General features: G+C 39.7%; 35 protein-coding genes (2 of these 35 cut by a window edge). 26 read left to right on the forward strand and 9 right to left on the reverse strand.

The features are described 5' to 3' along the window. The 3 genes in view from leuS to Q0486_RS05125 are tightly spaced (at most 9 nt apart) and all read left to right on the forward strand, a layout consistent with a single transcriptional unit that may run on beyond the window. Positions 1-2204 carry the 3' portion of a leucine--tRNA ligase gene (leuS, locus tag Q0486_RS05115; protein ID WP_299230866.1) on the forward strand. The gene continues 631 nt to the left of window position 1, outside the view, so only the last 2204 of its 2835 coding nucleotides appear in the window; its start codon lies off the left edge, out of view; it ends in the stop codon at positions 2202-2204. A 9-nt stretch (positions 2205-2213) separates the two neighbouring features. After that, positions 2214-3110, forward strand: coding sequence for a YitT family protein (locus Q0486_RS05120; RefSeq protein ID WP_299230869.1), 897 nt, complete (start codon positions 2214-2216; stop codon positions 3108-3110). Beyond that, complete coding sequence (locus Q0486_RS05125) at positions 3111-3695, forward strand: non-canonical purine NTP diphosphatase (protein WP_299230938.1); 585 nt, start codon at positions 3111-3113, stop codon at positions 3693-3695. Positions 3696-3821: 126 nt separating this feature from the next. Here the strand turns inward: Q0486_RS05125 and Q0486_RS05130 are convergent, their stop codons facing one another. Next, on the reverse strand, positions 3822-4709 hold the full coding sequence (locus Q0486_RS05130; protein WP_299230871.1) for a hypothetical protein: 888 nt from the start codon (positions 4707-4709) through the stop codon (positions 3822-3824). A gap of 232 nt (positions 4710-4941) precedes the next feature. On the opposite strand from Q0486_RS05130, the gene Q0486_RS05135 reads away from it, so the two are divergent. From Q0486_RS05135 to Q0486_RS05150, 4 genes are all read left to right on the forward strand, one after another. Then, a complete protein-coding gene (locus Q0486_RS05135) occupies positions 4942-6336 on the forward strand; it encodes a DUF5690 family protein (protein ID WP_299230873.1) in 1395 nt (464 codons plus the stop codon). Further along, on the forward strand, positions 6333-7130 hold the full coding sequence (phnX, locus tag Q0486_RS05140; protein WP_299230875.1) for a phosphonoacetaldehyde hydrolase: 798 nt from the start codon (positions 6333-6335) through the stop codon (positions 7128-7130). Before Q0486_RS05135 ends, phnX begins: the two co-directional genes overlap by 4 nt. Before the next feature lie 32 nt (positions 7131-7162). Then, the gene (locus Q0486_RS05145) at positions 7163-8257 is read left to right on the forward strand and encodes a 2-aminoethylphosphonate--pyruvate transaminase (protein WP_299230877.1); all 1095 of its coding nucleotides are present in this window, start codon (positions 7163-7165) and stop codon (positions 8255-8257) included. 71 nt (positions 8258-8328) lie between these two features. Continuing rightward, on the forward strand, positions 8329-9489 hold the full coding sequence (locus Q0486_RS05150; protein ID WP_299230879.1) for a porin: 1161 nt from the start codon (positions 8329-8331) through the stop codon (positions 9487-9489). A 131-nt stretch (positions 9490-9620) separates the two neighbouring features. Here the strand turns inward: Q0486_RS05150 and rnr are convergent, their stop codons facing one another. The 3 genes from rnr to Q0486_RS05165 form a co-directional block, all read right to left on the reverse strand. After that, on the reverse strand, positions 9621-11768 hold the full coding sequence (rnr, locus tag Q0486_RS05155) for a ribonuclease R (RefSeq protein WP_299230881.1): 2148 nt from the start codon (positions 11766-11768) through the stop codon (positions 9621-9623). A gap of 251 nt (positions 11769-12019) precedes the next feature. Then, positions 12020-14251 carry a GH92 family glycosyl hydrolase gene (locus Q0486_RS05160; protein ID WP_299230883.1) on the reverse strand — a complete coding sequence of 744 codons (2232 nt, stop codon included), beginning with the start codon at positions 14249-14251 and terminating at the stop codon, positions 12020-12022. A gap of 124 nt (positions 14252-14375) precedes the next feature. Then, the gene (locus tag Q0486_RS05165; protein WP_299230885.1) at positions 14376-15890 is read right to left on the reverse strand and encodes a DNA mismatch repair protein MutS; all 1515 of its coding nucleotides are present in this window, start codon (positions 15888-15890) and stop codon (positions 14376-14378) included. 215 nt (positions 15891-16105) lie between these two features. Between Q0486_RS05165 and Q0486_RS05170 the strand changes: the two genes are divergently transcribed. From Q0486_RS05170 to Q0486_RS05205, 8 genes are all read left to right on the forward strand, one after another. Continuing rightward, positions 16106-17116 (forward strand): NAD(P)-dependent oxidoreductase, encoded by a 1011-nt coding sequence (locus Q0486_RS05170; protein WP_299230887.1) that lies wholly within the window; start codon positions 16106-16108, stop codon positions 17114-17116. Next, positions 17113-18078 (forward strand): phosphatase PAP2 family protein, encoded by a 966-nt coding sequence (locus Q0486_RS05175; RefSeq protein ID WP_299230940.1) that lies wholly within the window; start codon positions 17113-17115, stop codon positions 18076-18078. The genes Q0486_RS05170 and Q0486_RS05175 overlap by 4 nt, the downstream gene beginning before the upstream one ends. A 16-nt stretch (positions 18079-18094) precedes the next feature. Next, positions 18095-19078: a tRNA dihydrouridine synthase DusB gene (dusB, locus tag Q0486_RS05180; protein ID WP_204392500.1), complete on the forward strand. Its 984-nt coding sequence runs from the start codon at positions 18095-18097 to the stop codon at positions 19076-19078. 251 nt (positions 19079-19329) lie between these two features. After that, positions 19330-20592, forward strand: coding sequence for a peptidase U32 family protein (locus Q0486_RS05185; protein WP_287678945.1), 1263 nt, complete (start codon positions 19330-19332; stop codon positions 20590-20592). 284 nt (positions 20593-20876) lie between these two features. After that, positions 20877-22937: a TonB-dependent receptor gene (locus Q0486_RS05190; RefSeq protein ID WP_299230894.1), complete on the forward strand. Its 2061-nt coding sequence runs from the start codon at positions 20877-20879 to the stop codon at positions 22935-22937. 225 nt (positions 22938-23162) lie between these two features. After that, positions 23163-25022, forward strand: coding sequence for a hypothetical protein (locus tag Q0486_RS05195; protein ID WP_299230895.1), 1860 nt, complete (start codon positions 23163-23165; stop codon positions 25020-25022). A 30-nt stretch (positions 25023-25052) separates the two neighbouring features. Next, positions 25053-27245, forward strand: a complete 2193-nt coding sequence (locus Q0486_RS05200; RefSeq protein ID WP_299230896.1) for a hypothetical protein — start codon at positions 25053-25055, stop codon at positions 27243-27245. Between the two features lie 24 nt (positions 27246-27269). Then, complete coding sequence (locus tag Q0486_RS05205; RefSeq protein ID WP_299230897.1) at positions 27270-29501, forward strand: hypothetical protein; 2232 nt, start codon at positions 27270-27272, stop codon at positions 29499-29501. A 170-nt stretch (positions 29502-29671) separates the two neighbouring features. On the opposite strand, the gene mnmA is transcribed toward Q0486_RS05205, so the two are convergent. Together mnmA and Q0486_RS05215 are read right to left on the reverse strand one after the other, a co-directional pair. Next, entirely contained in the window at positions 29672-30724 is a 1053-nt protein-coding gene (mnmA, locus tag Q0486_RS05210) for a tRNA 2-thiouridine(34) synthase MnmA (RefSeq protein WP_299230899.1), read from the reverse strand. Between the two features lie 206 nt (positions 30725-30930). Continuing rightward, a complete protein-coding gene (locus tag Q0486_RS05215) occupies positions 30931-31764 on the reverse strand; it encodes a helix-turn-helix domain-containing protein (RefSeq protein WP_299230901.1) in 834 nt (277 codons plus the stop codon). Between the two features lie 258 nt (positions 31765-32022). On the opposite strand from Q0486_RS05215, the gene Q0486_RS05220 reads away from it, so the two are divergent. From Q0486_RS05220 to Q0486_RS05230, 3 genes are read left to right on the forward strand one after another with little or no spacing between them, the layout of a single operon-like run. Further along, a complete protein-coding gene (locus Q0486_RS05220) occupies positions 32023-33129 on the forward strand; it encodes an efflux RND transporter periplasmic adaptor subunit (protein WP_299230903.1) in 1107 nt (368 codons plus the stop codon). Between the two features lie 41 nt (positions 33130-33170). Continuing rightward, positions 33171-36368 carry an efflux RND transporter permease subunit gene (locus Q0486_RS05225; RefSeq protein WP_299230905.1) on the forward strand — a complete coding sequence of 1066 codons (3198 nt, stop codon included), beginning with the start codon at positions 33171-33173 and terminating at the stop codon, positions 36366-36368. A gap of 18 nt (positions 36369-36386) precedes the next feature. Beyond that, entirely contained in the window at positions 36387-37751 is a 1365-nt protein-coding gene (locus Q0486_RS05230) for a TolC family protein (RefSeq protein ID WP_299230907.1), read from the forward strand. Positions 37752-38047: 296 nt separating this feature from the next. On the opposite strand, the gene Q0486_RS05235 is transcribed toward Q0486_RS05230, so the two are convergent. From Q0486_RS05235 to Q0486_RS05245, 3 genes are read right to left on the reverse strand one after another with little or no spacing between them, the layout of a single operon-like run. Continuing rightward, positions 38048-39625: a fibronectin type III domain-containing protein gene (locus Q0486_RS05235; protein ID WP_299230909.1), complete on the reverse strand. Its 1578-nt coding sequence runs from the start codon at positions 39623-39625 to the stop codon at positions 38048-38050. A 31-nt stretch (positions 39626-39656) separates the two neighbouring features. Then, a complete protein-coding gene (locus tag Q0486_RS05240; RefSeq protein WP_299230911.1) occupies positions 39657-41438 on the reverse strand; it encodes a RagB/SusD family nutrient uptake outer membrane protein in 1782 nt (593 codons plus the stop codon). Positions 41439-41456: 18 nt separating this feature from the next. Next, positions 41457-44675: a TonB-dependent receptor gene (locus Q0486_RS05245; protein WP_299230913.1), complete on the reverse strand. Its 3219-nt coding sequence runs from the start codon at positions 44673-44675 to the stop codon at positions 41457-41459. Between the two features lie 376 nt (positions 44676-45051). On the opposite strand from Q0486_RS05245, the gene Q0486_RS05250 reads away from it, so the two are divergent. The 8 genes from Q0486_RS05250 to uxaC form a co-directional block, all read left to right on the forward strand. After that, the gene (locus Q0486_RS05250; RefSeq protein ID WP_299230915.1) at positions 45052-46620 is read left to right on the forward strand and encodes a pectate lyase; all 1569 of its coding nucleotides are present in this window, start codon (positions 45052-45054) and stop codon (positions 46618-46620) included. A gap of 57 nt (positions 46621-46677) precedes the next feature. Continuing rightward, complete coding sequence (locus tag Q0486_RS05255; protein ID WP_299230941.1) at positions 46678-48099, forward strand: pectate lyase; 1422 nt, start codon at positions 46678-46680, stop codon at positions 48097-48099. A 130-nt stretch (positions 48100-48229) separates the two neighbouring features. Further along, entirely contained in the window at positions 48230-49762 is a 1533-nt protein-coding gene (locus tag Q0486_RS05260; protein ID WP_299230942.1) for a glycoside hydrolase family 28 protein, read from the forward strand. A 140-nt stretch (positions 49763-49902) separates the two neighbouring features. After that, positions 49903-51579, forward strand: coding sequence for a glycoside hydrolase 43 family protein (locus Q0486_RS05265; RefSeq protein ID WP_299230917.1), 1677 nt, complete (start codon positions 49903-49905; stop codon positions 51577-51579). Between the two features lie 270 nt (positions 51580-51849). Further along, positions 51850-53292, forward strand: a complete 1443-nt coding sequence (locus Q0486_RS05270) for a tagaturonate reductase (protein WP_299230919.1) — start codon at positions 51850-51852, stop codon at positions 53290-53292. A 7-nt stretch (positions 53293-53299) separates the two neighbouring features. Further along, a complete protein-coding gene (locus tag Q0486_RS05275; RefSeq protein ID WP_299230921.1) occupies positions 53300-54796 on the forward strand; it encodes an altronate dehydratase family protein in 1497 nt (498 codons plus the stop codon). A gap of 33 nt (positions 54797-54829) precedes the next feature. Further along, positions 54830-56275: an MFS transporter gene (locus tag Q0486_RS05280; protein WP_299230923.1), complete on the forward strand. Its 1446-nt coding sequence runs from the start codon at positions 54830-54832 to the stop codon at positions 56273-56275. A gap of 17 nt (positions 56276-56292) precedes the next feature. Further along, a protein-coding gene (gene uxaC / locus Q0486_RS05285) for a glucuronate isomerase (protein ID WP_299230925.1) crosses the window boundary here: on the forward strand, positions 56293-57671 show its 5' portion. 28 nt of this gene lie beyond the right edge of the window; 1379 of the gene's 1407 nt are visible here — the first part of the coding sequence; it begins with the start codon at positions 56293-56295; its stop codon lies beyond the right edge, outside the window.

Consider the following 57671-nt stretch of genomic DNA (forward strand, 5'->3'; position numbering starts at 1 on the left):
TGGTGAACTGGTGTCCTGCACTGGGTACTGTATTGGCCAACGATGAGGTTGTGGATGGTGTTTCTGAACGTGGAGGTCATCCTGTAGTACAGAAAAAAATGCGTCAGTGGTGCTTGAGAGTTTCTGCTTATGCACAGAGATTGCTCGACGGACTTGAAACTGTTGACTGGACAGACTCTCTGAAAGAAACACAGCGTAACTGGATTGGCCGTTCAGAAGGTGCTGAAGTTCGTTTCAAGGTTAAGGACAGTGACATGGAGTTCACTATCTTTACAACACGTGCGGATACAATGTTCGGTGTTACTTTCATGGTTCTTGCTCCTGAAAGCGAACTGGTGGCACAACTTACTACTGAGGCTCAGAAAGTAGAAGTTGAGGCTTACCTTGACCGTACAAAGAAACGTACTGAACGCGAACGTATATCAGACCGCCGTGTGACAGGTGTGTTTAGTGGTTCGTATGCGGTAAATCCGTTCACAGGTGAGGCTGTACCTATCTGGATCAGTGACTATGTACTTGCCGGTTATGGTACAGGTGCAATCATGGCCGTTCCTGCTCACGACAGTCGTGACTATGCTTTTGCAAAACATTTCAACTTGCCTATTGTTCCGCTGGTTGAAGGGTGTGATGTCAGTGAAGAAAGCTTCGATGCCAAAGAAGGTATTGTTTGCAACTCTCCAAAAGCCGGAGCAACTCCATATTGCGATTTGAACCTTAACGGTCTTACAATAAAGGAAGCTATCGCTACTACAAAGAAATATGTAAAGGAACATAACCTCGGACGTGTAAAGGTTAACTTCCGTTTGCGTGACGCAATCTTCTCACGTCAGCGTTACTGGGGTGAACCATTCCCTGTTTACTACAAGGACGGTATGCCATATATGATAGACGAGAGCAAATTGCCTTTGCAGTTGCCTGAAGTTGCCAAGTTCCTTCCTACTGAGTCTGGCGAACCTCCATTGGGACATGCCACAAAATGGGCTTGGGACGTAAATGCCGGCGAGGTGGTTGAAAACTCTAAGATAGACAATGTAAATGTATTTCCTCTTGAACTTAATACAATGCCTGGTTTTGCAGGTTCAAGCGCATATTATCTGCGTTATATGGATCCACACAACGATAAGGCACTCGTATCTGAAAAGGCAGACAGATATTGGCAGAATGTTGACCTCTATGTAGGTGGTACTGAACATGCAACAGGTCATTTGATATATTCACGTTTTTGGAACAAATTCTTGTTTGATCTCGGTGTAAGCGTTAAGGAAGAACCATTCCAAAAGCTTGTAAACCAGGGTATGATTCAGGGCCGAAGCAACTTTGTATATCGTATCAAGGATACAAACACATTCGTTTCTCTCGGACTGAAAGACCAGTATGACGTTACTCCTCTTCATGTTGACGTAAATATCGTATCAAACGATATCCTCGATGTTGAGGCATTCAAGAACTGGCGTCCTGAATATAATAATGCAGAATTCATTCTTGAAGACGGCAAGTATGTATGCGGATGGGCGGTAGAGAAGATGAGTAAGTCTATGTACAACGTAGTAAACCCTGATATGATTGTTGAACGTTACGGAGCAGATACATTACGTATGTATGAAATGTTCCTTGGCCCTATCGAACAGTCTAAGCCATGGGATACTAACGGTATAGATGGTGTTCATCGTTTCTTGAAGAAATTGTGGAGTCTGTTCTATAGCCGTAATGACGAATTCCTTCCTCAGGACGGTGAAGCTACAAAAGAAGAACTAAAGGCAGTACACAAACTGATAAAGAAAGTGACTGGAGATATTGAGACATTCTCTTACAACACTTCAATCAGCGCGTTTATGATTTGTGTAAACGAACTCACTTCATTGAAATGTCGTAATAAGTCTGTATTGAGTGATCTTGTTGTTATCATAGCTCCGTTTGCTCCTCACTTGGCAGAAGAACTTTGGGCAGCGTTAGGAAATACAACATCTGTTTGTGATGCTCAGTGGCCTGCATTCAACGAAGACTATCTGAAAGAAGATACAGTGAAATATACAATATCTTTCAACGGTAAGGCACGTTTCACAATGGAATTTGCTGCAGATGCAGACAATGATACAATCCAGTCTGCAGTTCTAGCTGACGAACAGGCGCAGAAATGGATTGATGGCAAGACACCTAAGAAGGTGATTATCGTTCCTAAGAAGATAGTAAATGTTGTTCTGTAAACCATATTTATGGAAGCATTGTTAAAAAGAAAATTTGGCCGGGAGACGAAAGACTACCTGGCCATAACTTTAGGTTTGATATGTTACTCTATTGGTTGGGCAGCGTTTCTTTTGCCTTATCAGATTACTACGGGTGGAGTGACAGGTATAGCTGCTATAATCTATTATACGACAGGTGTTGAAATCCAAGTCTCATATTTCATCATTAATGCTGTATTTCTTGGGTTTGCATTGAAAATACTCGGACCAAAGTTCAGTATCAAAACCATATATGCCATAATCATGTTGACATTCTTATTGTGGCTTTTCCAAAGAATATTGGAGGATGATAATGGTAAATTACCTATGTTACTTGGACCAGGACAGGATTTTATGGCATGTGTCATCGGTGCCGGACTTTTAGGATTTGGCATTGGATTAGTGTTTTGTCATAATGGTAGTACAGGTGGTACTGATATAATTGCATGGATTATAAACAAGTATAAAGATGTAACTCTGGGACGTATGATGATGTATTGTGATATAATAATTATATCATCTTGTTATTTTATATTTCATGATTGGCGTCGTGTACTGTTTGGATTTTGCGTATTGTTTGTTATGAGTATAGTGATAGATTATGTAATTAATAGCACTCGTCAATCTGTACAGTTCCTTATATTTTCACGTAAGCATGATGAAATAGCTCAGGGTATTTCTACTCAGATTAACCGTGGAGTAACTCTCCTTGACGGAAAAGGATGGTATAGCAAGCAGGACATAAAGGTAGTTGTGGTTCTTGCAAAGAAAAGCCAGTCGCTTGACATCTTCCGTCTGGTGAAAGATATTGATCCTAATGCATTTATTTCCCAAAGTAATGTAGTGGGAGTTTACGGTGAAGGTTTTGACCCATTGAAAGTTAAGTAAATTATGAAGAAACTTGTTTTTGCGACAAATAACGCACATAAGCTGGAGGAAATCCGTGCGATATTAGGCAATAAGGTAGAGATCCTGAGCCTTAATGATATAAATTGTTATGCTGATATTCCTGAAACGGCTGATTCTCTGCAAGGTAATGCGGCATTGAAAGCACAGTATATATATAAGAACTATGGTTTAGACTGTTTTGCCGATGATACTGGTCTTGAAGTTGAGGCTTTGAACGGTGCGCCTGGAATATATTCTGCCAGATATGCCGGTGGAGAAGGGCATGACTCTGAAGCCAACATGAAGAAACTGCTTTCTGAAATGCAGGATAAGGACAACCGTAAGGCACGTTTCCGTACTGTTATTTGCCTGATAGAGGAAGGTAAGGAACACTTCTTCGAAGGAATAGTAAACGGCAGCATAATACGTGAAAGAAAAGGTGGAGCAGGTTTCGGCTATGATCCTGTATTTATGCCGGACGGTTATTCAGAAACTTTTGCTGAGATGGGTAATGATGAAAAGAATAAGATAAGTCATCGCGCTAGAGCTGTACAGAAACTTTGCGAATACCTAAATTATAGATGAAATTTTGTTAAAATGGAAATACGGGATTCAAATCACTTTAGATTGAGTTTCGTATTTCTTTTTTATTGATAACAATATTAATAAAGTTCGATAATATATTGATAATTGTTTTGATGAAATAATTACTTAGAATGATAATATTTTCTTCTCTAAAATCAAATCCTGTTCATTCATCTGAGGTGCCGGAATGGCGCACATACGAATGACGTCTTCTTTTTGACAAGTATAATGATAATATACTTTCTCTATATCGCTTAATTTATTTTCTATTTTTACTTCACCTTTTGTTTTCAGGAATTCAGAACGTGAGACCTTGTCGGACACCTTGACAAACAGTATTCTTCTTGCAATAGGATTGTAATTATAATCAAGGCAAGTATATACTCCTTTCAGATATTTCGGATTATCAAACATAGGCAGTTTAAGACAAATATTGAATAGAGCCATCTGCGGCTTTTCTTTCTCGTTAAACATCAGATACAGATGATCTGTTCCATTCAAAAATGCTGCCCCCCAGTGTGTACTACCATACGCATTATTATGCCCTACCTCTATATAATTCCCAACCTCTGACGGTGCTATGAGATAAGGCTCAATCTTCAATGCATTACTACTGGATGATATGCTATAGCTCATGTATATTCCACTGAAGGTATTGATCCTGTTCACAGTTTCATGTAAATTATATACCAGTGTTTCTATAAATGGAATAACTGTATTCGTATCTTTGCTCTTTACAGTCATATCCACATTGAATATTCCCTCTTTTAGCTTTGGAAGCATATTCAACAGTTTTTTCTTTGATATATTATTTACCCAAACCAACGAAGCATCCAAGGCATCATCCATATCCAACCCCTTATCCCTGTTTTTCACATATGCCGGAAGAACTGTAGAATATAATGCTGAAAGCACACTCGGCACCATTTGTGTACTTTCAGCTATATCCTTCATCTTTATACCTTTTGCCCTTAAATAAGAAATACGCTCATATATTTGTCTCAATTCATCCATCTAAATCTTCTATTTATTATTCTTCAAATATACATATTTTTTTGATTTATGTTTGTATTAATAATCAATATTACAAAGTAATTACATTTCTATGTGATATTTGTCACAAAGCGGTTATATATTAGTTGCATTAATATTTCTGAATTGTTTCAAGGTTATTATTCATTTTTTATTCATTTTTTCCTTGCCAAAGCAGTCCTACTTTTGCATCGTATTCAAAAAAAACAGAAAAATGAAAATTAATTCAGCAACCGATAAGGACATACAAACCAAAACTGCCAAATCAATCCCAGACTGGCTTTTCGTCATTTGGGCTGGCAGTACAGCATTATTGTCATACTCACTTGTCTATGCATTACGCAAACCTTTTACAGCAGCCGAATTCGAAGGATTACAATTTTTCGGAATGGATTATAAAATAGCAGTGAGTATAATCCAACTTTTAGGATACGTGCTGGCAAAATTGTTAGGTATTAAGTATATATCAGAACTGAAACCTGAAGGACGATTGAAATTTATAATAGGCTCAGCCGTACTTTCTGAAGTTTCCCTTTTGGCGTTCGGCCTCTTCCCTTTACCTTACAATATATTGGCGTTGTTTTTCAACGGTCTGTCATTAGGATGTATGTGGGGAGTAATATTCAGTTTCCTTGAGGGTAGACGTACCACGGACATACTTGCAAGTATTATGGGAGTGAGCATGGCACTAAGTTCCGGAGTTGCCAAATCCTTAGGTCTTTATGCATTAAATTCACTACACGTTAGCGAGTTCTGGATGCCGGCACTGATTGGAGGTATAGCACTTCCGCTTTTATGTTTCACAGGATGGATGATGACAAAATTCCCTGCACCGACAGAGAAAGATATAGCATCACGCTCTGTACGAGTAACATTGAACGGACAACAAAGATGGGAACTGTTCCGTAAATACATGCCACTGCTGATTATGCTATTCGGTGCAAACCTCCTGCTCACAGTTCAAAGAGATATAAAAGAAGACTTCATTGTCTGTATAGTAGATGTATCAACCATATCATCGTGGGCATTCGCACAAATAGACAGTATTGCAACATTTGTCATGTTGGCTGTATTTGCCCTATTGGCAACCACCTATAATCATATGAAAGTTCTTTGCATACTATTGATACTCTCCACTATAGGAATGGGTAGCCTGGCAATGATAGGTGCTAATTTCGAGGCTTACAATCTGCCAACAACAATATGGCTGTTCCTGCAAAGCTTATGTCTGGACATAGCTTACCTGAGTTTCCAGACTATATTTTTCGAAAGATTCATAGCATGTTTCAAAATAAAAGGAAATGTTGGATTTTTCATTATAACAATAGACTTTGTAGGATATATGGGAACTTTAGCAATATTGTTTTTCAAGGAATTCCACGCTTCACACATTGACTGGGCAGAGTTCTATAACAATATGAGCATATACATAGGAATAACATGCTGCATTGCATTTATCGGTTCGATGATATACATCATATACGAAAAATACAGAAAAAGTTCTATAGATCAGAATAATACTAAAAATAAAATCGTGAAGGAAATCCCTTCAAATATAGAAAACGAAACAATAACTACTAATATTTACTTAAAAGAATCAGCTATATGAAAAAAATTGAATGCGTAATTATGGATTGGGCGGGAACTACAATAGATTACGGATGTTTTGCACCTGTTTCCGCATTTATTGAGAGTTTCAGAATGATAGGCATCAACGTAACTGCTGCCGAAGCTCGTAAACCGATGGGACTTACAAAAATAGACCATATACGCGCCCTATTCGAAATGGAAAGTATCAACAGTGCTTTCCGTCAGAAATACGGAAGAAACTACACAGAAAAAGACGTAGAAAGCAGATATACAGAATTCCAGCGTCTGCTGTTCGCCACTCTGAAAGAATATACAGGACCTATTTCGAATGTAATAGAGACAATAGACATTCTGAGACAAAGAGGCATTAAGATAGGTTCAACTACCGGATACACAAAAAAGATGATGGAAGTAGTAGTACCTGAAGCATCAAGCAAAGGATATACACCTGACAACTATGTGACATCGGATGATCTTCCTGCAGGACGTCCATATCCATATATGATTTACAAGAATATGTGCGATCTGGGAGTACCGTCAAGATTTTCAGTATTGAAATATGGAGACACCATTTCAGATATAAAAGAAGGTATAAATGCCGGTGTTTGGAGTGTAGGTGTTATTCTAGGAAGCAACGAACTTGGACTCACCGAGGAAGAAGTAAAAGCATTGTCACCTGAAGAACTTAAACAAAGAATGGACGATGTAAGAAAGAGAATGTATGCTGCAGGAGCACACTATGTGGTAAATTCAATAGACGAATTACCAGACCTTATAGAATGTATCAACGCACGTATGGAAAACGAATTTTAAAACAATAATATAAACATAAAAACATAACCAATATGAGACCTTATTTATTATTGACCCCGGGCCCACTTACAACAAGCGAAAGTGTAAAACAAGCCATGATGAGTGACTGGTGTACATGGGATGAAGACTACAACATAGGAATAGTAGAAGTTATCAGAAAAGAACTTACAGAACTGGCAAGCAGTCGTTCTGAAGAATACACTTCAGTACTCATGCAGGGAAGCGGTAGTTTCTGTGTTGAAGCCACACTTGGCTCAGTAATACGTGAAAACGACAAACTGCTGGTTGTAGCAAACGGAGCATACGGAAAACGAATGGGTACAATATCCGAATACTATCATATAAACTACGAACTGATGGGATTTGAGGAAACACAGGCTGTAAATCCTGAAAAAGTGGATGCTTACCTCACAGAACATCCTGAAGTAACACACGTATCAGTGGTACACTGTGAAACTACAACAGGTGTCCTCAACCCGTTAAAAGAAATTGCACAGGTAGTAAAGAAACACAACAAGACATTCATTGTAGATGCAATGAGTAGTTTCGGTGGGGTACCTATCGATATGTATGAACTCGGAATAGACTTCATGATAAGCAGTGCAAACAAATGTATTCAAGGTGTACCGGGCTTTGGATTTATCATTGCACGACGCTCTATATTGGAAAAATGTAAAGGTGTGGCACGCTCACTAGCACTCGATTTGTACGAACAGTGGGATACTATGGAGAAAGGACATGGCAAATGGAGATTCACCTCACCTACACACGTAGTAAGAGCTTTCATGCAAGCCATTACAGAGCTTAAGGAAGAAGGAGGTATAGCAGCAAGACATGTACGCTACACAGAGAACCATAAAGTCCTGGTAGAAGGAATGAGAGAATTAGGTTTTAAGACACTGCTGCCAGATTCCGAACAGTCACCGGTGATAACATCATTCTATTATCCTGACAGTTCATTCAATTTCAAGGATTTCTATGAAAAACTTAAAAATAAAGGATTCGTTATATATCCGGGAAAAATATCACAGGCTGACACATTCCGTATCGGTAACATTGGCGATGTGTATCCTGATGATTTCAGAAAATTAGTTGCGGCAATAAAAGAAATACAGGCCGTAAAATAATAATGCAAATTCTTCTTACCAGTCCTGAATAGCGCAACTGTTATTTCGGACTGGTAACTATAATTGTCCCGATGAAAAGCCATATAACAAGAGACTTAAAAATTCAGGTAAAAATAATCGCTATATTTATATCAGCCATATTACCATATTTCTCATCCCAGGCCCAAAAACCTTTGAATATAAAATTCCGCTCGAGGGGATTGCTTGATGCCTCCATATCCGGGTATAGCAATAATGAAACTAAAAGCTATTTTTCACTTGAAGATTTCAGAATCGGATTTAAGGCTTCTTACAAAAAAGATGAAATAAAAGTTGACATAGGAATTGACGAAAGCAAATTGAAAATAAAAGATTTTATTTATAACCGTCATTTCAAAAAAAGTATATTGAGCATCGGAAACATGTATGAACCTTTCTCAATGGATATGCTGATAAGTACAGCAGATTTGAGATTTCATCAGTCGGCAACATCTGTACAGGCATTCACCAATAGTCGAAGATTTGGTATGACTTATCATATATTCGACAACAGTTATTATTTTTCCACAGGAATTTTTAGCAACAACGATATTAATAATCTGAAAAACAATACTGACGGAACATTTATTATCACTTCAAGAGGAATATGGAGAGAACGATATAAACCATACGAATCATTCCTGCATCTTGGAGGTGCTTTTTCACTACGAAGCAAACTTAACAACAGAAAAAATCCTTACTGTGTTACACAAGAGAGTAACGGTGTCACATCGCTATTCGACAAGCCATTACTAAATACCGAACTGACTGACACAAGATATGAATTTAAAGCCATGGCTGAATTATTATATACTTCGGAAAAGTTTATGTTACAGTCGGAATATTTCATCAAACTGATAAGACGTAATAATGGTGTACCCAATTACATATCACACGGAGGTTATATACAGGGAAGTATTTTACTCATTGGCAGAGGCTTCGACTATGATTCACAATATGCAATTCCGGAAGGGCCTAAAGGCAGTAAATCAATGGAACTGGCCGTCAGGGCAAACTACACAAACATGAATCATAGAAAGGCGGACATATACGGAGGCGAAGAAACAGACTTTTCAATAGGAATAAACTATTATTTCAATAAATATTTTGGCATCAAGCTAAATTGTAGTTATGTACATTCCGGAAGACATTGCAACGACTTCTATAGAAAAGACCTTATTATATCGCAAGCCAGGATACAATACATATTTTAATTAAATAAATTACGTTTAATTAATACAGACATTTATGTAAAAACAAGAAAGTCAGAAAAAATTCTGACTTTCTTGTTTTGTAATTGATTATTTTAAATCCATTTAATGTCTGTTGGGAAATAAATATAATTTTAATCAGCCAAAACGAAATCAAGCTGTTTCTTTTCCAGATTGGCGCGTGCCACTTTTATTTTTATTGCATCACCAAGGCTGAATTTCTGATGATAACGTCTGCCAATAAGGCAATAGTTCTTTTCGTCGAACTCGTAATAGTCATTGCCAAGGTCACGCATTGCTACCATACCTTCACATTTGTTCTCGTTTATCTCGACATATATACCCCATTCGGTCACTCCAGAGATTACTCCTTCATAAACAGTTCCTATATGATCGCTCATGAATTCTACCTGCTTGTATTTGATTGATGCGCGTTCGGCACTTGCAGCAGTCTGTTCCATTGCAGAGCTGTGTTCGCACATGCTTTCATACTTGTCGGCCTGAGCACTTCGTCCTCCGTCCAGATAGCGAGTCAGCAGACGGTGAACCATAAGGTCAGGGTAACGGCGTATAGGTGAAGTGAAATGAGTGTAGTAATCGAATGCAAGACCATAGTGACCGATGTTGTGGATTGAATATCTTGCCTTTTGCATAGAACGCAATGACACTGTTTCCACTAGGTTCTGTTCTCCCTTTCCGTTTACATCTTTCAATAGGCGGTTGATAGACTTTGATACTTCTGTTTTTGTTCCGCTCGTACGGATTTTATAACCGAAGCGTGCGATAAACTGGTTAAGGTTGTCCAACTTGTCCGGGTCCGGCAGGTCGTGGATACGATATGGGAATACTTTTGCCTTTTTGTTCTTTGGCACTTTTCCTATGTGTTCCGCAACGGTACGGTTTGCAAGAAGCATGAATTCCTCTATCAGTTTGTTTGCTTCCTTGGACTGCTTGAAATAAACGCTCAGAGGTTTTCCTTTATCGTCAATTTCAAATCTCACCTCGCAACGGTCGAAGTCGATAGCTCCTGCGGCAAGACGTTTTTCACGAAGAATCTGAGCCAGTTTGTTTAGTTCAAGAACTTCCTCCTTGAAATCTCCTTCACCGGTTTCTATTATATTCTGAGCCTCTTCGTATGTGAAACGTCTGTCGGACTTTATTACTGTATGTCTGATACGATAATCCTTGACCTCTGCTTTTTCGTTCATATCGAATATTACAGAATAAGCCAGTTTTTCTTCGTTAGGACGCAGTGAACAGATGAAGTTGCAAAGGCGTTCTGGCAACATAGGTATAGTACGGTCCACAAGATATACGGATGTGGCACGTTTCAATGCTTCCTTGTCTATGATGCTGCCCTCTTTGACATAATGTGAAACGTCGGCGATATGTACACCAACCTCCCAAAGTCCCGGTTTCAGCTGCCTTATTGAGAGCGCGTCGTCAAAGTCTTTCGCATCTTTAGGGTCGATGGTGAATGTGGTTATATTTCGGAAATCCTCGCGTTCTGCATAATCCTCTTTTGTGATTTCTGCAGATAATTTTTCTGCTGCAGCCTCTACTGATTGTGGATAAGTATATGGCAATCCGTATTCAGCCAGTATGGCGTGCATTTCAGTGTTGTTTTCACCGGCCTGTCCAAGCACGTCTATAACCTCACCGAAAGGATTTTTTGCTTCGTCCGGCCATTCTGTAATTTTTACTACAGCCTTATCGCCATTCTTTGCTCCTTTAAGCTTTTCTTTAGGTATAAAGATATCGTTGGCGAGTGTGCTTGTTTCTGTGATGAGGAAAGCATAGTTTTTAGATACTTTCAGTGTTCCTACGAAAGTAGCTTTTGCTCTGTCAAGTATTTCTATCACTTGTCCTTCTATCTTTTGTTTCTTGCATTTCGCACAAAGAGAGATCTTCACCTTGTCATTGTTCATGGCATGAGCTGAGTTCCTTTCTGCAATAAAGATAGGTTCCCCTCCATCGTCAGGTATAAACGAGTTCTTGCCGTTGCTCTTTCTGATGAAGGTACCTGTCATTATCTGACCTCTGTCATTAAGTTTCCATCTTCCTTTTTCGGCTTCAATCAGGAAATTGTCTTCTGCCATATCCTTCACTATGTCGGTACATAGCATTTTGGTAGGATGTGTTGTTAGTTTCAGTCCCAGGAATAATTGCTTAAGACTTATAGCCTCAGTCGGTTTGTTGCGGAAATAGTTTATGATGAGTTCCGACATCTCTTTTTTCTTCATTCTTTTCCCGCCTTTTTTTTCTTTTTTATTTTTAGCCATAGCTATTCCTTTCTTTGTTAGTTTCTACAAAGTAAGCAAAATAAATGGAATAAAGATATAATAGTCTTATTTATTTTCCTGCAAACCAGTAAAAGTGCCACATTTCCCAGAATTTCTAGCCTGAAAGAAATCTGCCTGTAATAATTCTGCTTTCACATATTCCTAAAATTATATGTAAAAGTCAGAATTAATACAGGCAGACCACTATTTATTACGAACTGTTTGTTATTACTTAAGGCAACAGATGATTTTTAGTACCAAGTCTTTTGATTGTCACCCATTATGAATTTCAGGCTTCCACCTTTTATGATATCATTATAGTCTATCCATGGCTTATTGTATTCTTTACCATTCAGAATTATACTCTGGATATAGTTGTTGTCTTTACCTGAGTTTTCTTTTTCGATTATGAATGTTCCATTCTTTACCTTCAGTTCTACGTTTTCGAAAAGAGGGTAACCAAATACAAATTTGCCACCTGCAGGTTCTACCTGATAAAAACCCAGTGATGAAAGTATGTACCATGCAGACATTTGTCCAACATCTTCGTTTCCTGAAAGTCCATCTGGATTTGTGCTGTACATTGTGTTTAGAACCTCTTTAATGCGCTCTGCAGTCTTCCATGGTTGTTCTAAAAGTGTGTATAAGTATGTTATATGATGACTTGGCTCATTCCCGTGGGCATATTGACCTATAAGGCCGCTTATATCTGGAGAAGAAGAATCTCCCATATCACCTTTTGCTATGAACAAGGAGTCAAGTTTTCCTATGAGCTTATCTTTGCTTCCGAAACATTCTGTAAGTCCTTCTATATCGTGTGGTACAAGCCATGTATATTGCCATGCATTACCTTCACAGTAATCATCATCTCTATGTGATGAACTATATGGGCTGAATGGAGTACGCCATGAACCATCCAACATTTTACCTCTCATAAAACCTGTTGAAGGGTCGAAATAGTTTTTGTATGATTTACTCCTTTTCATGAAGTATTCATAATCTTCCTGTTTACCTAGTTTAAGAGCTGCTTGAGCTACTGACCAGTCGGCCAATGCGTATTCCATATCGTATGCAATGGACTCCAGCATTTTGTCTGACGGGATAAAGCCATATTCAATTCTGTGTTGCATACCTCTTTCTCCGAGCATGGATGATTCTTTTAGAGCTTCGTAAGCTAATTCATAGTCAAATCCCTCTATTCCTTTAAGAATGGCATCTGCAACAACAGGAACACCAGGGTTACCTACCATACAGTCTGTTTCACAACCCATGAGATGCCATACAGGAAGTTTTCCTTGTTGCTTATAGATGGTAATCATTGTGTTTATAATATCACTCATCTTTTCAGGATGAAGAATTGTCATAAGTGGCTGTGCAGCTCTGTATGTATCCCAAAGTGAGAATGTTGTATAGTTTTTAAATCCTTCTCCCTTGTGCATTTTATTGTCTGCTCCGTAATAGTCACCGTTTACATCACAGAATTCGGATGGAGCAAACATAGAGTGATATAAAGCTGTATAGAAAATCTTTTTGGCATTATCGTCAGAACATTTATTGATTTTCACTTTACCAAGTTCCTCGTTCCATGCGTCTTTTGCGTCGGCTATTACTTTATTGAAATCCCAACCACTTAACTCTGTCTGCATATTCAGTTTGGCACCGTCTTCTGATACAGGTGATAGTGCAACTTTCATGTATATAGGTTTAGAATCATTTTGGGCAAAATTTACTCGCGCAAACATTTTTTCTCCCTTGCTTTCTTTGGCATCATTTAAGGTTTTCCCGTCTACAATGAATTCTACGCCGTCAAATTTTCTTGAGAACTCTGCATGGAAGAATACTTTCTGGTTGTTAGCCCATCCTTTTGAATATCTGTATCCGTTGATAGTACTGTCATTTACTATTCTTACAAGTGCTTCGGTTGGTTTATCCCAACATCCACCGTTTACCATATCGAATACAATTGAAGGCTTTTCGCCTGAAAGATATGTATATTTATGAAAACCAACTCGTTTTGTTGCTGTAAGTTCTACATCTACATTGTATCTTGATAAATGAGTCCTGTAATATCCCGGCACTACTGTTTCTTTCGATCTGTCAGAATATGACCATAGACCGGTTTCGTATGAAGAATTGTCTCCACGTGCATAAGTGACTTCACCTGTTACAGGCATTACATTGATGTCGTGCAGGTCGCCTATACCAGTACCGCTAAGATGTGTATGAGGAAATCCTATGACTGTAGAGTCTGATACATGATATCCCGAAACCCAATCCCAACTTTGAGGGATACTTGTGGGACCCAATTGTATAAAACCGTATGGAACGTTAGCTCCATAGAACACATGCCCATGACCTCCTGTTCCGATTTTAGGATCTACATAAGCTGTGTAGTCATGTTCCAGCACAGTAGTAGTTTCGTTACTGCATGATGCCAGAATACAAGCCAGCAGTGATACAAAAGCAATAGATAACTTCTTCATAACAAGGTAGTATTAAATTGTTTCTTAATAGGTAATTATATCATTGCAAAAATATAAATTTATTTTAAACTATGGTTTATTATTCTTAAGATTTACCTTTAAGGAAAATAGAGTGGCGTATTTTTCATCTGTTTTTTCTTATTCTTTCTGCCTTTTCTGTTATATAATCAGGGTAACCGTATAGCTTTAATATTTTTATGGCATTACCTTCATTAGCTACACCTCTTTTGATCTTGTAGTCGAAAGCCAGTGTTTCATTCTTAATGTCCTCGCAGAAATGATAAAGTTCGTACTCATTTTCAAGGAGTGATGTAAGTTCGTTGTCGTGTGTTGATGCCAGTATTATGTTGTTATGTATTGCCAGTTCTTTTAGTACAGCTGCATTTATGGAAATTCGTTCTGCAGTATTTGTTCCTTTAAACAGTTCGTCGAACACCAGAAGATGATTGCCTGATATAGCACGGTCGAATACCTTTTTCACATTTTCTGTTTCTGTGAGGAAATAACTTTTCCCTTTCTCTAAGTCATCTTCGGTATCTATTACTGAGAGGATATGCCTGCCGGTATCAATTCTGAATTCATTCGCAAAGCAGGTGTTAAGTGTTTTGCCAGTTATTGTATTTATTGCAATGGTACGTATGAAACTGGTCTTTCCCGACATATTGGAGCCTGTAATGAGTACTGATTTCGTGGATATTGATATGTCGTTTGGAATACAGTTGTCTATCAGCGGATGATAAACGGATTTAGCCGACAGCTTTTCATTATTTCCAGGTTTTGTGGGAGGGCAATAATAAGGAAGCTCTTCGCGAAGAAAAGACAAAGAACAAATTACATCCAGAAATCCGATGAAACGAAAAACGCTGTCGATATCTTTACGTTTGCTATCAATCAGACGGAATGAGTTTATAACATTTATTGTGGTATGAAGAAAGAATATATCCAGCAATTCTGTAAACATAAATAAAGGCATTGCTGCGTTACTGTCCATATTAATACTTATACGGAATAAGCGCAGTTTCTTGACCAGCTCTTTTAGGTTGTTGATATACTGGTGGATATTTCTGTTCGTATCGGCAAATATACTGATTTCTGCAACCTCTTTTGCAGTTTGTAAAAGTCTGTACAGTTGTGGTATGGAAAAATAGTATAATGAGAGCTGACTTTTCTGTTTCAGATGCAGATAGCTGTTTGCGATATATGATGCAAGAAGCAGTATAAGAAACTGTCCCGGAATGTTGCTTATAAAGGTGCATAGCAGGAAAACCGACGGTAGCCACCGGCAGATGTTGATTGCGTGGATGTAGCATTGTGAGTAGTCTGTATGTTTTCCGTGTAGTAACTCTGTTATTGTGTAAGCATCAGGTTTATTAAGTTTCCCTAGTAGTCCTACAAGCCGCTTCCTTAATGAAATGTTATCATGTAGTTCCTTTATCAGAGATTCGTTATCCTTGATTTGTGAAATTTCATCTTTGCATACAATGTGATATAAATATTGTCTGCCTATACATGAGGATGTAAAGTCTATCTTTTCGCACAGACTGTCGATGTTCAGTTCGTGACGTACATTTTCGGGCAGTCCTTTTTCTCCGAAAGTCATGTTGCGGTACGTATCGTATGCTTTGATGTCATTATCCATAGTCGGCAGAATATTATATACGCAAATATACTTACAAAAACTAAAAGATGCAATTTATTACTGTTGATGTAAACAATAGTAAAGTTCGATTGTTTTGTTATAGATAGGAAACATTATCTTTAGATGAGATAGCCTGCACCTCGGAAACAAAAGCCTGAAAACTTTGTGCTTCACTCGGTTTGCACTATCTTTGTGCCTTTATAATACGGAAAGTTATGAATAACAAAATATTAGTAACAGGAGCCAGCGGATTTATTGGCAGTTTTTTGGTTGAGGGTGGCCTTGCCGAAGGAATGCAGGTATGGGCCGGAGTGCGCAAAAGCAGTAGCAGAAAGTATTTACAGGACGAACGGATACGTTTTGCTGAACTGGATTTTACAGATTCTGACAAACTGGCGTCGCAGTTGCTCAAGCATAAGGAAGAACACGGTGGATGGGACTATATCATTCATTGTGCCGGTGTCACCAAATGTCTGGACAAGGCTGGTTTCGAGATAGGTAACTATTGGGCTACACGTCATTTCATCGAGACACTTGTTAAGCTTGATATGACTCCTAAGAATTTTATTTTTATAAGTTCACTCAGTATTTTCGGACCTATACGCGAGAAAGATTATTCGTCTATATGCGAGACGGATAAGCCTGTTCCGAACACGGCTTACGGAGTGAGTAAGCTCAAGACAGAGGAGTATCTTCATGGTCTGAAGGATTTTCCATACGTAATATTCCGTCCTACGGGAGTATATGGCCCGCGCGAGAGGGATTACTTCCTGATGATAAAGTCGATATGCAATCATGTTGATTTCGTTGCAGGATATAAGAGACAGGATATTACTTTTATATATGTAATGGATTTGGTTCAGGCTGTTTATCTGGCAATAAAGAAGGACGTAAAATACCGCTCGTATTTTGTTAGCGACGGCGAGGTGTATAACAGTCGGACATTTTCCGATCTTATACGTAAGGAACTGGGAAATCCGTGGATGATAAGATTTGTATGTCCGTTATTCCTGCTCAAAGCTATTTCGTATGTGGCTGAGTTCTTTTCACATTTCACTCACAAGCCGAGTACCCTGAATAGAGATAAATATAATATAATGAAGCAGCGCAACTGGAGGTGTGATATTAGCCCGCTCATAGAAGAATTGGGATATAAACCCGAATATAAACTGGAGCGTGGTGTAAAGGAAATAATTAGCTGGTATAAAAAAGAAGGATGGATATAAACTTAAAATTGTTGGAGAGGGTAGAGAGTGGTAAGGGACTTTTTGCCGTAGAGAGTATAAGCTTTATTTACAATGCCCTGACTTCAATCCTCATATTGATTTTGTATCCTCGCATGGACCATCCCGGCATTATGCTTCTGGAACGTCTGGGGATAGTGGCCCTCACGTTTGCCCTGATGTATCTTTATAGGGCATACCCGTGCAGGCTTACGGCTTTTGTACGTATGGTGGTACAGATGTCGCTGTTGGCATACTGGTATCCTGACACGTACGAATTCAACCGTGTGTTCGACAATCTTGACCATATATTTGCGGCCATGGAGCAGTCTTTGTTCGAGTGTCAGCCATCGGTAGAGTTTAGTAAGCATTTTCCTTCGATATGGTTCAGCGAACCGCTTAATATGGGATATTTTTTTTATTATCCCATGATGTTGATATTGGTGGTATATTATTTTGTAAATCATTATATGAAGTTCGAGAAAGTATGTTTCGTGCTAGTAACTTCGTTTTTCATATATTATTTGTTCTATCTGCTTGTACCTGTGGCAGGTCCACAGTTCTATTTTCCTGCAATAGGAATGGACAGAGTAAACGCTTGCGAGTTTCTGCAGCTTGGCGACTATTTCAATTATAATGTCCTGCTGTTCCCGGCTCCAGGTTATGACCATGGTTTTTTCTATAATCTGGTTGAGGCCTCGCAGGAGATAGGCGAGCGACCTACTGCTGCATTTCCAAGTTCGCATGTTGCCATATCCACTATAGTAATGATAATGTCGTCTAAGGTAAGCAGGAAACTTACATATTTTCTGTTGCCGTTTTATATGCTGTTATGTCTTGCTACCGTATATATTCAGGCTCATTATCTGATAGACTCTATTGTAGGATTCATATCTGCGTTTTTCGTTTATCGTATAGTTGTAACGATGTACGACAAATGGTTTATTACACCCACTTTCAAATGATTAATAAAACTATTTTATGAAGATTAGAAATATAGATTTAGGAGAACAGCCCGTACTTCTTGCCCCGATGGAAGATGTTACCGATCCGGCATTCCGACTTCTCTGTAAGGAGTTTGGGGCCGATATGGTATATACCGAGTTTGTGTCGAGTGACGCTCTGATACGTTCGGTTGGTAAAACCATGCTTAAGCTTAACATAAGCGAAAAGGAACGTCCCGTAGCTATTCAGATTTACGGGAAGGACACAGAAACCATGGTTGAGGCCGCAAAAATAGTGGAACAGGCTAATCCTGATATTCTGGATTTGAACTTCGGATGCCCCGTCAAGCGTGTAGCCGGAAAGGGGGCAGGTTCGGGTATGTTGCAGAATGTTCCTAAGATGCTCGAGATAACTAAGGCTGTGGTAGATGCTGTTAAGATACCTGTTACGGTGAAAACCCGTTTGGGATGGGATTCAGAGCATAAGATAATAGTGGAGCTTGCAGAGCAGTTGCAGGACTGCGGTATAGAAGCCTTGACAATACATGGACGTACACGCGCCCAGATGTATACGGGTGAGGCCGACTGGACCCTGATAGGCGAGGTGAAGAACAATCCGCGCATGCATATTCCTATTATAGGTAATGGTGATGTCACTACTCCGCAGCGCGCAAAGGAATGTTTCGATAAATATGGTGTGGATGCCATTATGATTGGACGTGCCAGCTTCGGTCGTCCATGGGTGTTCAAGGAAGTGAAACACTATCTTCAGACAGGTGAGGAGCTGACCGGACTTGACTTCGGATGGAAGATGAATGTTCTTCGTCGTGAGGTGCAGGACAGTGTAAACCTGCTTGACGAGCGTCGCGGTATTCTGCATGTACGTCGTCATCTTGCCGCGTCACCTTTGTTCAAGGGAATTCCTAATTTCAAGGAAACGCGTATTGCTATGCTCAGGGCAGAGACATTGGATGAACTGAATTCTATTCTTGATCATATTGAAGAGACTTTTGCCTATTGATTTATAGATTTTTCATTGCCGACTATAGTGGGCATAGCTGCTGACTGTAGTGGGCAATACTGTTGACTACAGTCGGTAGCACTGCTGACTATAGTCGGCATCAGAAAACAATATGCTTTAAGTATGTTATTATTTTTGATATAGTGGTATGACATATGTAAAAATATCCGTCATGCCTTTGTTTTTACATGTAAATATGGAAGTAATGATTATTTTGAGTAATTTTGCAGCCATAACTCAATGAAAGATAAATGAATTATTCAATTAAAGATTTCGAGATAATGGCGCCTGTAGGCTCGCGCGAGTCATTGGCAGCAGCCATTAATGCCGGAGCTGATTCTATCTATTTCGGTATTGAAAGCCTTAACATGCGTGCCCGTTCGGCAAGCACGTTCACTATTGACGATTTGCGTGAGATTGCAGCTCTCTGCGATGAGCATGGAGTGAAAAGCTACCTCACCATAAATACTATAATTTATGACGAGGACATAGAGCTGATGCGCAAGATCGTGGATGCAGCAAAGGAAGCCGGTATCAGTGCAGTGATTGCAGCCGATGTATCTGTCATGGCATACTGTAATCAGGTAGGTCAGGAAGTTCATCTCTCTACTCAGCTCAATATCAGTAACGCTGAGGCTCTGAAGTTCTATTCACGTTTTGCTGATGTAGTGGTATTGGCACGAGAACTTAACTTGAAGCAGGTACGTAAGATATACGATGCTATTCAGGAGGAGAACATAACAGGTCCGATGGGTGAGAAAGTCAGAATAGAGATGTTCTGTCACGGAGCTTTGTGTATGGCTGTATCCGGCAAATGCTATCTTAGCCTTAACGAACTGAATGCTTCTGCCAATCGTGGAGCATGCATGCAGGTGTGCCGCCGTTCTTATATAGTAAAGGACAAGGAAAGCGATATAGAACTGGAAGTTGACAATCAGTATATCATGTCTCCTAAAGACCTGAAGACCATACATTTCATGGACGAGATGATAGAAGCCGGAGTACGTGTGTTCAAGATAGAAGGACGTGCACGCGGACCTGAGTATGTGCGTACTGTAGTGGAATGCTATAAGGAGGCTATCCAGTCATATCTTGACGGTACATTTACCGAAGAAAAGAAAGCTGATTGGGATACACGTCTCAAGACAGTGTTCAACCGTGGTTTCTGGAACGGATACTATCTTGGACAGCGTCTTGGCGAGTGGAGCAAGAACTATGGTTCTGAGGCTACAGAAAGAAAGGTATATGCTGGACGCGGTATAAAATACTTCTCAAATATCGGTGTTGCTGAGTTCCTCATCGAAGCTACAGAAATAAAGGTTGGCGACAAGCTGCTTATCACCGGTCCTACTACCGGAGCAATGTATGTTAATCTCGAAGAGGCACGTGTAGCTCTCAAACCGGTAGATGTAGTGAAGAAAGGTGTTCACGTATCGTTCAAGGTTCCTGACAGAATCCGTCCTAGCGACAAACTTTACCGTATAGTTCCTGCTGAGGAATTGAAGAAGAAATAAAAAGACGTTTATACGTTTTCCACATATAATTAACACCCATGTTGATAACTATATTGATGTAGTAATCGACATGGGTGTTAATTTGTTGATATACATAGGTGTTGTTAGCTGTTCACAGGGTGTTGAAAACGTTTTGCAAACATGTTTAAAAGCGTTTACAAACTTGTTGAAAACCTTTTATGGCTGTTGAAAAGATTGTTCCTTGCATCGTATTGATACTATTGGTTTGTATAATATCTTTTGTATCTTTGCCCCGCATTTTTAATCAATTTAATTATTAACCAATGAAAGAAAACATTCAGAAAAGCAGCCGGACTATGCGTTTCAGACGCTATTCCAACCGCTCTTATGCAGTGTTCTCCACATTGAAATCTCCGGTAAGTATCGGGGTGATGACAGTAGCTATGCTGGCATCTGCACCTGTTTCTGGTATATCAGCCCAGACTGCCGAGAAAAACAATGCAGGCGAGAAACTGTATGAGCTGGAGGAAGTGGAGGTAACCGGCAGCCGTGTGCCGCTCACAGTGAGCCAGGCAGCACGAATCGTGACTGTACTCGACCGCGAGGCTATTGCCGCCGCCCCTGTACAAAGTATTAACGACCTGTTAAAGTATGCCGCCGGCGTTGATGTCCGACAGCGCGGTGACATGGGAGTACAAACGGACATAAGTATTCGTGGGGGAACGTTCGACCAAATTACTATCCTTTTGAACGGAATAAACATCTGCGACCCACAAACTGGCCATAACTCGGCCGATTTTCCTGTTGAATTAAGTGAAATAGAACGTATCGAGGTCTTGGAAGGACCTGCAGGACGTGTGTATGGCACATCATCGCTGGTGGGAGCCATCAATATCGTTACTCGTACTGCAAAGGACAGCGGGGCAGAAGTGTTTGCCGATGGCGGTTCTTATGGCTATTTCAAAGGTGGAGCTATGGTAAGCCATGTGAAGAATGGTTTGAGTAACCAGGTCTCTGGCAGCTATAGCCGCAGTGACGGATTCAGCCGTAGTAAAGCAGGAAATCTTAATGCCGATTTCAAATATGCAAGGCTCTTCTATCAGGGACGATATGAGAACGATCAGGTAGATGTACGCTGGCATGCAGGTTTCACAAACAAGGATTATGGCGCGAACACTTTCTACAGCACTCTTTCCGACGAACAGTTTGAACACGTAAGGAAGTATTACACTGCTGTTCAGGCAGAGACCAAGGGTGATGTCTATCATTTCAAGCCGTCTGTCTATTGGAACCGTTCGGACGACAGGTTTGAATTCTATCGCGGGATGCCAGATAAATCTCCTTTTAATTATCATCAGACGGATGTTTATGGTGTAAACCTTAACAACTACATCCAGACATTCCTCGGAAAGACAGCATTCGGGGCGGAGTTCAGGAATGAAGGTGTAAGGAGTACATCGCTTGGAGAACCGCTCAATTCTCCGGTGAAGGTTCCCGGTGCTGATGCCGATTTTACTCTCGGGCTTAACAGGACCAATCTGAGTTTTCATCTGGAACATAATATCGTGTTGAGGCGTTTCACTCTTTCAGCAGGAGTGATAGCCGTGAAGAACACCGGCAATGAAATGAAGTTCCGTTTCTATCCGGGTGTTGATGCCAGCTATCAGTTTGCGCGCGACTGGAAGGTTTATGCTTCTTACAACACTTCATTGCGTATGCCTACTTTTACAGAGCTGTATTATTCCGTTGGAGGTCATAAAGCCGACAAATATCTGAAACCTGAAGAAATGCAGGCAGTGGAAGTGGGAGTGAAGTATCTTCGTCCGGGAATACGTGGTACTCTTAGTCTGTACCGCTATCACGGAACGGACATGATAGACTGGATAAAGGATATATCGCAAGGCGATGACGCTCCATGGCAGTCGGTTAATCATGCCGTAATCAATACAATGGGTGCTGAGGCCTCTGTTCTTGTTGATATACGCGAACTGATGCAGCGCGATGCCTTTGTGCGTTCGGTCAATGTGTCGTACAGTTATATTGACCAGGATAAGGAAACTACGCCAAATCTACAGTCGAAATATGCATTGGAGTATCTCAGACATAAGTTCGTGGCGCAGGCAAACTTCAGGATATGGAAACTGTTAGAGATGAACGTGTCATACCGCTGGCAGGACCGAATGGGTAATTATCAGAAAGGCAATTCTATGGTGCCATACGAACCTTATTCTCTAGTAGATGCACGGTTTACATGGAATGCGCCGCAGTATAAGATATATGTAGAAGGAAACAACCTTCTGAACAAGACATATTATGACCATGGCAATATCCCGCAGCCCGGAATATGGGTAAGGGCAGGAGCAAGCTATAGGTTTAAATTCTGATAATTAAAATGTTTGTATCCTCAGGAAACTGCTTTGTTTTCTGAGGATACTCTATTTAAACATGTAACAAAATGCTCTTGTAATATATATGAAGTGAAGTTTTTGCCCCTATTTTATATTGATTTAAATCAAAAAAGCTCGAAAAAGTAAAATCTTTGTCATTGAGATTGAACAAATCTACTGTTCCTTTTGTCTTGATAAGCGTATAACATTTAATAATTTGAGATGAAAAGGATAACACTATTTGCACTTATAGGTCTTCTTTTTATGGTGTCGTGTACAAACGACGAGATGATGAACAGTAGCAATACAGGCTCGGGACGCAGTGGCATACGTTTTCGTTTGAAAAAGTCTGCCTACATAGGCGACATTGACTCGCGTACAGAGTCTGTGAGTACAGGCGTATATGACAAAGTTTTTTTCTATATAGCCGATTCTGACGGCGATGTAGTGACTACAGTACATGGCAAATATAATGCGCTAACTTCGGAAATATATGCCGAAGGCCTTCATGAGGGCGACTATAACCTGCTTGTTTTGGCTATAAAGGGCGATGAAACAGCCGATCGTGCTGAGATAAATGAAATATCAAGTATGGATGATGAATGGCTGGTGTTTCCTTCCGATCTCCACAAACCTCTGGAAGCGGAGTATTTTTATTCCTGTACACCGTTTACAGTCCGTTTAGTTCCTGCTGAAGGAGGTAGCACTGAGGTTATCAGCATTGACAGCGAAGTTACACAGGATAGGATAGTAGGTCGTTTGGATTTTAATTTCGTATATAATAACCGATATGTGCGTAATGCAACGGTTGAGAAAAGAGTGAGACTTACTGAGTCAAAGTTCTATACATCAATAACAGGTGGAGGCTCCTTTACGGGAGAAAGTGACGGTATTATAGACGATATGGTTTTAAGAGAGGATATTCCTTATCTGTTTATGCCTACAGTTTCCGGTACTGTTTTAAAAGGAGATATATTTCATACTTCAGTAAACTATCTTGATGAGAAGACTGTTCTTGACTTCAATTTTGGCCAGCAGGAAGTGTTGCCAAATCATGCACATACGGTAAGCACTGCGGTAAAGCATCCTGATGACATTTCTCCGGTTATGTATATAACTGCCGATGCTTACAGAGCTGGAAATCATGCACGAATTCTGGATGATGATGAACCTGTATCTGTTTATACGGACAGGTCTCAGCGCACTTTTAACACAGCAAAGCCATTACAGCTTTCAATTACTGATGATGGGCGTCTGCATATGCGTTTTTATTCTCCACGTGTACTTTATGGAGTTACATTGAGAGCACGTATAGCGGCTGTGGATGATGAATATTTCGATTTTGCATATTTCGATTCCATTCCTGCTTTCTGCGATTTCTATGAATCCTCTCCAATGGTAGAGAAAGGCACTATGTGTCGTACTGAGAACGGTCGCATAATCAATGTTCCGGCACTTGACGCTGCCGCCATAGCCGGAGCGGAGTTGAAGATAATTTCATCAGATCCTTATTGGGAGAAACTTCAGGGAATAAAGCACGGATGGACACTTTTTTGGGGGCTTTTTGGTGGAGACCCTTCGCGTGAAGATGGAGGTCCGGTAGGTAACTGGATGGGTATCCGTCCGGTTCACTGTAGAGAATCTGTGGCTTTCTTCCTTAATTTTACCTATATGATTGATATGGATGAACACGAGGCTATCCTTCATGAGAATGTTGACAAGTTATACGATGACAACAGACAGCCTGTAAAGGTGGAGGATGTATTGGCAAAGATGCGGCGCGGACAGACACTTCAGATTGGACTGGTCTATTCTGGAAACGGTGTTGTCGGTTTGGGTAGTCCGACTGTGTTTGGAGCATTTCAGGCTGGATGGTTCGAACATTATTCAAACCGTTATGCGTGTAACGTGATGTTCCATGAGCTGGGACACGTTATGGGGTACGGACACAATAGCTCGTTCACCTACGGTCCATGGGCAGAGCAGCTGATGAATAATTTTTATGTTGACAATATTGGCAAAATGCCTATAGATTCTCCGGCTTATCTAAAAAGTTCCTCAAATCCTCATAAATACAAATAATATCTGAATTATCATAAACAATATTTCAATATGGGAGTAAGACTTGTAAATATATTATCTGCATTATTATTGATTTCTCTTTACTCATGTAGTGATGACAGCATATCCTCCGGGAATTCGTCAGGTGATGTCGTGGCTGCCAGACTGTCATTGCTCAGTACTTCTGCCGCAGAATCTGATGAGGTAGAGAATGTGTCGGCATATCGTTTTGATGGTGGCATATTAATGGAGGTGTTTGATACGCTTGAGCCGGGAACAGATGGAGTAGTGTCTCTTAAGCCTTCTGTCATGAGTGGTAATGTATATTTTATGATTAACGCAGGAAATCTCGTTTTCGATCGTGGTTTTGAAGTAGGCGTGACTTCTGAGTCAGATTTCCAGGCAATGACTGCCGGAGCCGATGAAATGGTATCGGGTGGAATGTTTCTGTCCGGCATGTCAACTATAAGCCGACAGACATCGTCTGTAGCAGTAGCAATGAAACGTTCTGTTGCGAGAATAGATATAAGCTCTCCAATCAATAACGTTTCGGTGAATAGTGTAAAGGTGAAGAATGTATGCCCTGAAGGTTATGTAATTGAGGGAGGTAATGGTGGAAACATACCCCAGCCGGTTGATATGGTGAAAGATTATGCTGACAGTCCTCTGACATCGGCTGAAGAAACTTTGTTTTATCTTCCGCATCAGGAAGGTAAGAACTTTGAGGTAGAAATAATGGTTACATCCTCTGGTTCATGGCACAGGCTGAGAACTGTTTTACCGGATATTTCGCGCAATAAGGTTTATACCCTTAAAGTATATGGTGATGGTGAGGACTTTAGTGTGAAAGTAGTTGAAGGCTCATGGCAGGAAGGCGACGGAACAACCTCAGACGGACTTATAAATGCTTTTGTAGATGTTGATAACTCGGTACTGAGTGATGGCATTAGAGTTAATGAGACACGCGATTCTGTTTTTATACCATCATGGGAAACAAACTTCAGTCTTGCCATAAGCGGTGAGTTAGGTTCAACTGTGAATGTGGATGGCTTGGTGAAAGGTGTTGATGTCACTGTTTCTCGTTCCGGAAATCTTGATAATGTGTGCAGTTTGAATGTGAGCAGCAGTAATAAGATTATTGGTAGTGTGGACGGATACATGTATGTTAATGTACATAACGGTGATGCATTACGTGGTAGAGTTGTTCTTGTATTTTTGGCTAATCCGGTTAAGATACAGGGGCAGTTGAGTTTTGATGATAATTACGTTTGCGATTTCGGACGATATATAGACGGTGAACTGGCTGTATTGAGTGTTCCGGATGATAAAGTTATAAGACTGGAATTCGACGATAACTCACCGGAATGGATGAAACTGGAAGAAACAGCAGATGGCACATACCGTATTTTGGGAGGATGGCGCCCGAATGACGCTGATGCTGATGGAAGAATACAGGAAGGAAGAATTTTGATTTCCGACGTGTCAGGTGTGCATAGTGAGACCTATACGGTAAAGAGACAGAATTGGGGACTTCCAGTGGTAAACATAAACGGTACATGGTGGTGTAAATACAATCTGCGCGGAAACGTTAAAGATTTTACCGACCAGATCCTTGTTTCAAACGATCCTGCACGTGATGGAAATGTTGCAGACTATCTGACCGAATGTACGGATGATGAGTTCCTGAATATTCTTGGAGATCAGTATCAGGCAGGTAATCGCGATGGCCTGAAATTGAAGAATGACGGAACAGGATTTTTGTTTGAAGGATATTCTACGAAGACTGATAATTTCGGTACACTGAATCCTGGTTATATGGCTCCTGACGGTTATGAAATACCGGATTATAACGATTACAGATTCTTCAACTGGGGTAATAACTGTAATTTAGGCTATTTTAATCCGGGCGCGTTCAATAATGGTTTGGGGCAGAGATTAAACTTCTCTGTGGTAGAGAGGGAAGCCATGTTCCTGGGCTATGAGTACGGAAACGTTACTTTCTATGATTTTGAGTATGAAGGAGAGCACCTTGTATTATGCGGTCTCGGCCATCAGTGGAGCGAAACAGGTATATCGAAGAAAATGATTCAGTTTGCCACATACGGCAATTCCGGCAGTACATGGCTCATAGAAGGCTATTCCAAGAGTGAAGGCAGAGGAAACTGGTTCAAATTTGCGGCAAGTAATGCGCAGAAGACCAGAACCATACGATGTGTGAAAACTCCTGTTGAATATATTTATTAATTAATCTGTAAATAATAAAAAGACATGTCTATAAAAAACATATTTGCCATAATTATTTCGCTTGCTGTAGTTTCATGTACAGATAAAGAAGTGATGAACGAACTGAATGGAGCAAATTCTGTAATATTACCACGAGTGGTATCATATAATTACACATCCGGGAATGATGAAACAGCAGAAAAGAATGAGATGGAAACACTACATGCCTGTCTTTTTGAAAATGGTGTTATGACACGTGTTTATGCTGATATAGATCCTTTGGCTGGTATCAAAATAGATGACAGTAAGGGACGTCTTTATATGGTGGCCAATATTGAAGGAAACAATTCCGCTTCATTTTATAATATAGGTATGACCGAGGAAGAGTGGTTGTCAACTGTAATACCACATGCTGGAGGTGTCAACCTTACATATATGAGTGGTGTTATTGACATTTCAAATGAGTCCCATGGAGTTTTGCAGCTTTACAGAGGAGTAGCACGTATAGATGTCAAGGTTTCTGAAGAGCATAATTTGTCCGTATCGGCTATCACGTTCAAGAATATTGCACAGCTGTCGTATCTGAACCGCCGTCATACTGTAGAATCACCGGAAAGTACAGGTTACAACGATGTTACTCCTGTCATAGAAACTCCTCTTACCGGTAACACATGTGGAGTGGCTTATCTGTGCGAACAGGCATCGGAGAATATCTCTGCAGTGTTGACTATAAATGTAGATGGCGAAACTGTGGAAAAAGAAGTTGCTTTGCCTTCCACACTAAAGAGAAACAGTGTTTATACTATCAATGTGTTCAAGGCATCTGTGCAGGCTGATGTAACCTTAAGTGTGACAGACTGGGAAAACGGAGGTGACTTTAATCTGGCGCCAAATGAAAGAGGTCTGACGGTGGATTTAGAAGGGACATCATTTCCTGCAAATACAGAGGTGGATGCAGACCGCAGGGGAATAGTCTTGTCACACTATGCTTCGGATTTCGTTCTCTCCATAGATTGCGACGATGAACTGGAGTTGATAGCCGATCCTGAACTTCCAATGACCGTGGAACGTATAGGAGGTGCGGAGAATATTGGAAAGAATCTTTTCCGCATAACAAAGAAACTGTGGTATCCGGGTATGGAACGTGTAGAGAGAAAACTTATGTTTCATCGTAAGGGACTGAATGAGAATTATGCTGATGATTATATAAATGTTGTAATGTCTGAGCATCCGGTTAAACTGGAAGGACTGATACATTTTGAAGACAGTGCATCATTCGATTTCGGAAAATATATTGATAATGAGCTTGGTGTCTTTACAGTTCCGGCATCGAAGTCGATAACTGTTGAGTACGATGAAGGAGAAGACGAATGGATTAAACTCGATGCGTCAGGTCAGAGAGTACGTGTAATTGGAGGATGGCGCCCTAACGACAGGACTGCAAACGGCAGAGTACAGAAGGCGCGCATAGTAATAAGTAACTCGGCTGATGGCTCTGAAAGAGAGGAATACGTTATTTCACGCCGTAACTGGGGATTGCCTGTTACAAAACTTAATGGTGTGTGGTGGTGTAAGTATAATGCCATAGGTGATGCGAAAAACTTTTCAGAACAGATTCTTTCATCGGCAGATCCTGCAGCAATGGCCGGAAAGACAGTATTCGATTATTTGAGGGACTGTACGGCTGATGAGTTCTTCAATCTTTGGAAATGGAATTATCAGGGTAAGAGTTCGCAAGGACTTCAGGTAATAGACGATGGAGGAGTGGCGAAGCTGGAAGGTTATTCTTCAAGTACCGAGCATATTAATAAGATAGACGCCAAGGCTTTGGCTCCTGACGGTTATGAATTGCCATCTATGGAGAATTTTGAAAGAGTATTCAATTCTACAAGCGGAACTATTTGGCTTATGTGGGACGGTTCGCATACTACTGCATGGAATGGAAGTACAACTATTCAGCGCAGACAACGCAGAAGAAATGATGTTACCGTAGGGACAGTGTCACTGACAGATCTTATTTATATATCTATGTATAACCAGTCGGAAACAGAGTATGAACCGGTTGTGTGGTATGGCTCAAGTCCGCAGTGGAATAATGACGGTATAAAACATGGCCATTATAATAATCTGTTGATTGCTGTTCATAATCCTTCAAATGGGCAGGGATGGTTTTTCGTTGGAGGAATGAATGGTCTTTATCCGTCAAAGAACTCGGCAGGTCCGAATGATACCCGTATCCTGAGATTTAAGAAGTCTGATGTGGAATACATATATTGATACTGTCAGTAAACACTAAACGGACTGACATTATCTATAAATACAACTTGTGTTTTTATAAATATAACTTATGTTTATAAGAATACAAGTTGTATTTGCATAAACATAGATTATATTTATAGAAAATAAAAGCACGCGACGAACTTTTCTTCCTGCTAGAAATCTTTTTTTTACTTGTTTATGATTCCTCCACCGAGAACAATATCGTTCCTGTAGAATGCAGCCGCTTGTCCGGGAGCAATTGCTGCCAACGGTTCATGAAGCTTTACGTGTAACAGTCCGTCACCGGTCATTGTAACGGTACATCTGTTCGCCTGCTTCCGATATCTTATTTTTACTATTACATCATCCTTATCCAACAGAGATTCCGGGTTTATTATATTCCAGTCTGTGAGCCACATTTCGCTGTGTTCAAGCGAAGACAGTTTGTCGCTTATTATGACCTTGTTTTCTTCAGGAAGAATTTCTTTTACGAACAATGCCTTGTTCATGTATATACCCAATCCTCTGCGTTGTCCTATTGTATAAAAGGGATATCCTTCATGTTTCCCTATGTTATTGCCTTCCTCATCACAGAATATGCCGGGGCTGATTGAGTCAGTATTGACATTCTTGCGCAAAAAACTTCTGTAATCCATAGGGCAGAAGCATACTCCAAGACTGTCTTTCTTTACGGATGCTTTCATGAAGCCTTTTTCTGCTGCAATTTCTCTGACTCTTGTCTTAGTTATATTTCCCAACGGCAGTACCATCCGCTTCATAATATCCTGCGGGAGTCCCCATAGGAAGAAAGACTGGTCTTTGTCAGGGTCAGTACCACTCTTGATATGCCAATAACCGTCGCATAATGTCTTTTGTACGTAATGTCCTGTGGCAATATAGTATATTCCTTCTCTGTCGGCTATTTCTTTAAGTATGGGCCATTTCAGATAGTTGTTGCACAGCGTACATGGAACAGGGGTTCTCCCTGTCATATATTCCTTTATGAAATAGTCTATGATGTATTTCTTGAATCTGTCTCTGAGGTCGTAAGTAATGTGCGGAATGCCAAGTCTGGAGCAAAGCTCTCGTGCGTCGTCCAGATATTCGGTATTGTTATCTTTTTCAAAGAAACGGAATGTTGTTCCTGTAACTTCGTATCCTGCATCCAAAAGCAACATAGCGGCTACAGAACTGTCTGTACCTCCACTCATCCCTAATAATACTTTATTGTTTTCTTCCATAATTCTGTATCGTTGAAAATGATAGCTTGACGTAAGGGCATAAAAAAAGGAGTACCGCTGTACTCCAACCTTTGTTAACCTTAAAATCTAATACTATGAAAAACACAGTACAAAGGTACGGACTTTTTTGTTATCTGCAAGCTTTGTGTGCGAAAACTTATGTTTTATAACACTATTTAGTATTCTTGCCGTATGTTATACACTTATTAAGGTTTTGCTCTATACTCTAGTGGACTCATGCCTGTATGTTTTTTAAAATATCTCGAAAAGAATGATTGATCAGGAAAGTTTAATTCATACGAGATATCCTGTATGGACATATTTGAGTATTTAAGCATTATCTTTATTCTCTGTATTGCATGTTTGTCGATAATGTATTTGGCTGATTTGTCCGCAACATTTTGTGTTATTGACGATAAGTAGCGTGATGTTATGTATAATTTTTCTGCGTAAAATCCAACTTCTCTTTGTTGAGGGCAATACTTATGTATAAGGTGAATGAATTTGATAAACAATTCCTCTCTTCTTCCCACTTCTTCCGATTTGTCTATTTTGAAAAGTGTCCTTGTCTTGTCATATACATCAAGCAGGAAACTTTGGATATTGTTTTTGAAGATTTTTACTCTGAAACAGTTGGTCTTTTCGTTATAAAAATCTTCCATAGCTTCTACCAGATAGTTCATCTTGTTTATTCTTTTTTCTCCTAATTGTACACAGGGATATTCTTTCAGAAAAAAAGTAAACGAAGGTTCCAATTGTGCGGTTGCTTCGTCGTAAACTTCGTGTTTGAATGTTATATATGAGATCATAAAATCGTCACTATTGCTGATATTGTGGAATATGCTTCCTGCTATTATTATTAGCTGTGTATTGGCTACCAGTTCGTATGGGATAAGGTCTATTTCTATGTTTGCCGTACCTTTTCTGCAAAAGATAATTGTGTCTACATCTACTTTCATGGTTTTACCCTGAGGTAACCATTCATTCTTGTCTGCTCCTGCTTTGAAAATTTCATCATCTGGCAGTTGAAATATATGCATATAGTTTCAATTTTGTTAATAACAATTTATATCAATAAAAATACATAGTAAAAATAGTATCTAAAATTGCAATTCTGTAATATATTGCGTTGTTTTTTTATTATTTATTCTTCGTTAAATAAAAAATATTTAAGGTCTTAATAATTTATAAACCGGACAGTGAGTTCCGTTTTTGAACAATTGTGCTGTAAAAAAGAAAATTAACGTTCTTCGCAATTAACTTAATTTTGCCACGAATTTTAAAGTAAAAAGATTTATATGGTAACAGTAAACAAAAAATGGTTGCAACTGATGGGGATAGTTGGTTGCGCAATCGGGTTCGCTTCGTGTGGACAAACTCAAAAAGGAGAAATGCAAACCGGTGGTTATGAAACAATGGTTGTGGCAAAAGCTGACAAGGTTGTAGAAACAAATTATTCGGCTACAATCCGCGGACGCCAGGATATCAATATCATGCCGCAGGTATCAGGTACAATACAGAAATTATGTGTAACAGAAGGTGAGAAGGTAAGAAAAGACCAAGTACTTTTCATTATCGACCAGGTTCCTTACAAGGCTGCACTCAATACAGCAGTAGCGAACGTGAAGTCGGCACAGGCTGCTTTGGCAACTTCGGAATTGACTTATAACAGTAATAAGGAACTGTATGCTAAAAAGGTGGTATCGGAATTTACATTGCAAACTTCGGAAAATCAGTATTTGACAGCGAAAGCCCAATTGGCACAGGCAGAGGCCCAGGAAGTCAATGCCCGTAATGATTTGTCATACACTGAAGTGAAAAGTCCTAGCAATGGTGTGGTAGGTATGTTGCCATATCGTGTAGGTACATTGGTAAGTCCGTCTATGACACAGCCGTTGACTACCGTTTCTGATAACTCTGAAATGTATGTTTATTTTTCTATGACAGAAAATCAGGTACTCGGTATGGTTCGTGACTATGGTTCTATGGATGAGGCTATAGCTAAAATGCCGGAAATATCGCTTGAACTGAATGATGGTACTACATATTCAGAAAAAGGAAAGATCGAATCTATCAGTGGAGTAATAGATACACAGACTGGTACAGTTGGTGTACGTGCCGTATTCCCTAACGAGAAAGGTCTGTTGTTGAGCGGTTCATCCGGCAAGGTGTTGATACCAAGTACATACAGCGATTATATAGTGATACCTCAGGAAGCTACAGTAAAACAACAAGATAAGATTTCAGTGTTTAGGGTTGTTGACGGCAAGGCTGTGACAACATTAATTAAGGTTGCCGCCTATAATGACGGACGAGAGTATATCGTACTCGAAGGTCTTAATCCGGGCGATGAAATAGTTGCTAAGGGAGCAGGTCTTCTTCGCGAAGGAACTCAGGTAAAATAAACAAACAGAGTTGATGTGACTTTAATTAATAAAGAATAACAATGAAAGGAAATATATTTATAAAACGACCGGTGATGGCTATTTCCATCTCCATCGTGATTTTGTTGGTGGGATTTATCTCACTCATATCGTTGCCGGTAGAACAGTATCCTGATATAGCTCCTCCTACAGTTGTGGTTGATGCTACATATACGGGAGCCAGTGCCGATGCGGTAATGAACAGTGTTATAATGCCGTTGGAAGAGAGTATAAACGGTGTGGAAAACATGATGTATATCACTTCTACCGCAACAAACTCTGGTTCGGCTACAATACAGGTCTATTTCAAGCAGGGTACAGATCCTGATATGGCTGCTGTCAATGTGCAGAACCGTGTATCAAAGGCGCAGGGATTGTTGCCGTCCGAAGTAACAAAAATCGGTGTCTCTACAGCAAAAAGACAGACAAGTTTCCTTCAGATTAACTCTTTGGTTAGTACAGATGGGAAATATGATGAGACATTCCTTGCCAACTATCTGGATATTAATGTCATACCGGAAATTAAACGTATCGAAGGTGTAGGTGATGCAACATTGCTTGGAGATACTTACAGTATGCGTATATGGCTTAATCCTGAACGTATGGCTCAGTATGGTCTTGTACCAGCCGATGTTACCGCAGTGCTTGGTGAACAGAACATTGAAGCTCCTGCAGGTAATTTGGGTGAGAACTCTCCGAATGTGTTCCAGTATGCCTTGAAATATAAAGGACGTCTTAAATCTGTTGAACAGTTTGAGGATATTGTAATACGTTCAAATGATGACGGTTCTGTCCTTAGACTTAAAGATATAGCCAAGGTTGAATTAGGGCGATTGTCATATAGTTTCCATGGTGAAGTAAATGACCGTCCTGGTGTGACTTTCCTTACTTTCCAGGTTGCAGGTGCCAATGCGACAGAAGTTAATGAAGCCATAACAAAACGACTGGAAGAAATGTCTGAGGCTCTTCCTCCTGGCGTAGAGTTCGTTCAGATGATGAGTTCGAATGACTTCCTTTATGCATCTATCCACAACGTTGTGGAAACACTTGTAATAGCAATCATACTTGTTATTCTTGTGGTTTACTTCTTCTTGCAGGATTTCAAGAGTACATTGATTCCTTCTATTTCAATCATTGTATCTCTTATCGGTACGTTTGCCTGCCTTGTTGCAGCAGGTTTCAGTATAAACATTCTTACTTTGTTTGCGCTTGTGCTTGCTATTGGTACCGTGGTGGATGATGCCATTGTGGTGGTGGAAGCTGTACAGGAGAAATTCGATTCAGGCTACACTTCCCCGTATCTGGCAACAAAAGATGCGTTGAGTGATGTAACTATGGCCGTTATCTCATGTACATGTGTGTTTATGGCTGTGTTTATCCCTGTAACATTCATGGGAGGTACATCTGGTATATTCTATACTCAGTTTGGTATCACAATGGCTACTTCAGTAGGTTTGTCCATGATTTGTGCCTTGGTTCTTTGTCCTGCTCTTTGTGCCATAATGATGAGGCCGTCTGACGGACAGAAGAGTGCCAAAAGCTTTAACGGTCGTGTAAAGGCTGCATATAATGCTTCTTTCAATGCTACAATGAATAAATATAAGAAAGGAGTAATGTTTGCAATTCATCACAGATGGATAGTTTGGGCAGCACTCATCGTATCTGTAGTTTTGCTGGTATTCTTTATGAAGACTACTAAGACGGGTCTGGTTCCACAGGAAGACCAGGGAACAGTTATGGTTAATATCAGTACATCTCCTGGTAGTACTCTTACTGAAACAGTCAAGGTATTGGAAAAAGTAAAAGATATTTTGGAGAATACTCCTGAGGTTGATAACTATAGTGCCACATCAGGTTATGGTCTTATTTCAGGTCAGGGAACTTCGTATGCATCATGTATCGTCGATCTTAAACCATGGGATGAACGTAAGGGAACGGAACATTCTGCCGATGCCGTTCTTGCTCGACTGAATGCACAGTTTGCCCAAATAAAGGAAGCTCAGATCTTCTGCTTCCAGACTGGTATGATTCCTGGTTACGGTATGGGTAACTCTGTAGAATTGTATATGCAGGATAAGACCGGAGGTGATATGTCAGTGTTCTTCGGACATGTCATGAATTTCCTTGGAGCTTTGAACCAACGTCCTGAGGTAGCTATGGCATATACCTCTTACGCCATGAACTTCCCACAGATAGCTGTTGATATAGATGCTGCTAAATGTAAGCGTGCAGGAATATCTCCATCGGATGTTCTATCTGTTTTGGGTAGTTATTGTGGTGGTTCGTATGTATCAAACTTCAATGAATTCGGTAAGGTATATCGTGTAATGCTTCAGGCATCACCTGAATATCGTCTTGATGAACAGTCTCTCAATAATATGTATGTACGTAATGGGTCAGAAATGGCTCCATTGGGACAATTTGTTACATTGAGGAATGTAATGGGGGCTGAAGTTGCAAAACGATTCAATCTTTACAGCTCTATAAATGTAAATGTTAACGCTCAGGCAGGATATTCAACAGGTGAAGTACAGAACGCAATAAAAGAGGTTGCCGCTCAGACTCTTCCTACCGGATATGGATATGAATATGGTGGTATTGCTCGTGAGGAATCACAGAGTGGAGGTTCACAGACTGTATTTATATATATAATATGTGTAGTTCTTATATATCTTATCCTTTCATGTCTGTATGAAAGCTTCCTTGTTCCTTTGGCTGTTATTCTTTCAGTTCCGTTCGGCTTGATGGGTAGTTTCTTGTTTGCCAAGTTGTTCGGTTTGGAAAACAATATCTATCTTCAGACAGGTGTGATCATGTTGATTGGTTTGCTGTCAAAGACGGCTATTCTGATTACGGAATATGCGTTGGAGCGTCGTCGTAGAGGAATGGGTATTATAGAATCTGCGTATTCTGCTGCTCAAGCCCGTTTGCGTCCTATCCTGATGACTGTATTGACAATGATTTTCGGTATGATCCCGCTTATGTTTGCAACCGGTGCTGGAGCTAACGGTAACAGTTCATTGGGTACAGGTGTTGTTGGTGGTATGCTTATCGGTACTTTGGCTCTTCTTTTTGTGGTGCCTGTGTTCTATATAACTTTTGAGTATCTTCAAGAGAAAATCCGCAAACCTATGCAGGTAGAAGGAGATGCACAGTTTAAATTAGAACATGAACGCAGTCTTGAAGAGAGAAGTGCTTTAAAAAATGATGAACAGGTATAATCATTAAAAGAATAACACATGAAGAAATTAATAATACTCACTACTACAGCTGCAATGTTAAGCAGCTGTGGTATATATACAAAATATAAACCTGTTGAGACTGTTCCTGACAGCTTGTACGGAGAAAAGGTAGAGGTTACAGATACACTGAACTTCGGCAATTCTGACTGGAAAGAGGTTTTCACAGATCCTCATCTGCAGACCTTAATAGAACAAGCATTACAAAACAATACCGATTATCAGTCTGCACAGTTGAGAATAGAAGAGTCGAAAGCAACTCTACTTGCTTCGAAGCTTGCTTTCCTACCATCATTCGCTTTGGCTCCACAGGGAACAATCAGCAGTTTCGATGGTCAGAAAGCCACAAAATCATATCAGCTTCCTGTTACAGCAAGTTGGGAACTTGATATCTTCGGACGTATGCGCAATTCCAAGAAACAGGCTCAGGCATTATATGCCCAAAGCATTGATTATAAGCAGGCGGTACGTTCGCAGCTGATAGCTAGTGTAGCCAATACATATTATACACTTCTTATGCTTGACGAACAGTTGGCGTTGTCGCAGGAGACAGAAACTGCATGGAAAGAAACTGTGGATGCTGCACGTGCGCTTATGGATGCCGGACAGTATAATGAAGCTGGCGTTTCACAGATGGAAGCTACATATTACAGTGTGCAGACGTCTGTAATTGATCTGAAAGAACAGATAAATCAGACATTGAACAGTATGGCACTGCTTCTGGCAGAAACTCCACGTGATTATGAGCGCGGGAAATTAGCGGATCAGAAGATGCCTGAGGATCTGTCTGTTGGTGTGCCATTGCAAATGTTGTCAAACCGTCCTGACGTCCGTTCGGCTGAACGATCTCTTGAGGCTGCATTTTATGTTACTAACCAGGCACGTTCGGCTTTCTATCCTTCGATAGTACTTAGTGGAACTGCCGGATGGACAAATCTTGCAGGATCGATAATAGTTAATCCTGCCAAGTTCATTGCTAATGCAGTAGGACAGCTTACTTTACCTCTTTTTAACCGTGGACAGAACATTGCACAACTCCGTATAGCAAAAGCACAGCAGGAAGAGGCCAGTCTGAATTTCCAGCAAACATTGTTGAATGCAGGAGCAGAGGTGAACGATGCACTTACAGCATATCAGTCATGCAAGTTGAAAACAGATCTTTATCAGAAGCAGGTAAAGGCTTTGGAAAAGACTGTAATGAGCACTTCGCTGCTTATGGAATACGGAACAACAAACTATCTTGAGGTATTGACTGCACGTCAGTCATTGCTCAATGCACAACTAACACAAGTATCTAACCGCTTTATGGAGATACAGAGTGTGATAAGTCTCTATCAGGCCCTTGGTGGTGGAAGAGGAGAATAATAATAGTGTAAACACACACAATCATTTCATATAAAATTAACTGTTATCATTATCTAGTGTGATAATTAGATGATTGGGGCTGCCTGGGAAGTGATTTTCGGGCAGTTCTTTTTTATTTTATAATATGTATGTACTAAACTAATAATCTTTTCTTATACTGTATATGGTTCTAGTAAATGGTTAAAAGATATATGCTTATAGATTAATTTTGTAGTTGATCTTAAAATCAAAATTGTTATGTAAATAAAAAAGGTGAGCCGGAACGACTCACCCTAATTAATATATTCAAAATTTTATTAATACCACCTTGGATCTCCTACCTGATTGTAAATTAAGTCTTCATTTCCTATAGTGAAATCACCATTTGTAGCATCCTTATATTTAGGATCTAAAATTGTTCCGCTTTCGTCAAAGAACTTGGCAGCTGATTCACCAACCTTTGATGTAAGGTTAGTAGTATTGAAGTAATTATTGTTTCCAAATGTAGGAATGGCTGTGTTACCTTGATCAGAGAAACCTCTTCCGCAAGCCGGCATATTGGATATAATATTATTTGTGATTGAAATTGTATTGTTTTTGAAACGAACATATAGCAATCTTCTACTTGCATCATTGGAAACTCCGTCAATTGTACAGTGATCTATTGTTATGATAGGAGCTGCTCCGGCAAAGCTGCCTGAAGCATCATCATAACGTATGAAATCGCGTGATTTGCAGCTGTTCCATATTGTAGAGTTAGTGATATTTAGTTTGGCAATGTATCCCTTTCTGCTATCGAACAGGTCACCTCCGTCACATTCAATGTTATGTATCAGACAGTTATTGATTGTAATTTCTGAAATGTTTGCTGCAACATTGACATAATAGAAACCTTTAGTATAATTTCTGATCTCGCAATCGTCAAGAATAAACTTACCATATTCTGTCGCTGTCTTGAAATCAAATGTCTGACTGCCGTCTGTATTTGTACCATCAAGAATAATTTGTGACATAGATAATGATGCTCCTTCTAACAATTGTATGCAACCATTAATTATAGGACGATCACTAGGACGTACTGCTTTAATTTCAATATTCTTATTAATTTTCAGACTTCCTACCTTACCTTCTTCTCCAGGTATTGTATATGTACCCGGATGTAAAGCGAATGCATCTCCATTATTGGCATTTTCTAACATTGATATAAAGTCTGATTCAGGTTTGACTTCTATTGCACCACCTAGATCGATAAGAGTCTTGAATTTTTGTGTGCCCCTGGTCTTTTCTCCTTTCATTAGTTTTGCAGTGTATTCAGTTTCTGCTTTTAATCCGGTTATTGTGGCCATACCGGCAGCAATTTCATCTGCAGTTACTATATGAGGTTCAACATCGGCCGGTTCAAATCTGATTTCTGTTGCTTCTTCGCCAGGAGTCCAGTGTAATACAACTGAATTGAATGTCAAATCTTCTTCTGTTACAGTGGAAAGTATTTGTTCTGTATCAGTTTCAAAGAAAACTCCGCTCCATTTTGAAGTTTCAGATTCTGTTTCATTTACTGACTGTATTCTTGCAGAATATTGAGTTTCACCTTCAAGTCCTTTTATCGTATATGGGATTTCCTCTTCTGTTATTCCGCTAAATGTCAGTACGGGTGATCCGACAAATGTAAGACTGTCATTGGCAAACAACTCTATATTATACGAATTGGCTCCTTTAGTGAGATTCCAAGATAATTCTACATTTGTTCTGTCTTTAACACGTGCTTCCAGCTTAATAGGTGCAAATAGTCTGTCATAATCAATGCTTGTAATTTCAGTAGTCTGATCCTCACATGCCGTAGTTAGGGCTAAAAGTGATAGCCCTAACATATATTTGTGTTTTAAATAATTTCTCATAATTAATTATTTTACTAAGTGTTCTCAAAGATTATTCATTAGTCAGCATTCCATTACTACTATCGATAAATGTTTGCCATATAGGCCAGACCTGGTTTTCATCTGGGTTCTGGGTATATAATACGTCAATAAGCGAATCTTCCAATTTAGTTGTTGAAATCCAAGTTGTGTTGCTCTCATATCCTAAAGCTTCACCTTCTTCGTCAGTGTCACCATGATTAAGTCCATATATAATAAGAGTTTCACCATCCTCTGCTGTCTCATAATATAATTTTTCAGGAAGATCATTGTATGGGGCTTCTCTACGGGCTAGTTTTCTCATTTTGTCTTTAGCCTCGTCAAGCTTTGTTTTTAAAAGATTCCATCTTATCAAATCTGCCTTTCTTAAACTTTCTCCGGCAAATTCGAATGCTCTTTGATCAACAATTGCATTGAAAAATGCGTCCTTGCTAGCTGTAGCCTTTGCCATATAAGCTGTTACCTTCTCTGCCGGTAAAGCGCGATCAAGGACAGGTTTCATATATTGTGCGGCATCTGCAGGAGTGCTAAGCTCATTAATCGCTTCGGCAGCCATAAGGTATACATCAGCCAAACGCATGTATTGCCAGTTAACACCATCGTCGTTTGTAGATGTTACTATACGATTCATCCATTCATAGCGTAATTTTCCGAAACACCATTTACTTAAACTGCGAAGCTGCTGTTTTGAGCGTCCGTTAACCAATTCTTTAGACCAGTCATAAGGAACACAAGTTATATCTCTACGAATATCATCAACATCATAGTCATAGAATAAATATGGTAATGGTCCGTTCACACCACCTTGAGCTTGTTTTGTGTACTGGTCTGCTGCATTATGCTTTACGCCAAATGTATATAGGACACGACCTCTACCGTCTGAGAAAGGGATTTCCCACAATGATTCTGCTCCAGCTGTGACATCATCTTGACATAACTTCAGGAAATTATCCTTGAATGAAAGTTTTGATAGTTCCGGACAATGGGCTATTACATCCAGACATTCATCGCGTGCGATTGTATACATTGCTTCGCGAGATAATGACGGATCATTACTGAGGCGAATTCCATCAGCTCTTTGACTGTATCCACCGGCATATAAGGCAACACGAGCACGAAGACCTTTCGTGAATGCTTTATTTACACGTTCAACAGATTTTGTAACTGAGGTTTCGTTAGGCCAAGCTACCAGTCTGCTGGCTTCTTCAAGGTCACTAAGTAATTGCTTATAAATCACATCCCTGTCTGAGCGTCCGACATACATCGTTTCTGTAGTTATAGGTTCAAAACGTGCAGGAACATCACCCCAACCTTTTACCAAATCAAGGTATAATACGGCACGGAGTGTTAGTGCTTCTCCAAGTAGCTGTGCCATAGTAGAATTATTCTCTACATTTCCGTATGTCCTGAGTCCGACTATAGCCTGATTAGCTCTTTCAATACCTTCGTAGAATTTTGCGTAGGCATTATTGGTGGTGTTCATTTGTGTATTAGTAGCTGTACTGGAATATGTACACAAATCATATTTACCGGCATCTGGCATTTTTGTCGGATCCATACTATTTATCCATTCTATGTCTGAGTTTATTCCATAGTATGGTAAGTAGCGTCCTCTATATGAATTTGTTTCACCGAATGACTGGTGAATACCCATTACTGCGCCTTCGGCTAATGAAGGTGTTGAAAATATGACAGAAGAGTCCATTGATGATTTTGAAGGTGCTTCAAGATCACATGAAGAAACCAATCCCATCAAAGAAACTGAAAATAATGATATGTATATATAGCGTTTCATCTTTTTATAATTTTATGGTTAAAAGTTTAAATTAACACCTACGACAAATTGACGACTTTTTGGATAAGCGGAATAATCAACTCCCGGTGTCAGATTTGTTTTACGGATTGTTGAAACTTCCGGATCATATCCTGAATAGCTTGTTAAACAGAATACATTATAACCTGTAATATAAAAACGTAGGTTTTGTATTTTTACTTTGTTTAATAATGATTTAGGCAATGTATAACCTAATGTAAGTGTATTAAGACGAAGGAATGAGCCATCTTCTACTGCCCAGTCGCTAAATACCATTCTGTCTGTCAGCGGAGACCACATAGTTGTATTGGCATTCATGGCTGCAAGTTCTTCAAGGTCGTGGCTAAGAGTTCCATCTGGTCTCAAGTTTGTCCAACGCTTTCCGTCTGCCATTTCAGATGTCATGTTTCTGTATTGATATTTACCGGTTTGGGTAAATTCTATTTTGTTGGCATTGTATACGTCGTTACCATAACTCCAGTTGAAGTTAGCTGACAGGTCAAAACCATATAAACGAGCGTTAATACCAAAACCACCGGTATGTAAAGGATTGGCATTTCCTATAATTTCACGGTCATCAGTTGTAACTTTATTATCTTCACTACCGTCTATATTTTTCAGTTTCATTGAGCCCGGTCTTATCTTACCTACAACAGCAGAACAGTCAACTACACCGTCTCTTAATAACCATGTATCAGTTGTGGCATCATAACCGACGAAATCAGTAGTCTCATATCTTCCGTCTGCACGGTAACCATACATTTCTCCAACAGAACCACCCTTGGAAATCCAGAAATCATTACCTATCTCAGAAGATGCCCAGTAAGTTTCTGCTCCGAAATCGTTCATCATCCCTAAGTCAAGAATGGTATTTTTGTTGAATCCAATATTTGCGTTTAAACTGATACCCCAGTTCTTCTTGTCAACTACCACCCAGTTGATAGTTGCTTCAAGACCTTTATTTTCTGTTTTACCCATGTTTCTGTATTGGTTGTCATAACCGGTACCGCCTACTGGGAATTGGATAAGAAGGTCTTTAGTCGTATTCAAATATGCTTCTAATGTACCGTTCAGTTTACCTCCAAGAAGTGTAAAATCTAAACCAAGGTTTCGTGTGATAGTAGTTTCCCATTTTAGGTCAGGATTAGCCATAGTTTTGGATGGTGCCCAATAGTTTGTGAAGCCGTTAATCCATGATGTAGCTGAGTTGCTATATGTCTGAACCATTTGTCCTGAAGGTATATTGTTGTTACCTGCAGTACCATAACTAAAACGTAACTTCAAATCGTCTAACCAATTCTTGGTTCGGTCCATAAATTTTTCTGATGAGATACGCCATGCTATTGCTGCTGAAGGGAAATATCCCCACTCATTGCCGGCAGCGAATTTAGATGAACCGTCGGCACGGAATGTTGCACTCAAAAGGTATTTACTCTGGTAGTCGTAATTGATACGTCCAAAATATGATAAAAGTTTGTCATCTGGATTGTAGAAATTATCAATAGAATACGGAGTACCCATAGAAGTCAGTTTCCATGCATCTTCTGATGAGAATGTTTCTGGGAATCCATGTACAATATTTGTAAGAACATTTGACTCTGTTATAATCCATTCGTGACCAACCATTGCTGTAAGATTATGATTATCATTACCTATAAGTTTGGAGAAATCATAATTTATGGTATTTGTATTACGGAATTTATTACGATTGGTTGTCGCTAACTGAATAGCCGGTTTTCCCTGATTTTCTGCTGATGGTACATTTTTGATATAATATGTAGTGAGACCGTAGAAGCGCTGGTCTTCATTACGGTAATCATCGTATCCAAATTCTGTTCTGAACTTGAAATTCTTGAAAATCTCCCATGTGAAACTTCCTGACATGTTCAGTGTCTTTCTTTCTTGATTTCTGTCATTATCAGAAATGGCTGTAAGAGGATGGTATAAGTTCCCTAAATCATCATCACCGCTACCTGCTGATGAATCAAGATTTTCTAGTGGTATAGGAGTGTAAATAACAGAATATTTTAGTCTTTTGTCTGAATCGTATGTACTTGATACATCATTTGCACCGCCTCCACCTATATTGGTACTTGAATAGCGTACAGAGAAATCGAGAGATACATTTTTAACAGGTTTTGTATTCAGTTTGAGGCTTAAGTTATCTCGTTTAAAAGTAGAACCTTCCATAATAGCTTTATCATTCATGTGGCTATAACTGAATGCATACTTTATTTTATCACTACCTCCAGTAATGCTTAGGTTGTGATTGAATGTTGTACCGGTACGTCCAAAAGTCAAATCTTGCCAATCATTATATGGAATATTATTGTATAGATCAATATCTGAATATGAACCAAAATAATTTTCATAATTGTCAACATAGCTATCGCCTCTTAGTAGCGCTTGTTCATATTGCCATTTTGCATAGTCGGCAGGCGAGAGTACATCCAATGTTTTCGCAATTTTCTTGACACTATAATAGGCATTGTAGCTAACGTTTACTTTTCCTTCCTTTCCTGATTTTGTAGTTACCAATATTACACCATTGGCTCCTCTTGAACCATAAATAGCTGTTGATGAAGCATCTTTCAGTACTGTGATATCTTCAATGTCACTTGCAGGAATGTCTGATATTGATTCAACCGGGAAACCATCTACAATAAGAAGAGGCGAATTGTCGCCTGTAATTGAACCTCCACCACGAACACGGATTTTCATTTCTGCGTCAGGAGAACCTTCTGTTGTTGTAATTTGAACACCAGCCATTTTACCTGTCAGGGCTTCAGTTGCTGATGCAACAGGAACAGCAGTTAAAGCCTCAGAATTTACAGTTGCTACAGATCCTGTCAGGTCTTTACGTTTAACAGCACCATACCCGATTACAACGACTTCTTCTAGAGCCTGTGTGTCGTCAGTCATAACTACATCTATACGACTTCTGCCATTGACTTCTTCTTCAAGTGTTTTCATTCCAACGTATGAAAATACGATTGTTGAATTTTGTGAAACGACTAAACTATAGTTACCGTCAATGTCGGTGATGGTTCCGTTAGTGGAGTTCCCTTTCTCTATGACTGAAGCACCGATAATTGTTTCTCCATTTTTGTCTTTCACAACACCCTTTACTGAAAAATTTTGCGCTGATACGCTTAGCGATACCATTGCTACTAAAAGTGTTAGTAGACTAACGCGAGTGGTTTTCATTTTCTTAGACATTTTTATTTGAATTAAAGTAATATGTTTAATAAAATTTCTATTCGCAAATTTAGATTTGTTAGATTTAAGATATGTGTAAGAATTGATATTAGGTAGTAGAAAAACTGTTTTTTTACATTTGAGATAAAAATTTTTAATCTAAATACCTGATAAAGGAAAAATCTTTCGGATGTAAAATGTTATACAGAAATTGTATTTTAAATGTACAGTAGTTATAGGATCGGGTAATATGAAAGTTATGATAATCCTATATTGTTACAGAATGAATAGGAACTTTATATAAACCAATTTTTTAAATATTAAAGTCAAAAAATACAGTATATTGAGATGTTGAATTCCTAAATTTGTTGCCATATTGATTTTTAAAGATAATGTTATGAAAAGACAACTTTTATACTTCATTATTTCTTTTTGTTTTTGTGGACTTGTAATAGTTTCATTGTCATGTGGAAAAACAACAGATGACGAATCCAAAATAGATAATGAAGAATTAAATGAACAATTACCTGATCATCAAGTACCCGACAGAACAAAAATAAAATCATTCCCAGGTGCATACGGAGCCGGTGCTTATACTGTTGGTGGTGCTGGTGGAAAAGTCTTGATTGTGAATTCCTTGAAAGATGATGGCTCGCAGGGAACACTACGTTGGGCTGTTAATCAATCTGGAAGCCGTACAATAGTATTTTCAGTAGGTGGTATTATCGAACTGGAGAGTGGATTGGCAATCAGAAATGGAAATCTTACTATTGCCGGACAGACAGCACCTGGAGACGGTATATGCCTGAAAGGACATCCGGTTTCGATAAAGACAGATAATGTTATAATAAGGTTTATAAGATGTCGTATGGGATCTGATAAACTAACTGCCGATGAGGCTGATGGGGCCGATGCTATGTGGGGTAAGGAACATAAGAATATAATGATAGACCATTGCTCGATGAGCTGGAGTACGGATGAATGCTCATCATTTTACGATAATTCTGATTTTACTATGCAATGGTGTATAATAAGTGAAAGTCTTGCACGGTCTTTACATGATAAAGGAGCTCATGGATATGGAGGTATATGGGGAGGAAATCGTGCTACATTCCATCATAACCTGATTGCTCATCACAGCAGTCGTACTCCGAGATTGTGTGGTAGTCGTTTTACAGGACAGCCTGAAAACGAGAAGGTGGACATAAGGAATAATGTATTCTATAACTGGGGACCTACAAATGGAGGGTATGCGGGTGAAGGTGGTTATTATAATTTTATAAACAACTATTATAAACCGGGACCTTCAACTTCTACAAAGAAGAGTTTGGTCAACAGAATTTTCCAGCCTAACGGTGATGATGGGACTCAGAAAAACAAGAAAGGTGTATGGGGAAAGTTCTGTCTTAAGGGTAATTTCTTCGATGATACATGTCCGTATATGACAGAAGACATGAAGACACTGATTGGAAAGGTAAACTCTGATAACTGGGAAGGATTGCAGCCAAAGTCTACTGAAGATGTGCCATTGCCTAATAATGACAAGTCTGTGATTCAGTCTGAGAATGAGTTTGAAATATCTAAAGATGTTAGTGAGATAACTCAATTGGCCAAGGATGCTTATAATAGTGTGTTGTCGTTGTCGGGGGCTTCTTTAAAACGTGATGCTGTTGATGAAAGGATTGTGGATAATGTACTTAAAGGTAGCTTTACAGCCAATGGCAGTAACGGTAGCACAAACGGCATAATAGACAGTGCGGAAGATGTGGGCGGATGGCCTGTTTATACTGGAGGAGCGGCTTTAAAGGATTCTGATAAAGACGGAATGCCTGATTCATGGGAGGATGAACATGGACTTAATAAAAATGAGGATGATAGTTCAAAATATAACTTAAGTAAGGAATATACTAACCTTGAGGTATATTATAATAGTATTGTAGAGAATTTATATTTAATACATAAATAATGAGTTATGATTTGGAAAGGCATTTTTAGAAGGCTGCTTGGATTGGTTTGTCTTAATATGATGACTCTTCCTGTTTCAATGGCAAATTCTTATCCGACTCCTGACAGAATAGGAGTTCTGGCTTTCCCGGGGGCTGATGGCGCCGGTAAATATACAACGGGTGGTGCCGGTGGTGCTGTTTATACTGTTACATCATTAGAGGATGATGATGCGGAAGGAACATTGCGTTGGGCTGTCAATAAGAAAGGTCCACGTACAATAGTTTTTGTAGTGAGTGGTATAATTGAGTTGAAGAGTCCACTGAAAATTTCAAACGGTGATGTTACTATAGCGGGTCAGACAGCTCCCGGAGACGGTATATGTTTAAAAAACTATACTTTCGGTATTCAGGCCGACAATGTGATTGTGAGATTTATACGTTCACGTATGGGAGCAGATATTATTCAGAAAGGTAATGATGCTATGAATGGTATAAAAGGTCATAAGAATATAATAATAGACCATTGTTCTGTCAGTTGGAGTACTGATGAGTGTGCCACGTTCTATAATAACAGTAATTTCACTTTGCAGTGGTGTATCATAAGTGAAAGTCTGGCAAATTCAATTCATGAAAAAGGTGCTCACGGCTATGGTGGAATTTGGGGAGGACAAAGAGCTTCTTTCCATCATAATCTTCTTGCCCATCATACTAACCGTACGCCACGTCTTTGTGGTAGCCGTTATACAGGAAAGCCTGACGAAGAGAAAGTGGAATTGTTTAATAATGTGATTTATAATTATGGTAGCGACGGAGCTTATGCCGGCGAGGGTGGTTCGTATAATTTTATAAACAATTATTATAAACCGGGACCATTTACTGCCACAAAAACGTCGTACAAGCGTCTCTTTACAGCGTATGCTGATGATGGAAAGAATAATAATGTGAAAGGTGTTCATGGCGTATTCTTTTTCAAAGGTAATTATATTGACCCTACATGTACTAAGTTATCAGATAAGCAGCGTAAGGATATAAAACTTGTCAATAAGGATAATTCATTAGGACTGATAATCAAGAATGATTTTGCTCCTATAGGTGAGGTATTGGCCAAGAGTCCTTTTATGATTGCAGAGCATAGTTCTTTGCAGTCTGCTCGTGACGCTTTTGTTTCTGTCCTAAAATATGCGGGGGCATCTTTATGCCGTGACTCTCATGATGAACGTATAGTAAGGGAGGCTAAAAGCGGTAGTTATACGTTTGAAGGTTCTCATGGCAGTACTAACGGAATGATTGACCAACCGTCAGATGTCGGAGGTTGGGGAGAATATAGACAGACTACTGCTCCTATAGATTCGGATGGAGACGGTATTCCAGACGAGTGGGAGAAAAAGAACGGGTTGAATCCTAATGATCCGAAAGATGGTGCTATATACAGTCTTGATTCTTCATATACTAATCTGGAATTATATATTAATGGACTGGTAGAACATTTATTCCCTTGATTATAACTAAAAGTACACATATATTATCAATTAATACACAAAGAAGTGTCGGATATGGTCTAATTTTGTGATAAACTTAAACTAATTATCAGTAATGAAAACAACGCTTAAAAACCTTTTCGTGTTTGCTATGGCTTTATTGCCTATCGCATGTGCGCAAAAAAACGAAATGCAAAAATTGGAGAGTGTTATTGACGAAGGTATTTACGAAGGTTTGCCTTTTGATATGCAACAGGTGCAACAGCCGGTATTTCCGGAATATTCTGTAAATATTACTGACTTTGGAGCTGTTGCCGACGGTAAGACATTGAATACTGTGGCTATAAATAAAGCTATAAATGATGTTAGCTCAAAAGGTGGAGGTAAGGTTGTTATACCTGCCGGATTGTGGATTACCGGTCCTATCGAACTTAAAAGTAATGTAAATCTTTATACAGAGAAGAATGCGTTGATTTTGTTTACAGATGATTTCAATGCTTATCCTATCATTGAAACATCTTTTGAAGGTCTTGAAACACGTCGTTGTCAGTCGCCTATATCTGCAAAGAATGCCGAGAATATAGCTATTACCGGACATGGAGTATTTGATGGAGCAGGCGATAGCTGGCGTCCGGTGAAAAAAGGCAAGATGACAGCATCTCAGTGGAAATCACTGATTGAATCGGGAGGTGTAGTAGAGAATGATGTCTGGTATCCTACAGCTGGTTCTTTGAAAGGGGCAAAGGCATGCAAGGAATTTAATAATCCTGAAGGAATTGAGACTGATGAAGAATGGAACGAGATACGTCCTTGGTTACGTCCTGTATTGCTTAATATTGTAAAAAGTAAGAAGGTCCTTTTGGAAGGTGTGACTTTCAAAAACTCTCCAAGCTGGTGTCTGCATCCGCTTTCATGCGAACATATCACTATAAAGAATGTCAAAGTGTTCAATCCTTGGTATTCGCAGAATGGTGATGCTCTCGACCTGGAATCATGTAATTATGCATTGATTGTTGGAAATGTTTTTGATGCCGGTGATGATGCGATATGTATTAAGTCTGGAAAAGATGAGGATGGACGTAGGCGTGGCGAACCATGCCAGAATGTCATTGTGAAGAATAATGTTGTGCTTCACGGGCACGGCGGTTTCGTAGTGGGTAGTGAGATGTCTGGTGGAGTAAAGAATATATATGTTTCGGACTGTACTTTCCTTGGTACAGATGTAGGTTTACGTTTCAAAAGTACGAGGGGACGTGGCGGTGTAGTGGAGAATATCCATATCCACAATATCAATATGATAGATATTCCTCATGAAGCTTTATTATTTGATCTTTTCTATGGAGGAAAAGGTGCTGGTGAGGAAACAGAAGAAGAACTGATAGCACGCATGAAGACTGCAATACCTCCAGTGACAGAAGAAACTCCTGCTTTTCGTGATATTTACATATCTGGTATAACAGCAAATGGAGTAGGACGTGCGATGTTCTTTAACGGACTTCCTGAAATGCCAATACGTAATATTGATATCAAAGATGTGGAAATATCAAATGCTAAATCGGGTATTGTAATAAGTCAGGCCGAAAATGTTACTATAGAAAACACTAATATTCAGTCGGAAAAAGATACTTTGAAAGTCAGGTTTGTGAAGAATGTTAAGGTTAATGGTGAAGAATTCTATAATTGATAAATTTTAGAATATTGCTTATGTCTTTGGGGTATTTATAATAATGTGGTTTTATAATTTGCTCTTTGCATTCTTATTGCGTAAATTTGGGTGCAAAGAGCAATTTTTTTATTTACTTTATCACATCTAGATTTAATGTCATGAGTATTTTGAAAATTATTTTGGGATTGGCTGTTTTGTATGTTATTCCAGTTCGTGGACAAAACACGGAATATGTTTCTCAGGTATGGGTATCTGACCTTGGAAATGGGAATTACAAAAATCCGGTATTATATGCTGATTATTCTGACCCTGACGCTTGTAGAGTGGGTGACGATTATTATATGACATCTTCCAGCTTTAACTGTCTTCCGGGACTCCAAATTCTTCATTCCAAAGATTTGGTCAACTGGACTATAATAGGAGCTGCTATACCATATGAGCTTACTCCAGTAAAGACTCCTGAAAGGCCTGAACACGGTAATCATGTTTGGGCTCCAAGCATACGTCATCATAATGGAGAGTTCTACATCTTTTGGGGAGATCCGGATCAGGGAGCTTTTATGGTTAAGGCAAAGGATCCCAAAGGACCATGGTCAGAACCTGTTTTGGTTAAGGCTGGTAAAGGAATAATTGATACATGTCCGCTTTGGGATGAGGATGGCAGGGTGTATATGGTACATGCATATGCCGGAAGCCGGGCCGGACTTAAAAGTGTAATTGCAGTGTGTGAACTTAATGCTGATGCTGATAAGGCTATTACTCAATCGCGTATAATATTCGATGGTCATGAAGCTCATGAAACTTGTGAAGGTCCTAAGTTCTATAAGAAAGAAGGTTATTATTATATTTTCCATCCTGCAGGAGGAGTTCCTACCGGTTGGCAGGTAGTTCTCCGTTCGAAAAACGTATATGGCCCGTATGAATGGAGAACAGCATTGGCACAAGGAAATACCAATGTGAACGGACCTCATCAGGGGGCATGGGTAGATACTCAGACTGGTGAAGACTGGTTCCTTCATTTTCAGGATGTTGGCGCATACGGTCGTCTTGTTCATTTGCAGCCTATGACATGGAAAGACGGTTGGCCTGTTATAGGAACAGATAAGGATGGAGATGGATGTGGTGAACCTGTTTCTACTTATAAGAAACCTAATGTAGGAAAAACTTATCCGATATGTACTCCTCAAGAAAGTGACGATTTTGACGGATTTACTCTTTCACCACAGTGGCAATGGCATGCAAACATAAATGAAAAGTGGGCATATTATGCCGGTGATAAGAGCTTGTTACGTTTGTATTCTTATCCTGTAGTAGACGATTACAAAAATTTGTGGAATGTAGCAAACTTATTGCTTCAGAAAACTCCTGCAAAGAATTTTACAGCTACAATGAAACTTACTTTTATACCGTCGGCTAAGTATAAAGGAGAACGTACAGGATTGCTAGTAATGGGACTTGATTATTCAGGACTTATTATTGAAAATGCAGAAAAAGGATTGGAATTGTCTCAGGTAGAGTGTAAGAAAGCTGATAAGGGTACATCTGAAACTAAAAACGCTACAGTTGTACTTCCTGATGGTACAGTTTATTTACGGGTAAAATTCAGTTGCGATGATGAGAAAATTGCTAAAAGTGAAGGTGGACATGACCTTGTTGTAATGTGTGATTTCAGTTATAGTCTCGATGGTAAAAAATATAAGAAGATAGGCAATAGCTTCCAGGCTAAAGAGGGAAAGTGGATAGGAACTAAAATTGGCATGTTCTGTACACGTCCTGCTATTATTACGAATGATGGTGGATGGGCTGATGTTGACTGGTTTAAAATAACGAGATAGAAAGACCGAGTTACTTGTATTATTGTTGGAATTCTTATTAGCATTATATTAAGACAGAGATGTATTCCTAGGATACATCTCTGTTTCTTTTGTATATTTTCTTTGTTTGACATATGTCGTATGCTTTATTGACTACTGTGTACAGAAGAACATGAAAATAACAAAAAATACATGAGAAAGAACGATTATTACACATCATATAATAAGTATATTAATAATTTTGCAGATATGAATAAACACTATAACAGTACAATTTAATTTCTTTACATTATGAAAGCATTAAATAAAGAAACAGCCGTAAAGGTTGTTCGTCCTGAACGTATCATTCAGTTTGGTGAAGGAAATTTTCTTAGATGTTTTGTAGATTGGATTATTTCCAACATGAACGAAAAAACTGATTTCAATAGTAGTGTGGTTGTTGTGCAACCTATTGAAAAAGGTATGATAGATATGATTAATTCTCAGGATGGTCTTTATCATGTAAACCTTCAGGGACTGGAAAAAGGTGAGGTTATCAATTCATACAGACTTATTGACGTAATCAGCCGCTGCCTTAACCCTTATACAGAATACCAGTCATATCTTTCACTGGCAGAACAGCCTGAGATGAGATTTGTAATTTCCAATACGACAGAGGCCGGTATTGCATTTGATCCTGCATGTCGTCTTGAGGATACTCCTCCAAGCTCATATCCTGCAAAACTTACACAGCTCCTTTATCACCGTTACAAGTTCTTTAACGGTGCTATGGACAAAGGGCTGATAATCTTCCCATGTGAGCTTATATTCCTAAACGGTCACAAGCTGAAGGAAACAATCTATCAATATATCGAACTCTGGAACCTCGGCGAAGACTTCAAGACTTGGTTCGAACAGGCTTGTGGCGTTTATGCTACACTTGTTGACCGTATTGTTCCGGGATTCCCAAGAAAGACTATCAACGAAATTAAGGAACATCTCGGTTATGATGATAACCTGGTTGTACAGGGTGAGGCATTCCATCTTTGGGTGATTGAGGCACCTGAAAGTGTTGCTGCAGAATTCCCTGCAAATAAGGCTGGTCTTAACGTGTTGTTCGTTCCAACTGAAAAACCATATCACGAACGTAAGGTTACATTGCTTAACGGAACACATACAATCCTTTCACCTATCACTTATCTTTCAGGTATCGATATCGTACGCGATGCATGTAAGGACGAAGTAATCGGCAAGTATATCCGCAAGGCCATGTATGAAGAACTCATGCAGACACTCAACCTTCCTGAAGACGAACTTAAGGCATTTGCTGCAAGCGTACTCGAACGCTTCGAGAATCCTTTTGTTGACCATCAGGTTACATCAATCATGCTTAACGCATTCCCTAAGTTCACTGCACGTGATCTTCCTTCAGTGAAAGAATATCTCATCCGCAAGGGTGAGCTTCCATACGGAATCGTCCTAGGTCTTGCAGCGCTTATCGTATATTACAAAGGTGGAAAACGTGCCGACGGTGCTGAAATCGTTCCGAACGACGCTCCTGAAATCGTGGAATACGTGAAGAACGCGTGGACTCTGTCCGACCTTCATGCTGTAGCTGAAAAGGTTCTGGCTGCTGATTTCGTTTGGGAAGAAAACCTTAACAATATCCCTGGACTGACAGATATGGTAGCAGATATGCTTAAGGGTATTGAAGAAAAGGGCATGTATGAAATGGTGAAGGAATACGTAAAATAAATCCCTGATGGAAAATATACTTCATATACACAGTAAGGACAACGTCGTAGTGGCGTTGTCCGATCTTGCTGCCGGTACAGAAATCGTTGTTGACGGACGTAGCATTACCCTGAAGGATGATGTTCCTGCCGGACACAAGATAGCACTTCAGGATTTCCATACAGGAGATGTGGTGGTGAAATACGGTTTTCCTATCGGTTCGCTCAAGGAAGACAGAGCTACAGGAAGCCTTATAAACGAGAAATATATCCGTACGCTCCTTGGCGAGATCAAGGACTATACATACAATCCTGCAGAGGTACACTCATGCAAGTCGGAAGGTATGGTCTATTTCAAAGGTTATGAAAGGAAGAACGGCGATGTCGGAATCCGTAACGAGATATGGATTGTCCCTACAGTAGGCTGCGTGAACGGGGTGGCAAACGAACTTGTCAAACTGTTCAATGAAAAGACAGCAGGCGATAAATCCGACAATTTCGACGGTATTCATGCCTATACACACAACTGGGGTTGTTCTCAGCTGTCAGAAGACCATGAGAATACACGCAAGATACTGCGCGATATGGTTCTTCATCCTAATGCAGGAGGCGTGTTGGTATTGGGACTTGGATGCGAGAATAATCAGGTTTCTGCTTTCAGGACAATGCTCGGCGATTATGACAGCGACCGTGTAAAATTCCTCGAATGCCAGAAAGTGGAGGATGAAATATCTGCTGGCATGGAGATTCTTATGGGCCTTTATGAGAATATAAAGAAAGATGTAAGGACAGAACAGCCTGTGTCAAAGTTGAGAATAGGTCTCAAATGTGGAGGCTCAGACGGCTTCTCAGGTATTACAGCCAATCCGTTGCTAGGTTTGTTCTCCGACCGTCTTGTTTCATACGGCGGTACATGCGTGCTTACAGAAGTGCCTGAGATGTTCGGTGCAGAGACAATCCTCATGGACCGTTGTAAGGACGAGGAAACTTTCCATAAAACAGTCAGTCTGATAAACAATTTCAAGAACTACTTCATAAAGAATGATCAGGTGATATATGAGAATCCGTCACCGGGCAACAAGGCTGGAGGTATCTCTACTCTTGAAGAGAAATCTTTAGGCTGTACCCAGAAATCAGGCTCCAGTGCAGTGATTGATGTGCTGGAATATGGTGACCGTATATCAGCTCACGGCCTTAACCTCTTGAGTGCTCCGGGAAATGATCTTGTTGCAAGTACGGCACTCGCTTCTGCTGGTTGTCACATGGTACTTTTCACTACAGGCCGCGGAACACCATTCGGTACGTTCGTACCTACAGCAAAAATTTCGACTAACTCAAATCTTTATAACCGCAAGACACGCTGGATGGACTTCAATGCAGGTGTTCTTGTTGAAGGCAAGACTAAGGAAGAGGTGCTTGATGAGTTCTTTGACTTTGTCATATTAGCATGCTCGGGCGCGTATGTAAAGAACGAGATAAATAATTACCGTGAGATATCAATTTTCAAGACCGGTGTAATACTTTAACCATATAAATAATTTACCATAAAAACATATAGAATGAACAATAATAAAATGACAAACTACCGCTGGTATGTATGCGCCATGCTGTTTTTTGCTACCACGGTAAACTATCTCGACCGTCAGGTACTCTCGCTTACATGGAAAGACTTTATCTCTCCTGAATTCGGTTGGACTGACGTTCACTACGGTACCATTACCGGATGCTTTTCCTTCGTATATTCCATTGCAATGTTTTTTGCAGGAAGAACAGTTGATTATCTTGGAATCAAGAAAGGTTACTCATGGGCTATCGCCCTCTGGTCGCTCGGTGCCTGTCTTCATGCCTTCTGCGGTATAGCTACAGCAGGAATAGTTCTTGACAGCTGGTCGATGACATTTGCAGGAGCACGTGAACATATAGAAATGGCCCGTAACGCTGGTACTGCCATGATGGGTATATCAACCGTGAGCATGTGGCTTTTCCTTATAGCAAGATGTATCCTTGCTGCAGGTGAAGCAGGAAACTTCCCTTGTGCCAACAAGACAATTTCCGCATATTTCCCTCAGAAAGATCGTGCCTTTGCTACCAGTCTTTTCAATTCAGGATCACAGATAGGAGCAATGCTTGCTCCCTTCACAATTCCTGTGATAGCCCGTTTTTGGGGTTGGGAAATGTCATTCCTTATCATTGGTCTTCTCGGTTTCGTATGGTTGGGAATATGGCTTAAGACATACGAGGCACCTGAGAAAAACAAGCGTATGAACAAGCTTGAGTTTGACTATATACGTCAGGATGATAATACGGTTGAGAATGATATTAAACCGAAAGAAGAACCAAAAGAAAAGGTGAACATCTTTAAGTATTTTACCTATCGTCATACATGGGCAATATTTGCTTCGCGTTTTCTTCCTGAAGGTGTATGGTGGTTCTTCCTTTTCTGGGCTCCTGCATACGTGAAAGACATCTATGGTTACAGTTCGGACTCCTTCATGGGTATGATGCTTATATTTACATTGTATCTTATTACCATGCTTTCAATCATCGGAGGATATCTCCCTACATTTCTTGTGAATAAGAAAGGGCTTACTCCGTTTGGCGGCCGTATATCGTCAATGTTCGTTTATTCGCTCTTTCCTTTGTTGGGTATAGTTGCACCATTCCTTGGAGTATACTCATGCTGGTTCCCTATTATTATCATCGGTATAATCGGTGCCGCACATCAGAGTTGGAGCGCAAACGCGTATTCCCTAGTAAGTGACCTTTTCCCTAAATCGGTTGTGGCTACGCTTACAGGTCTTACTGGTATGGTAGGTGGTTTAGGAAGTTTTCTTTTCAACCAGGGATCAGGTATCCTATTCACATATTCACGCGAGAGTAATATGTCTTTCTTCGGTTTCGAAGGAATCCAAGCAGGATACATGATAGTATTTCTTGTAGCCTCAGTGGCCTATATATTAAGTTGGTTTGCAGTTAAGAGTTTGACAGCAGACGTTAAAAAATAATTTTAAACATAATAATTATGAGAAATTTTATGGATGAAGACTTCCTGTTGTATTCGGACACAGCGAAGTATCTGTATCACAATTTTGCAAAACATAATCCGATAATCGATTATCACTGCCATCTTGAACCAAAAAAGATAGCAGATGACTATAAATTTTCTTCAATTACAGAAATATGGCTTGGCGGTGACCATTACAAGTGGAGAGCCATGAGAACAAACGGAGTGGATGAAGAATATATAACAGGAAAGTCAACTTCAGACTGGGAGAAGTTCGAAAAATGGGCTGAGACAATCCCTTACACAATGAGAAATCCTCTTTACCACTGGAGTCATCTTGAGTTGAAGACAGCCTTCGGTATCGACAAACTTCTCTCTCCTAAGACAGCACGTGAGATATTCGACGAGTGTAATGCGAAACTTGCTACATCTGGCTATACAGCTCGCAAGTTCATGGAGCGTTACAATGTAGAGACTGTATGTACTACAGACGATCCTGTTGATACACTGGAATATCACAAGATGATAGCTGAAAGCGGTTTCAAGGTAAAGGTTCTTCCTACGTGGCGTCCAGACAAAGCTATGGCAGTTGAGAATGCAACAAACTTCCGCAGCTATGTTGAGAAACTTTCTACTGTGTCTTCAGTATCAATCAGTACATTCAATGATCTGGTTGATGCATTGAAGAGCCGTCACGACTTCTTTGCAAGCATGGGCTGCCGTCTGTCTGACCACGGTATCGAAGAATTCTATGCCGAGGACTATACTGACGCAGAGATCAACGCAATTTTCAATAAGGTATATTCAGGTAATGAACTTACAAACGAGGAGATTCTCAAGTTCAAGTCTGCAATGCTAGTAGTATTTGCCGAAATGGACAATGAAAAAGGCTGGACACAGCAATTCCACTATGGAGCTATCCGTAACAACAATACACGTATGTTTGAGAAACTAGGACCTGATACAGGTTTTGATTCAATCGGTGTGTTCAATACATCAAAAGCAATGGCCAAGTTCCTAGACCGTTTGAATTCGGCAGACAAGCTTACAAAGACAATTCTTTACAACCTCAATCCTGCAGACAATGAAGTAATCGGTACAATGATCGGTAACTTCCAGCAGGGCCCTATTGCTGGTAAAATTCAGTTCGGTTCAGGCTGGTGGTTCCTCGATCAGAAGGACGGAATGCAGAAGCAGATGAATTGTCTTTCAGTTCTTGGATTGCTGAGCCGTTTCGTAGGTATGCTTACAGACTCACGCAGCTTCCTTTCTTATCCACGTCATGAATACTTCCGTCGTATTCTTTGTAACCTGATAGGTGAAGATGTTGAGAAGGGTGAATTGCCTGCATCAGAAATAGAGTTCCTCGGTCAGATGGTAAATGATATTTCTTATAA

The sequence above is a fragment of the uncultured Bacteroides sp. genome, from assembly GCF_937912035.1.
Classification (GTDB): domain Bacteria; phylum Bacteroidota; class Bacteroidia; order Bacteroidales; family Bacteroidaceae; genus Phocaeicola.

Coding starts and splice junctions, on each gene's coding strand:
- dusB (WP_204392500.1), top strand. CDS start 18,095: ATGAAGATTAGAAATATAGATTTAGGAGAACAGCCCGTACTTCTTGCC.
- Q0486_RS05150 (WP_299230879.1), top strand. CDS start 8,329: ATGAAAAGCCATATAACAAGAGACTTAAAAATTCAGGTAAAAATAATC.
- Q0486_RS05275 (WP_299230921.1), top strand. CDS start 53,300: ATGGAAAATATACTTCATATACACAGTAAGGACAACGTCGTAGTGGCG.
- Q0486_RS05200 (WP_299230896.1), top strand. CDS start 25,053: ATGGGAGTAAGACTTGTAAATATATTATCTGCATTATTATTGATTTCT.
- Q0486_RS05255 (WP_299230941.1), top strand. CDS start 46,678: ATGATGACTCTTCCTGTTTCAATGGCAAATTCTTATCCGACTCCTGAC.
- Q0486_RS05145 (WP_299230877.1), top strand. CDS start 7,163: ATGAGACCTTATTTATTATTGACCCCGGGCCCACTTACAACAAGCGAA.
- Q0486_RS05250 (WP_299230915.1), top strand. CDS start 45,052: ATGAAAAGACAACTTTTATACTTCATTATTTCTTTTTGTTTTTGTGGA.
- Q0486_RS05135 (WP_299230873.1), top strand. CDS start 4,942: ATGAAAATTAATTCAGCAACCGATAAGGACATACAAACCAAAACTGCC.
- Q0486_RS05280 (WP_299230923.1), top strand. CDS start 54,830: ATGAACAATAATAAAATGACAAACTACCGCTGGTATGTATGCGCCATG.
- Q0486_RS05220 (WP_299230903.1), top strand. CDS start 32,023: ATGGTAACAGTAAACAAAAAATGGTTGCAACTGATGGGGATAGTTGGT.
- Q0486_RS05215 (WP_299230901.1), bottom strand. CDS start 31,764: ATGCATATATTTCAACTGCCAGATGATGAAATTTTCAAAGCAGGAGCA.
- phnX (WP_299230875.1), top strand. CDS start 6,333: ATGAAAAAAATTGAATGCGTAATTATGGATTGGGCGGGAACTACAATA.
- Q0486_RS05130 (WP_299230871.1), bottom strand. CDS start 4,709: ATGGATGAATTGAGACAAATATATGAGCGTATTTCTTATTTAAGGGCA.
- Q0486_RS05235 (WP_299230909.1), bottom strand. CDS start 39,625: ATGAGAAATTATTTAAAACACAAATATATGTTAGGGCTATCACTTTTA.
- Q0486_RS05270 (WP_299230919.1), top strand. CDS start 51,850: ATGAAAGCATTAAATAAAGAAACAGCCGTAAAGGTTGTTCGTCCTGAA.
- mnmA (WP_299230899.1), bottom strand. CDS start 30,724: ATGGAAGAAAACAATAAAGTATTATTAGGGATGAGTGGAGGTACAGAC.
- Q0486_RS05165 (WP_299230885.1), bottom strand. CDS start 15,890: ATGGATAATGACATCAAAGCATACGATACGTACCGCAACATGACTTTC.
- Q0486_RS05240 (WP_299230911.1), bottom strand. CDS start 41,438: ATGAAACGCTATATATACATATCATTATTTTCAGTTTCTTTGATGGGA.
- Q0486_RS05265 (WP_299230917.1), top strand. CDS start 49,903: ATGAGTATTTTGAAAATTATTTTGGGATTGGCTGTTTTGTATGTTATT.
- Q0486_RS05190 (WP_299230894.1), top strand. CDS start 20,877: ATGAAAGAAAACATTCAGAAAAGCAGCCGGACTATGCGTTTCAGACGC.
- Q0486_RS05245 (WP_299230913.1), bottom strand. CDS start 44,675: ATGTCTAAGAAAATGAAAACCACTCGCGTTAGTCTACTAACACTTTTA.
- rnr (WP_299230881.1), bottom strand. CDS start 11,768: ATGGCTAAAAATAAAAAAGAAAAAAAAGGCGGGAAAAGAATGAAGAAA.
- Q0486_RS05120 (WP_299230869.1), top strand. CDS start 2,214: ATGGAAGCATTGTTAAAAAGAAAATTTGGCCGGGAGACGAAAGACTAC.
- Q0486_RS05230 (WP_299230907.1), top strand. CDS start 36,387: ATGAAGAAATTAATAATACTCACTACTACAGCTGCAATGTTAAGCAGC.
- Q0486_RS05195 (WP_299230895.1), top strand. CDS start 23,163: ATGAAAAGGATAACACTATTTGCACTTATAGGTCTTCTTTTTATGGTG.
- Q0486_RS05225 (WP_299230905.1), top strand. CDS start 33,171: ATGAAAGGAAATATATTTATAAAACGACCGGTGATGGCTATTTCCATC.
- Q0486_RS05170 (WP_299230887.1), top strand. CDS start 16,106: ATGAATAACAAAATATTAGTAACAGGAGCCAGCGGATTTATTGGCAGT.
- Q0486_RS05260 (WP_299230942.1), top strand. CDS start 48,230: ATGGCTTTATTGCCTATCGCATGTGCGCAAAAAAACGAAATGCAAAAA.
- Q0486_RS05160 (WP_299230883.1), bottom strand. CDS start 14,251: ATGAAGAAGTTATCTATTGCTTTTGTATCACTGCTGGCTTGTATTCTG.
- Q0486_RS05205 (WP_299230897.1), top strand. CDS start 27,270: ATGTCTATAAAAAACATATTTGCCATAATTATTTCGCTTGCTGTAGTT.
- Q0486_RS05185 (WP_287678945.1), top strand. CDS start 19,330: ATGAATTATTCAATTAAAGATTTCGAGATAATGGCGCCTGTAGGCTCG.